Source organism: Paenibacillus sp. FSL L8-0436, assembly GCF_038593025.1.
Lineage (GTDB): Bacteria > Bacillota > Bacilli > Paenibacillales > Paenibacillaceae > Paenibacillus_AQ.
Window position 1 is genome coordinate 1,323,614 of record NZ_CP151955.1, and the last position, 57,671, is coordinate 1,381,284.

Here is a 57,671-nt window from a genome sequence, read left to right on the forward strand (position 1 = left end):
AGCAGATTGAAGAAGTACTCGGCAAGCCGGACAGCACTGCGGTGAACGGCAGCGATAAGATCTACATTTACCAAGCCGGCAAGGAATACCTGCTCAAATTCATTATTCCGGAGTCCTCCGGCACCGTGGATCATATCTCTGTATTTTCCGAACAGGATACAGTTAACAATATGGCGGGATAATCTGCGGATAAGAGATACTGCTGCTGCAAAGCGCAATAGGTAGAGTGGAAAGGAGAGCAAACCTGCAGGAAGTTGCGGGTTTGCTCTTTTTGTCTTTTTCCGCTGGAGCTGAGTGAAGGCTGACTGTTATAATAAAGTGATAGATTCATCCGTGGAAAAGAGGTTCAGCTATGCATCTGGAATTAAACGGGAGCGAATATAAAGTGTCAGCCGAAGGAATGACGATCGAGCTGCTGCCTAAGGAATTTGCGCTCCTGCAGTTTTTATACCATAACAGGGGGCGTACCTTCAGCCGGGAGCAGCTTCTGGATAAAGTATGGCCGCTGGAGTATCCGGTGGAACGGACAGTGGATGATCATATCTACCGGCTGCGCAAAAAGCTCCACGGACTTAAAGGCCTTGATATCAAGACGGTACGGGGCTTTGGTTATAGTCTGGCGGTGCCGGGTTTGGGCAGTGTGATGATTACGCCAACCACGCATGATCCGGAGCTGCGCGATACGATGCGTGACGTGTTCGGCAAGTTTCATGTATACGGCCAGGGCAAATCGATGCTCACCCTCGCGCGTCAGCAGGACATACTCGGCTATGAGCTGGACCCGCATTATTCCATGGTTATTCACTTTGTGCAAGGGGATTTGGAGTGGCTGCTGTATACGGAAGAGGTGCCTTTAAAGGACCGGCTTTTTTACCTGCTGCTGTTCTACTTTTTCTCCGGCGACCCCAAGGCGAAGCTGGCGTACTGTGAGCAGGTGATCCGGAAAAAACTGCTGCCTCCGCCTGATCAGGTGGAATTGGAGATCCTCACAATTCTGGATTTGTTCACCTTAGCGGGGCAGCCGGAGAGGGCGCTGGAACGTCTGGAAAGGTCCTATCAAGTGATTGCTGAACCCGGTTATGAAAATTTCATTCCGGTTACGATGATTGTGGAGCTGTTTGTGCATCTGGTGGCGGGAACCGGAGATGTTAAGCTGGAACGGCTGGACGAGGCTATAGGGAAAGTATTGTTGGACAAGCCCTTTTTGCGGGAGATTGGCAGCTATAAAATAGTAAAAGGACTATGGCGTTTGCGCAACAAGCAGTGGCGTGAAGCAGAGAAACTGCTGGACGAAGGGCTGCAGGTGCTGGAAATGACCGGATTCGTTCCTCTGCCTCTTCATGCGTTGTACCGCATATATCACTTCTGCCGGATGTTCCCTCCTCCTCAAGCGTTGCAGCACAAATATGATAATCAATTTGCAGCCAAGCTTGAGGAATTGGGGTTCGACCGGCTTGCCCAGTCTTTGGAGGATATGCTGCAGCAGATATTGAAAGCTCTCTGATAATTCTCTGACAATTCTCCGTTACAGTAGGATCATGAATTACACAATTCTAAGATTCTAAATGTGACCTGGAGGAATGACAGATGGAGGCTTCAACTAAGCAGGGAACCAGTCTGCTGCATAACAAAGTATACATGCGTGTATACAGTGCCTTCGCTACGGCAACCTTTGGTGATTGGTTCGATACGCTGGCCATTCAAGTGCTTGTCGGCTACCGCTGGCAGGCCAGCCCGCTGATGCTGGCGCTGATTCCGGTAGCCATAGCACTGCCGAGCATATTGCTCGGCTCCGTGGCCGGGGTGGCCGCCGACCGGATGAACAAGCTGAAGCTGATGCAGTTGTGCGATCTGCTCACCGCGGTTCTGACCGTGCTGGTATTATTTGCTCCCAGTATGGTCTGGCTGCTGCCTTTGCTGTCGCTGCGCGCAGCAGTTTCTACGTTAAATGTGCCTGCACAGCAGTCCATGACCCGGAGTATTGTCAGGGAGGACCAGCTGCTTCAGGCAACCTCGCTTAACGGCATTGTGAATCAGGGCTCCAAAATTGCCGGCCCGCTGCTGGGCGGATTAGCCTTGTCAGTGCTCACGCCGCAGTGGTGCATTTTACTGAATGCCATTTTTCGTGTCTGCTCCTATCTGCTGCTGCTTTCGGTAAGAAACATTCCTGCGGGAGAGGCAAATCCTGTTTCCGAGTCACCGGAGGAACGGGTTCCGCTTCGCACCATGTGGAAGGAAGGCTGGAGCTTTATGCTGCACAGCCGAGTGTTGCTGAATACGATGTTGTTCGGACTTAGCGGGGCATTGGCGATCCAGATGATTGATTTTCAATTTACCAGCTTGTTCCGGATGGTTTCGCCGACCAATGAATCCCTGCTGGGCTGGATGGTTGCCGCTTCCGGTGCGGGGGCTGTGCTCATCATCCTCGTCATGAACAAGCTGAAGCTGGGAACGGGGTATGGCTGGAGACTTGGCACTGGTTATGTGCTGATCGGCGGCTCAGTTCTCGGCCTGGGACTGCTCCAGCCTGGAGCTTCTGTAATCTGGGTGCTGCTGCTGGGATTTGTACTGGGCATCGGGAATGGAATGTTTATTGTGGCCTTTAATTATTGCCTGCAGAAAGAAACGCCTCCACATATGACAGGCCGGGTATTCGGTATTCAGAGCACGATCCTCGGTGCCGTGATGATTGTTGCCCCGCTGCTGGGAGGTCTGCTGGTCGAACTTGCCGGTCCTGGTCAAATCTTCGTCAACTTCGGCATCATCCAAGCTGTTCTGGGTCTGACCGGTATAGTGTTCGGACGTGTGCTTTGGCCAGTTGCAAAACGGGAGAGAGTAAGTTCTGTAGAACAGGTCAGCTAGTGTGCTGGATATTAGTCTGCTGGATAGAAGTGTGCTGGATAGAAGTGTGCTGGATAGAAGTGTGCTCAATAGAAGTGGAAGTGGCTCTAAATGGTGTGACAGCGTAGTTAAGCTGGTTCAGCGGACGAATTGGGTAGTAGGGCAGCAGTGCCTGGAGTTATTTTAGTTGTGTTTTGGTAAGCTGGACCTCTCCCTTTGCCTCATTTGCCGGGTGGCAGATTTATAGTTGTATTTCGTACAGCTAAAGTGACTCCCCAGGGCCTGATTTTACTTTTAATTGTATTTCGTACAGCTAAAATTAGCTGATTGCCCGATATTCGGTGGATAGCCGATTTCTAGCTGTACAGAATACAACTAACTCTCCCATATGTGCAAATATCCCTGATATAACTGTACAAAGTACACTTAGGACTTCTCCTGTAGGGCTTCTCCTTTAGGGCTTCCCCCTGTAGAGCTTCCCATAATCAACTTAAATATCCAACAAGCCCGCGTGGCTCTTTCGTAGTATTAGGTCAGCCAGAAGCCTTTGGTTGGTCTATTTTTCTTGTTGAAGGAGGACATGGAATCCTACCGGCGAAAGTGTTAGGAGAAGCGTATGCTTCAGCCGCAGGCTTGTAGGCAGTTACAGTTATTGTAAGAATTCAATGCCGGCAATACAATTTCAGGAGGATTATTTGAAATGAGTACTTTCATTTACATGGTACGGCACGGAGAGTCTCCCAAAACCGGGGGAGATGAGAGGGAACGCAGGTTATCTCCCAAAGGTGAAGCAGATGCCCGTTGCGTGACGGTAAAATTGCGGAGTGAAGGGATCCATGCATTTTACAGCAGTCCTTATGTCCGTGCGGTACAGACGATAGCAGATTTAGCAGAAGAACTGGGCCAGGAGATTGTTCCCGATGAAGCCCTGAAAGAAAAAATCTGGATGGAAGGCAACCGCCCATTGCCAGAAGATGAATTATATCCAGCGCTAAGGAAAATGTATGCAAACGCGGATTTTGCCTTACCGGGCGGAGAATCCAATAACGAATGCCAAGATCGGGCGGTCCAAGTCCTTAAGGATATCCTGCGGAAACACCCGGGCGAAAACATAGTCATCGGCACCCATGGTCTGGTGATGGCCTTAATGATGGGGTATTTCTCCGATGACTATGGACTGGAATTTCTGATGCAGACTACGAAGCCGGATATTTACCGGATGGAATTCACCGGTGAGAAATTGTCAGGTGTAGAAAGAATCCCGCTGTAGGGCTAGCTCTGACTTGCCGGCAAATACACATCCTTCTTCTCCGGCGGCAGCGCGTCTCTATCTAGAAATCATAAAACCTCGCCGTATTCGCAGTCAGCATGGCCGCCGCCTGGGAGGCGGAATAACCATGCAGCGCCCCCCAGGCGGCTGCAACTTCACGGATCATGGCCGGATGGGTGGGCTTCCCGGCAAAAGGACCTTCGAACGGCCAAGGTCCATCTGTCTCCGCCATTACCAGCTTCGGCGGATAACGGAGGGCGAGGTCGCGGATCTCCGGTTCGTAGAGAATATCCGGGGTGAAGGAAATATGATATCCGCGTTCGATCATGCGGACAATAGCTTCTTCCGGGCCTTTGAACCAATGAAAGTGCGCGCGGGTAATGCCGTGCTTCTCCAGAAGATCGCAAGCGGTCAGAGCATCCTCGTATACGGCATGCAGTACAACGGGCTTGTTCAGGCGGGCAGCAAGGCCAAGCAGGGTATCCAGCAGCCTGATATACGGCTCCATCTCAAAGGCTTCGCCCCGCTCCAGCGCTTCTGCCCGTGTATAGTAGGGCAGTCCGATTTCGCCTACGGCAGTCATTTCGCCGGCATGGCGTTCAATCCAGTCCAGCAGTGTGAAAAGCTCGGTTTCCTGAGGCAGCGGCTGCTCGGGGTGGAAGCCATAGGCCGGTTTTACCTGGACTGGATATAATGCGGCGATTTTCTGCGTGCGGATGCAGGAATCCAGGTTCATCGAGACTGCGATCAGCGATTCGATATCGAGTCCCGGAAGCTCAAGCAACATGGACTCCAGCTCCGTGTCATTATATTGCTCTAGATGGATATGGGCATCTATCATTGGTTTCTTGAACCTCCTTCTGTTGTCTCCGGCAGACTCTTGATTTGGTTCAATTACCCCTGCTTAGGCTCCATATTCGGCTTGATGGCAGCATCCGGCTCAAATTTGATTGAACCCAGTTCCATTCCCTTCCCGCCGGCCTTGTACTCCAGCATGAGTGTTCCTATACTCTCCTGCATTCCGACCATTATACTGGTCTCTGCCTTCAGTTTGCCGTCCTCCACTTGGTAATAGGTAACAGCGCCGATTCCTGCCTGCTTGCCGAAATAATCCAAACCGTTATCCGTTGCACGGCCGGGAAGCCGCAGTGTTAGCTTGGCCGGTGCAGTTCCTTTGACCTCAAGGCGGATCAGCACATCCTTCTGATCAATGGCCAGACTGGAGGTAACGGCAGCTGCAGCTGCCTCATCTGCTGCAGGGAGGGTTAGCTCTTTCCACAGTTCAGGCTTTACGACATGGACCTCCTGCGCAACAATTCCGGTTCCGGTACCCCGCGTCAGAATGACGACTGCTTCCGGCTTCCCGTCGTTATCGACATCGGCATAGTGAAGCTCGGGCGGAGAGTTGTAGATTCTTGGAGCCGACCAATTGAAATTATGTTTCCGGCCATTCACTTCAAGTATGAACCCTTTATAAGTGTCGCCATTCTTAAGTGCGGTATATAGCTTGACCTTGGAGTTGTTCGCTGCAACGGCAAGCGGCTCCTTGGGAACCCGAACCGTCGTGCTGACACTTCCGGGCAGAATGGATACTGTATTCCCTGTGTTCTCAAGCTTACTTTCAGCTCCGGTAAGATCATACAATGTATCAGCCGGGATATAGTTATGTCCGTCCTTCGCGATGACGGGTCCTTCCTGCATTTCTTCATTGCTGCCGTCTGTTTGTGTATAGGTGATTTGCATGGCTGAGCTGCCGGGTGTAAGGACTGTATTGGAGCTGATATCGCTGAGGGTCAGTTGTTTGCGGACATTGTCCCAGATCAATTGGCAGGGATAATATTCGAGCAAGACTCTTGCGGGTACATACAAGACTCCTCCAGAATAGAAGGGATGAAGCGGTGTGAGAGCAGGTTGTCCATCCACAGCAAGGAGTAAGGGGGAAGCGGCGTGAGCAGTATCTATAGGAGACGCAGCCGTACATCCTGCAATAAACAGGGCGATCGCGGCAGCGCCGAATAATTTTTTCATAGGTTAACCTCCAGAGTATAAAAGTTTCAGTCTATTTTATTATATATTAAAACACTTGCTTTCAGATCACGATCTGTTAACAAAGCAACAACAAGGCTGTTACGAATGGGTCAGGTGCCAGCGGCCAACGTAGTGAAGGTATCCAGAATCACACCCCGATCGACAGGAATTCACCGGCTGGAAGCGGAATGTTGAAGAAATCTACACCGGGAAGTGCGGCTTTACGGGGAAAGGCTTGACACATATTTTGCTTAAAATTAACATGGGATTATGAATGAAAATAATGTACTCGCGGTCATTGGCCGCATTCACCGGCGTGGCAATAAGTTCATCGAACGGGAATTGAAAAAACACAATCTTCAAGGTATCGCCCCCTCGCACGGAGATATTCTATACCAGCTGTTTGTCCAGGAATACATAACGATGCATCAGTTGTCTTGCTACATTGATAAGGACAAGTCTACAATTACAGCTTTGGTGGATAAACTGGTGCGCATGGAATACGTCCAGCGGGAGCAGGATCAAAGAGATGGGAGGATCTTTCGATTGTCTCTTACGGCGAAAGGCCGGGAGCTTCAGCCGATATTTGAAGCAGTATCGGAGTCGCTGCTGGCAGCGGTCTATGAGGACTTCGCACCGGAAGAGAAGCAGCTGCTGCTTGGCTTATTAGAAAAAATTAAACTGTGAAGCATGGCTGGAACCGGACCGAGGCGGTACAAGATTAGTTACTCTTGTACCGCCTCGGTCTGTTTACGGTAATTCCGTTTCCGCCTCTGAAATTTATATTTGTCGACTCTTTACCGCCGCTTAACAGGAACTAAACCGCAAGCGGCGTTTTTTTATACGTTGATGCATTGTACAACTTCACCTATATTTTGACATAAACCTCTAGAATATTTACGGGAGGTAGTGCTAATGAACGAGATAGAAGTCATCCAGAAACAGATTGAAGTGGAGCGGGCTAGACTAAATCAGATGGAACAGCAGTTTGGCCTGCTGCACCCGAGTGTAATTAAACAATCTATGTTATTGGATGAGTTGATCAATAAATATACTAAACTAGATAATAATGTATAATTAATAGTTGTTGGAAAAGAAACGGTCCGCTGGGAACTACACAGTGCCCGTTTCTTTTTTGTGGAAAATTCCTGTAAACAGAACGATCAATCCGGCCAGGCAAAAAAGCGGAATCAGCAACAGCAGCAGGGCAATCCCTGCAAATCCATCATGTGCAACAAAGTCCGCATAGAGCAAAGAAATCATCCATGATGCCAAGGGAGAGACAGGCACCATGAGGGTGATTCCCCAAATGATTAATTTTCTCTTTCGGGATTTCCCGTTTCGTAATAATTTCCTAATCCTGTAATGAAACTGCGTGTACACGCGTATTAGCTGGAGTAAATTACTTGGCCAAGTGAAATTTTGCAGGAAGGGAGAGCTTAAGGGATGCAAGAGCGCGCATTGTTACAGCCTTTTATTCTAGAGAGAATGCAGAGGAATACAGAGACAGACCAGCAGTTTACAACGATTTTTGAAACCTACTATAAGCGGATATATAACTATATAGCTTACAGGGTCAGCTGCCGTTATACGGCAGAGGATCTGACGAGCCTGGTATTTGAGAAAACGTTGTCTAAGCTGGACAGCTTTTCCGGTGAGAAAGCGCCCTTTGAAGTGTGGCTGTTTGCCATCGCCAGAAATGTTGTGAACGATTATTACAGAAGCCGGAAGAGAACCCGTCTGTTCTCACTGGATACAGTTATGGAGCTGGTGTCCGGCAAAAAAGCCCCCGAGGATTTGCTGCTGGAGGAAGAACGAAATACGAGGCTGAATCATGCGCTGGACAAGCTGGCTGTCAAGGAGCGGAATGTCGTAGCGCTTAAATTCGGTGCCGGTTTGAAAAATAAAGAGATCGCTCTGCTCACAGGGATTTCCGAGAGTAATGTAGGCGTAATTCTCTACCGGAGTATGAGAAAACTCAAATCTGAAATAGGGAGTGTCGATGAACTGTGAAAAACAAGGATACCGCGCAACGTTTTGCAAGGGATATGGATAACGGTGTTCACAAAGCAGGCTCTGGTGAATGGAAGGGATCCGGGGAATACCGTGAGCTGCTTGAGCTTGGGCAAGTGTTGGCCGAACATGATTTCAGCCGCAATACGGATCAGCAGGCAGTTTGGTCCAAGGTTAGAAGCCGGGCAGGCAAAGTGCAGGCCGGTTCCAGAAGGAACTCTTCCCGCAGCTTCAAGCGGCCGGTAATGATTGCGGCTTCGCTGCTTGTAGCCTTTGCAGTAAGCGGAGCCGTGGTCAAGCCATCCTTTGCCCAGGAGGTTCTGAGCCGGGTGCTTCAGACCATTAATCTGGGACATATCATCGCGAATGAGATGGATCCGGACCAGATCCCTGAAATTCCGGAAGAGTTGAAAGGCAAAATTTATGATAAGGACGGCCATCCGGTAGTCTCCTTTGCCCAGGAGATTGAGAGGGGGCAGATCTTTACGGCGGACGGCGAGCCGATTGTGGATTTTGTAGACGGCAAACCTGTCACACAGCAGGAGCAGGATGTGCTGGATAAGGAAGAAGCCGCAGGTATTTTCAGTGTCAAGACACTTGCAGAGCTGAATAAATACGCTGCTTTTGAAGTGAAGCTGCCGGAATATTTACCTGAGGGGATTGCCTTTGACCACGGAGAGCTTTACAAGGGAAAGGACGGGATCAGCAGCAAATATGTCGACTTGATCTTCACCAGTGAGAAGAAAGGCATAAAATTCTGGATGCAGCAGTCTTATGCTGATCATGAAACGGCCTATGAGATGTCGACCGACGGCAAGATCGAGCAGGTGAAGGTGAACGGGATCGACGCAGTGTTAATGAATAGCAAAAGCTTGGATTGGGAAGCAGACGGCGTATTATACAGCTTGAGCACCCAAGGTTTAGACCGCGAAGAAATCATGCAGATTGCTGAATCAATCCGCTGAGCAGCGGAACAGGGGATCTCCTTAACGGGGGATCTTTTTGTTTAAATATAGAACTTATATGCTTCTCTCTATAAATGGACTTAGCAATAAATGTCCGGTAGTCCGTTTGCCGGGTGATTATAATGAAGGTAATCGTTGCAATGAGGATGTGAACGGCTTGGGATATACGGAGTATATGCAGAAAGCAATTGATTACATCGAAGAGAATCTGCAAGGACCGATTACGATTGAGGATTGTGCGCGCGTATCCGGATTCTCGAAATTTCATTTCCACAGGTTGTTTAGTATTCATCTGGATGTCACCTTAATGGAGTATATCCGCAGGAGACGGCTTTGCTATGCGATGAATGAGCTGATTCGTGGAAGAAGGATTTTAGATATTGCCATGGATTACGGATATAGCTCTGAGCGTGCGTTCAGCAGGGCATTTCTGCAGGAGTTCGGCCAAGTTCCAAGCAGATGCCGGAGTGCTAACTACTCCCTCCCTCCCAAACCTTTGTTAGAGGAAAGCTTAAACGACAGTACTGGAGGCGTTCCAATGGATTATTTAAGTGAGGTCAGAATTGACAGTCTCCACACGATGAATACCGCCAGCGGCGTAAGAATCAGCAAGGACCCTGAGGCGGAGGTCATCACATTTATGAGTGAGTGGTCAGCGAAAACGGGGATCGGCGCCGGGACAAGAAGGTTTGGTTTTGATGTTCCTGTGTCTGAAGAGCAGCAGCAGGAAGGCCTGCGGGGGTATGAATATTGGGTTGTACTGGGTCAGGATATTCCGGCACTGGCTGAAGGTATAACGTGTAAGCATGTGGAGGGCTGCAGGTACGCAATATTGCGGATTACGGAGCCCTTTGCCGATCCCTTTGAGCGTATCCCTCTCGGCTGGAAGAAGCTCGCGGCTTGGGTGAACAGCAGGGGATACCAAACAGCCTGTGACAAAGAGCGTTACTGGCTGGAGGAAGTACAGGAGCTCGGCGAATCTGTGGCGATGGATCTCTATTTTCCCATTGAATAATCAGAAACGTTGAACGCCAAATTTGGATACTTAGAGTCGCAAGCGTTCAACAGAAGTACCGGGAGAAACGTCCGCTAATATTTAGAAAATCAGCATTTTTTCGCAATGAACGGGAAAGCTGCCCGCTATTTCTGTGGATCCAGCCGTATGTGGGGTTTGTGATGGGTTTATAGGGAATGATTCCCTATAAAATACAATAAAGAGGCTTTTTCCACAATATTCCTGGCATATTTCCCTTTAATCCAAGAGTGTCGTCCAGTCAGCTGAATCTCTGACTATGAACCTCGAATACAGTAACCGAAGGAACAAAACATCACCCATTTTTTTTGCAGCGGTACAGCAGTTACTCCTTTCACAACTAAACTAATAAGATGAATAATTCAAAGGAGCCAGAACATATATGATTACGATTCAACTAGCCGAACCGCAGGACGCCAAAACCTTAGCCGAAATACAGAAAAAAACCTTCAATGAGGACGCGCGGCAGTTCCAAAATAAAGAAGAAGACGGACCACCGGGCTATGATTCCAGCGCCTGGCAGGCAGAGATGATGCAGAAGGGCCACTATTACAAGCTGCTTGCCGATGATGCCATTATTGGCGGAATGATCGTCTTTCCTGCTCCCGGCGGAGAGGAATGTCATCTTGGCCGGATTTATATGGACCCGCATTATCAGAATAAAGGCTACGGCCAGGAAGCCTTCCGCTTCCTGTTTGACACTTATCCCTCAGCACAGAAATGGACATTGGACACGCCCTCTTGGGCAGTCAGAAATCATTATCTCTATCAGAAGCTGGGGTTCATCCGGATCGGAGAAATTCAGGATGCCTCAAGCGGAGAAACCATAGTTGAGTATGAAAGATGACCTCCAGGATTCAGGATTTCACATACCGTAGGCAGCTTCGGAGGTATCGAGGAGGGCTGCATTGGGCCGGGAATCCATGCGGCTGCTCTGCTCATGATACAGGCCCTCCAGATCCGTTCGTATGCACAGCTCTGCCCACTTTCGACTTCGGGTCAACATGCAGACTTCCGCTGTAGCGGATTTCCTGAATATCGCAACCGGGTCCAACCCGGATCTGCTCCCCGCACACAAGCTCAGCTGTGGTGTGCTCCAGCTCAATGGCTGTCCCTTGAATCAAGCGGGCAGTCAATTTGCGGAACGGTCCCATCAGGCGCTTTAGCAGCAGAGAGGAGCGCCTGACTATCAGGGTTCCGTCCGTTCTGATCTGATCCGCAGTACAGGAAGAACCGAGCAGAACCGTAATGGATTCCTTCGCGGTAAGGCTGTTCACCCGCAAAGCGCCCTCCCCCAGAAAGGTCAGCGTATGGATTGCTTCCGATGCCGCAACATATCCGGAGGAACGGATATGTTCGGCTTGCAGGCTGTGTAAACGCAGGCTTCCGAAATTCTCAACCTTTGCGGCAAGACAGGCACCTGTTATAGAGCATTCTCCAGACACTTTCAGCCGTCCCGTCGTAACCCTGCCCAGCGCTTTCAAGTGACCGAATACATCTACGCAGGCAGAGGTGATATCCTCCCGGCGGATGAGAGACCCTCTTACTTTAAGCGGAGGATGATTCAACGCATCTGTTACTGAAGTGTGTTTGTCCAGATGTATCATGAGTAGAGCCCCCTTTTGCCGGATATTATTTTAATAATTAAAATATATACATATAATAATATATAGTCAATGAAATAATAATCCATTCGAAAAGCACCGCCTTTCAGTTGCCTGAGGCGGTGCTTACGCAGATAAGAGAGCTATTCAATTATTTCGTCCATCAGTATTTGAATTTTGGAGAGTGTATCCGCAATCTTGTCCAGCTCTGCGGTAGCGAAACGGTCAAACAGATCAAGAATCCGCCGTTCCCCTTGCTCCGTAAGTATGATATTGACCACTCTGCGGTCTTCCTTGGTACGTACCCGTTCAATTAGAGTCGCCTCTTCCAATCTATCGCACATGGAGGAAGCGGCTCCCGGTGTAATGACGAATCGTTCAGAGATATCGGTGATATTCAGCTTTCCCGTAAGCCGCAGTTGGAACAACAGCATAATTTGGTTCTGGGTCAAGGATTCCTGCCTGTTAATTCTGTCAACGAAGGCCTGGGATTTATGCTGGACGGCTGCCATTCTATCCATCACCTGATGGATAGCTATTGTTTTCTCTTCTTCTGCGCTCATAGGCACGCTCCAATTTGTTATAGTTCTTAAAATATATAGAAGCTATAACTTTGTTGTCAAGCGTACCTGCTTCTGCTCAGCGCAGTCCTATATCGTGAAAACGGTTGGTAATGGGTTCACGCAGCAAGTGACGGATCGACTGAATGGCGGCGGTTTCGGCTGCCTTGGCATCGTCGAATAAGGTTATTAGTTCTTTTAACCCGGAGGGCGGGAGAGGTTGCGTATGGAGTTCAACCTGTGTGATCGCCTCGAATGTTTCCGACAACCGGGTATAATGTGCGGCGATCTCTTTTGCAGCGGGCCAGTACGCCAGAACTTCCTGTGCATACTTTGCCGCATCTTGTTTGGCCGCAGTGTAGACAAAAAATGTTTCGGCAGCTCCTTCAGCGTCATAGCCGCCGGAACGAAGTGCTTCTACAATGGCATCATAAGCAGCAAGCCCGCATGCATAACCGGACTCCGGCAGCATGATGTCATGGGTTTCCGCTTTGAAGACCGCTTGTATGAAAGATTCTTTAATGGCCTGCAGCACATCTATCTCGATCTGCTTCTCGTAGACCTGATAGTAGGCATAAGGAGAGAGGTTCCGCCCTAATTCTAAGAAGGGGAGTTCCTGGCAGGAATCTGCTATCCCGTCCAAATAATAAAATAGCTGCTCTTGTTCATGGTACCCGTTCACAATAACAAACCGGTCTTTCCATACCACTGCGCCCGTTCCGCGGTCAATGCATGCTTTGATATCAGAGATGGCCTGCTGCTGGTAGAGAGGAAAGGTAGGTGTGAAATTAAATCCGCCCATTTGGGAGGCGGTTACTCCAATCAGGTCACAAGCTACAAGATGCTCCGCCATCCAATTGTAGGCCGTGGCCGAATCGGAATGGAGCTGCCTGTGAACGGAGAAGCGGAAACAGGCCGCCGTCATTCCGGACAACATACATTTCGGCAAAGTGAACCAGCCTTTCTCTGTCAAAATACCGTATAGGGCATCTGTAAACGAATGCGATTCCTGGCGGTATTGAAGCGAATGGAGAATGACTTTACTCATGAATAAATTCCTTCTTTCCGCCGTTCTTGTTCATAGCACGCGCTTAAATATTACCTTGCCGAATGTGCGCCCCATCTGGGCACAATAGAACGTTTGCGGTCAGGGTAACGTTCGGACACAATCCGGACCCGTTCCATTGCGCGTTCTTCGAGGGCCTCAGCTTTGGCCAGCGCTGCACATAATGAGGCTTGACGGTGCTCAGCCAGTTGACCTGTTCCATGAAAGGAAGGCAGAGATACTGCAAGTTCTTCCGTCATTAGGTCTGCCAATTCACTGTATATGTGATGAACTTCATCCAGTCCCGGGATCAGCTGATGTATTTCCTGCAAATAATCCCTGATCTCCCTCCGTGCGTATACGTAGGAATCCAGAATATATGCGGCACCCGAAGAATCAAAGTCTCCCAGCTTCAAGGCTTGAATCAGGTATGAATAGGCGAGCCGGCCTGAGGCTATTTCCTTATCCGGCCATGTTTTGTAAGGTGTCTCCCAGTCATAGAGTGCCAGACGGAGAGATTCGAGCACCGCATCCTTCAAGGGAACCTCTACCTGATTGCCGAACACCTGGCAGTACCAGAAGGAGGTGAAGTTGATGCCGAAATTGTCATACAACACCACTTGGCTCTCCCCGGACCAGCCGTCCTGCAGATAAAATACCTTATCCGCATCATCATAGCCGTGAATTACCCCGAACTCCGGAATCCAATACAACGCTCCCAGACCGGCATCTATGCTTTGTTTGATCCAAGCGATGGCATCCTGCTGATACACATCGAACGAGCTGTGCCTTGTGCGTCCGCCGTCATAGACCGTGTGAATCCCCAGATTATCAATGGCAGGTGCATGTTCATTTCCCCACTGGCCGTATGCCGTGACCGACATAGGCAGAAGCCTGCGGTGCACTGAGAATTTGAAGGCCATGCCGCTAAGCCCGGAGAGCATATACTTTGGTCCTTCAAACCGCTGCGCGGCTGTCAGGATGGCATATAAGGCGTCTGTAAAAGACTTCGATTCACGTTTCATCTGAATATTCTTAAGGTTCACTTGGATTCTCCTGTGGATTCAGCAAATCAAGCATCGCTTGGCATCTGCTGCTTATTTTGACTTGCAGCCATTGGGGGGCCAGAATTTGCAGCCATTCTGTAGTGAGCAGATGCTGCACGAACATCTCCGGATCGAAAAAATCCACTTCGTAAATGTCCTTATCTATAAGATGTACCGGAAATCCGAGCCATGATTCTCCTTTGGGTGGAGCAGCCAGGCGGATCTGTGCCGTAAAAGGTTTGAGCTTTCGGACCTGTTCCTGCCGCAGTCCGCCGTCGGCTTCTCCATTGAACCGCCGCTCAGTCAGCTTCAAAGAACGGATGGAGGATAGCCGGAAGTGCTGGGGCGGACTATGTTCTGCCGTCTTGGCAATGACATGGTCATCATCGTAGTGGTTAACAAGCTTCAACGGGCAGATTTCCTGTTCACCCTCCTGCCCATCATGAACAATTCTTACAACTATACATTCTTTGATGGCATGCTCCAGCAGCTCAATATACTGCAGTACATGCACATTTACCGTAAAAATCGGCAGCTGTGCCTCTGCACCCGGCTCCTGGTCATCGGTAAGCCGCTCCAGCAGGCTGCCAATCCGCCGTACTGCCGCTCCATTCTCGTAATTATAGCGGCTGTACCGGTAAGCCAAATATTTCAGAATCTGCTTTTCCTGATCGGTCATATAGAGATAGGGAAGCATGAAGCTGTCATCCTCATAGCAATACCCGCGCTGCTTCGCCACATATTGCAGCGGAGCCCGGAGAGAAGAGGCCATGTATTCGATATCCCGCTGAGCCTGGCGCTTGGAGATTTCGAACTGCCCGGCCAGATGATTGCTGTTCGGATAACGCCCCGCCTTAATCTGCTGGTCGAACCATTGAATACGGTGGATATGGCTCAAGTAAGACGCTCCCTTTCATGATTATGGGAATCAGAGCTTGGCCCTGTGTTTGTTTATCTTCGAGTATAAGGAACCCGGCGGAATGAAACAAGGATGCCTGCACCGGTCTTATGCATATACGCATAAAAGAGAGCGGCATCCCCGACTAAGGATACGCTTAGCCTGTTATAGCATCAACTTTGACTTGCGGCGCTTTACTGCACCGCTTGCATACCTTAATTCCGGTTCCATCGCTCTTCACTTTTGGATAGAGCAGTTTAATGCGCGTAGTTTCACAGATCGGGCATGTCCCCCGGCCCCGTGACGGCAAGTTCCAAAGTACGCGGCCCCGTTTTGTTTTTGGCATAATCTTGAACCTCATTTCACAGTTTGAATGGTACCTTCGTAGTATAAAACAAGAGGTACGACATAAAATGTCGCACCTCTTATAAATCCTGATCCAAATAAATGAGATAAAATACAATATTTATGCTCTTTTTTATATAAATGAATTGATTTTCCCTATATACTTAGCAGAATCTACTGTAAAGGAGAGTTTGCGATGAACAATATCATCACGATTCTGAGCGTTGCTGCAATAGCTGTCATTATGCTTTTGATGAATAAATATGTGAAGAACAAAAGCCGGATGCGCCTTGTGCTGGCCATTATGTTTGTGCTCTATATTTCTACGTTTATCATCATAGGAATGTTAAAGGATTCATGAAGCTGTCCCCAAAACTGAATACATATTAAGATGAGGAGTCCGTGCAGAGTGCGGGCTTTTTTTGTTAAAAGATAAGAATTTATATGCTTCACGCTATAATTTATCCTTCTATTTCTCGCTGAAACGGATACCGTCCTTTTGAGGACAGCGAAGCCGTTTCCACTTGTCTGTTCATAAAGCAGAATCACTTTCCGATAAAGAAAACAGTTGTTGAGTGTGCAAAATACTACATTTTTTTGTTTATTCGACATCACTAGATAGATAGGGCGGTGGCTTTATGAGGGGAAACAAAGTATGGGGGTTATTGAAGGTGTGGGGGGCTCTCCTGGTCCTGACAGGAATTGTAGGTTGCAGCAACTCCGGTGACGGAAACAAGGAAGAGGCAGCAGCTCAGGAGGTCACACTGAAGTTTGTGTGGTGGGGGAAAGAGCAACGCAAAGAGGATACGCAGAAGGTAGTTGATCTTTATATGAAGGAGCACCCGGGCGTCAAGATTGAGACGGAGGATTTCTCGGGTACAGATGCGCTGTCTTCTCGTCTGGCTATGGATACGGCGGATCAGAAGGCTGCTGATATTATTCAGGGGGATTATGGATTTATATTCAATTATATTAATCGGGATCTCATTGAACCGCTTGGACCTTATATTAAGAATAAGAGTCTTTCCATTTCGGATGTTCCCCCGGAGTACCTGGCTCCAGGCATGAAAAATGATGAATTATATGCGGTCAATATCGGCATTAATTCAGAAGCTCTGATCTATGATCCGGCATTCCTTCAGGAGGCGGGCATTAAGGTGCCTTCCCAGGACTATACAATAGATGACCTGTACAAGACACTTGTAGAACTAAAAGAAACTATAGATGATCCCGATTTCTATCCGATGGGGAATATGTTTGCTGTGAGTTATTTTCTGAGAACCCGAGGCGTATCCATGTACAATGCGGAGGGAACGGCTCTTGGATATGATGATGACAAAGATCTGGCGGATTATTTCACCCTCTATAAAAAATGGACAGAGGAAGGGTTGATAGGCTCATTTAAGGGAGTCAGCAATGATGAGAATCATCCGGTAATAACCGGGAAGACGGCCTTCTTCTCCGTTTCCAGCAATGCATCGACAATCTTGAGCAGCAAGGCAGGAAGAACCATCAAGCTGCTGCCGCTGCCGAAGGCCGGGGACAAAGAAGGGCGCTTTATCAAACCCTCCATGTTCCTCGCGGTGTCATCCTATTCTAAATATCCGGAAGAAGCGGCCAAATTCATTGATTTCTTCATTAATAATGCGGCAGCCAATGACATTCTGAAGGGAGAACGGGGAGTTCCTGTTTCCGCTGTGATTGCTGCACAGCTCTCCGGCAAGCTGGGAGAAGGGGGAAAAGAACAGTACGAGCTGCTTGACTATCTCAAGACTCATTCATCCCCAATCGATCCTCCTGCTCCAAGCAGCGCCTTGATTGCTGACAATGCCTATAAAATCATCCTGGAACGTGTGCTGGACGGCAGCATAACCCCGGAACAAGCAGCTAAGAATTATCGGACAGAAGCCACCTCAATTCTGGACACAACAGATAAGGGGGCAGCGAAATGAGCAGACTCCGAAACATGACGATTAAAAATAAATTATACGGCGGGTTCGGTCTGATTCTGATCCTCCTGCTGGTTGTAGCCTTCACCAGCTACTTTTACCTTTCCAAGGTCAATGATACCTACACACAACTGCTGACGAACAAATCCCAATCGGTTCAGCTGATCAAGGATTTGCGAATTGCAGTGGAGCAGGAAAGGGCAAGCATCAGCGGTTTCCTGATTGATGGAGATGAGTCCAAAGTAGCTGATTTTGAGGGAGCGAAGAATCAGTTTCGCACTGCTCTTGGTCAGTTGAAATCACTCACTACCGATCGTGATGACAAACAAATCCTCGCCGGACTCGATCTCCTGCAGGAGCATTACAGCGGTACTGCGATGCAAGTTATCGACAGTAAAAAGCGGAATAACAGCGATTATCTGGAGATCCTGCAAACGCAGGGACCTGTTCTAAGTAAATTCAGCAGTACGGCAGAACGTTTTGTGAAGCTTCAGGAGGAGGAACTGGAGCTGGAAGCTAATACAACCTTCAGTGATGTCTCGGCTACTAAGAAGCTGGTCATTGCATTGACAGGCGCAGCCTTGCTTCTGGGAGCTCTGGCCGCGGCTCTGATCAGCAGGGCGATCTCGAACCCGATCCAGAAGCTCCAGAAAATGGCGGTTCAAATTGCCGGAGGGGATCTTCGGAATACTCTGGTGGAGATCAAGAATAAGGACGAGATTGGGCAATTGGCTGAGGCCTTCAATAATATGGGCAACCACTTGCGTGATCTGATCCGGGAAGTGGGCACGAATGCGGAGCATGTTGCCGCCTCATCGGAAGAGCTGACAGCCAGCGCGGAACAAACGGGACAAGCTACGGAGCATGTTGCGTCCATTACGGAGAAATTAGCGGAAGGGGCGCAGACGCAGGTGAACAGTATCGAAGCCAGCGTTGCGCTTGTTCAGAAGATGGACGGAGAGGCCGCGCAAATTGCGGAGCGTTCCATTCATGTCAAGGAATCGGTGGATGTAGCAACCGACCTGGCCACCAAAGGGATTCAGGCGGTTGAATCAGCAATTCACCAAATATCGGCTGTATCAAAAAATGTAAGTGAGGTTTCAGGAGTGGTCAGCGCCTTGGCCGAAAGCTCCAGAGAAATCGGCGAAATCATTGCAATTATTACGGATATAGCGAATCAGACGAACCTGCTGTCGCTAAATGCGGCGATTGAAGCAGCGAGAGCAGGAGAGCATGGCCGGGGTTTTGCTGTAGTAGCCAGTGAGGTGCGCAAGCTTGCGGAGAAGACTGCAGAATCCGGGAAACGCGTCTCTGAGGTAATTCATTCGATTCAATCGGAGACTAGCCGGACCCTCACAATGGTCAGTCAAGGGGAGAAGGAAGTGGAGGCCGGCATTTATGCCGTCCAAACCGCCGGGCAATCCTTTGCCGAAATCGAAGCCTCCATACAAGAAATTAATGAACAGATTGGAGGCGTCTCCGATGCTTCCCAAGAAATGTCGCATGAAACTCATGAGCTGGTAGCTGCCTTTGAGCAGATCAACAGGATCACTTTGGCCTCCTCCGAGGGGACCTATGACGTATCCGCCTCGGCGCAAGAGCAGTTGGCCAGTGTGGAGGAAATTGCAGTGGCCTCAAGAATGCTGTCCGAGCTTGCTCAGGAGCTTCAGGAAAGTATTTCAAAGTTTTCAGTCTAATCAATGTATGGTTAAGAGGGTAACGTTTCTTCCTGGTTTCATAGTTTTATCTAGTTATGGCAGGATAAATACGCAATAGACCAACCCAAAAGCAAGGACTAAATGCCTTGTCGGGTGCGTTTTCCTCCGTGCTATAATGATCTAAAATCCTTTATTAGGAGCTGTTGTGTCGTGAAGGGTCAAAATGAAACGGAGATTGAACAATTACTGGATGCTTTGAGAATATCGTTGCCGCTTGTGCAGCGCTTGTTTCCGCTGGATGTCATGTTCGCATTAGCCGATTCGGACAAGTCCATCTATTATCTGCCGGGGAATGAGCTGGACATCCGCATTCAAGAGGGAATGCCGGTTCCGCAGAATGGCGGGATCCGAAGATCCCTGGACACCGGCGAGATGGTTAGTGCAAATATTCCGAAGGAAATCTACGGATTGCCCTTCAAATCTTCGTCTATGCCGATTCAGGGGCAAGACGGGAAGGTTATCGGTGTTTTTACCATTGGGATCAGCCTGCACAATCAAGAAACGTTAAGCGATGCGGCCAATACTCTGGCAACAACCTCTGAAGAGATAAGCTCCACCTCCGGGGAGATCGCCGGAACTGCTTCTGATTTGGCGAATACCGTAGGCGATCTTAAGCTGCTCGGCCAGAAGGTTGTCGAAGAGCTACATAGTACGGATGAGATTTTGGATTTCATCAAAAAGGTGGCGGACAACTCCAATCTGCTGGGCCTGAACGCCGCAATCGAAGCTGCACATGCCGCCGAGCATGGCCGGGGATTTGGGATAGTAGCGCAGGAGATTCGAAAGATGTCGGTCTCCAGCGCCTCCTCAGCCAAAGAAATCGCCAGCATCCTGCAGGCGATCAAAAAGAACATTACCCTGATGGATGCAACCCTGCTGGATTGTCTGTCACAAAGCGAGCGCCAGGCTGCGGCAACGGAGCAAATCACCGCGTCCATGCAGCAGCTAGCCGCTTCTGCAGTGGAGATCGAAAAGATTGCCCGCCTGATCTAACCCGGTCATTGGCGTTTCATACCAGTGATCTGAGGAGAACTGAATAATATAATTGTGTGAAGAGTCCACCGTGGACTCTTTTTATTTGTGGTGTGTGAAGAGAGGCGCACTATGAAACTCTGTATGCTATGCTGGCAAACATGTTACAGTGGAGGAAAGAATATTTATAGAAGCGATGGTGGCTATGCAGATTCAGTTACAGGATGAAATGATTCAAATCCATGTCCAGTACGCGAAGCGGAAGAAGATTTCCCTTCATATAGATGCCATTGGGTTGATTACAGTAAAAGCCCCCAAGGGGACAAGCGACGAAATGATTTTGGGCGCGGTGGAGCGGCACGGCGAATGGATTCTGGACAAGCTGCGCAAGGGCCGGGAGGCGCGGCAGGCACCCAAAGCGAAGGAATATCAGGAGGAAGGGAAGTTTCTTTACCTTGGGAAGGAATACCCGTTGCATGAATTGATTAACGTCGGTGAATGGGATGCGGAGAAGCTGAAGCTGGAACTCAAGAAGTTCTATTTTGCCAGCCTGAAGAAGATTGTCGCGGAACGGATCACCGTTTATCAGAATCAGCTCCGCGTAAAACCGAAGACGATCGAAATCGTCGAATCCAGAACCAAGTGGGGGAGCTGCAGCGCGGACAAAAAATTGACGTTTAATTACCGCCTGGCGATGGCCCCCGCCCAGGTTATTGATTATGTGATTATCCATGAGCTATGCCATCTGCTGCATATGAATCATGACCGGTCATTTTGGCGCCGCCTCGGGAGTATCATGCCGGATTACAAAGAGAAGGAAGAGTTTCTGGCCCGGTTTGGGCAATTCATGACTCTCTAAACATAGCAGATCCCGGGGTTGCGGCTGAGTTGTCCTAACTTCCGGGTTCTCTAGGCGATAGACGTAGCTGGATGTTTCATGTGGGCCGGAAATGAAGAGTTGCCGCAGGTTCTCACAAATAAGCCGCCCGGGTAAGGAGGGCTTTCCGCTTCAATCCCTATGTAATCCGGAGTGAAATGAAAAACTATTTTTTCAGTTTCACTGCTGGCCAGCTTAGCCAAAACAGCTTGAATATCAATGGCTTTCGTAAACACAATGTCGAAAATATTCAGCTCCTTGCCTTCCTGCTTGCAAATAGCTATTACGTCCTCGTTCTCCAGGTAATAGAGGTCGTCGCTGAAGACGTTCAGGCAGTAGAACATCAGCAGCCCGAGCGTGCCTTCTGTACCAAAACGCCGGGATACCGGCAATCGCTGCGCTGCAAATGTGCGGATAAAGTTTAGATCATCCGGCTGAGTCCCGTCTAATTTCCGGATCCCCGCGGAGTCGGTGCTGCCTGAAGTATAGTCGATAGAGAAGAGCTGCTCCTGCGCCGGAATAAAGCCAAACCTCGGATAGAAATCGAGCACCGTATCATTGGCAAAAAGGTACATAAAATCAACCTGATTCGCATACTCCTCCAGCACACTGACTGAAACATTCGCAATCACCTGCTCATCCTCGATATAAGAAAAAGGAATATACCGTTCATTCCAGAACTCTTCCTGATACCACTGTTCGAAGCTTATTCCAAAGCTGCTGGCGGCAAGCCCGGACAGGCTCTTTCGGAGCACCTCATTTTCTCTGTAATCTTTCCTGAGAATAAATCCCTGCATAACTTGTACCCCTTTCAATAAGCGTTGCTTAAAACAATTCTGCACGTCTGCAGCCAGTTCCTTTGTTGAAATGTCCATACGGCTAATTCGAACCTCTTGTCATGCTTGTCATGCCCGTCTGCATATTGCGGTGTTGTCCCTCATAGACATGTACTAATCAATGCATTCAAAACAGGTTAAGGGGATGATGTCATGCGCCGGATAACATGGGTACTCGCGATCATAATGAGCGTGGCCCTGGTGCTCGCGGGGTGCGGGAAGAAGGATGCCGCTTCCGTAGTCAAGGATTTGAACAATGTGTCTGACAAGCTGGAGAGCAAGCAGGGGGCCTACCAGGGTGCCGGCACGATGACCCTGTACACCGGCGAACAACCGCAGGAGTACAAGGTGGAGGTGTGGTACAAAAATCCTTCCTACTACCGGATTAGCCTCTCCAATGTCCAGAAGGATGTAACGCAGATTGTTCTGCGCAATGATGAAGGGGTGTTCGTGCTGACACCGAGTCTGGGCAAGAGCTTCCGCTTCCAGAGCGATTGGCCGGATAGCCAAGGCCAGGTGTATTTGTACCAGACACTGCTCAACAGCATTGTCTCTGACAACAACCGCCAGTTTACGGTGGATGGGGACAACTATGTGTTTGAAGTCGCGGCAAATTACCAGAGCAGCGCACTGGTACGCCAAAAAATATGGCTGACCAAAAAGACCTATGAACCGAAACAGGTACAGGTCTCCGACTCCGAGGCCAAGGTTGTGGTCGATGTGAAGTTCGACAGCTTCAAGTTTGATCCGGAGCTCAATAAGGATTCTTTTGATATGCAAAGAAATATGGCGAACGGAACTCCTTCCGAAAGCACGGTAGCCGAGGTTGATGAGAACGGAAATCCGGTGGCTGCACCGGAGGACAAGGAACAGGCAGATCAGCCGGTTGCTGCGGAGCTTGGCGATTTCGGCATCATTGAACCGGCTTATATTCCTGCCGGTGTAGAATTTAAGGACAGCCACAAAATCGAGGACAGCAAGGATCATTCAGCAATCCTCCGTTATGACGGGATTTACCAGTATACGATTATGGAAGCCCGTCCGCTGGACCACACGGTATCACTGGTTCCGGGAAAGGTAATCGATCTTGGCTTTACCGCAGGGCTTCTGAGCGGCGATGAACAGCTGACTTTGACCTGGATGAACGACGGTGTGGAATTCCGCATTACCAGCGCGAACCTTCCGAAGTCCGAAATGATGCAAATTGCCGCTTCTATGGCGGAACAATCGGGTAAGTAATATTCAGTAGGCGGATACTGCGCATTGTGGGAGCCCATTCCTCTACAAGCCGTATCCGCTTTTTACTTATTTTTGCTGTTAACCGCCCCTTTGGAGGATCAATCAACAAGATAGCTGTACTTACATTGACAGCCGCCTTCCATTAGCATTACCATTGGCAGTAAGACTTGTGGTTCCATACGACAAACACAGAGATGTTTTACTACAATGTAAGAAGGTGACCCTGAAGTGCAAGTAAGCTATCGACCTACAGTAGCCGAGATTAATCTGGATGATCTGCGTGCCAATTACGAAGCCTTTCGTGCGGCCTTGCTGCCGGAGACTAAGTTTATGGGATGCGTCAAAGGAAATGCGTACGGCCATGGAGCAGTGGAAGTGACGCGGGAGCTTGAACGACTCGGAGCGGATTATGTTAGTGTAGCCTTTTTGGATGAGGCATTGGAGCTGCGTCAGGCGGGAATACTAATTCCTATTCTGGTGCTCGGCTACACCTCGCCGGAAGGAATAGCCGTTGCCTGGGAGTACAATATAACCGTAACACTGTTCACACCGGATGTACTGGAGGCAATAAGAAGGCTTCCTATAGATCCGGAGCACCGGCTGAAGGTGCATATCAAGATTGACAGCGGGATGGGAAGGCTGGGATTGCTGCCGGCTGACGCGCCCGATTTCATCGCTGAAGTGCATTCTGTAGCGCAGGCGGAGCTGGAGGGTATGTTTACCCATTTTGCCAAGGCAGACGAAGAAAACAAAAGCTATACACTGATGCAGTACCGGCGGTTCATGAGCGTGGCGGAAACGCTTCGGGACAGAGAGATTGAAATCCCGATCATACATACGGGCAATAGCGCTACGGCCATTGATACACCTCTTCTATCCAGTAACATGGTGCGTGTAGGCATAAGCTTGTACGGATTTTATCCATCGACTGAGGTTAGCCGTACAAAGGTGGCCTTACACCCGGTAATGACCCTGAAGACGCAGGCAGTTTATGTCAAGACCCTGCCGCCCGATTGGGGCATCAGCTACGGCACCCGTTACTTCACAGACAGCGAAGAGATCATTGCTACGCTGCCAGTGGGGTACGCAGACGGATATTCCCGCATGCTGACAGGCAAAGCGGAGGTGCTAATACGTGGACGTCGCGTTCCTGTCGTCGGAACGATCTGCATGGACCAGTGTATGGTATCGCTCAAATCTTTCGCTGAAGAAGCGGAACAAATCAAAGCTGGCGAAGAGGTTGTACTCATCGGAAGCCAGGCTGGCGTGTCCATCACGGCAGACGAACTGGCGCTCCATTTGGGAACGATTCACTACGAGGTAATCTGTATGCTGGCCCACCGGGTGCCCCGCGTATATGTGCGTGAAGGTGCTACTCCGAACCTGGTGAATCCCCTGCTGCAGGCTTGATGTTCTTACTGTGTAACTTTTACAGGAATCGATAAAGGAAGCTGAACCGTAAAGACCTATGTGACTTATGGTCTATACGAACCGCCATTTCTAGTTTATAATGGGATGCAGCATACTTGATATACTGGTTGCATATATTCCTTGTATAAAATTCCTTGTATATTGTAACACTGAAACACAAGGGCAGAAGGTTTGTGGGGGTGGAAGAGAAGGTGGCCAATTTGCAGAACACCAAAAGAATTATGATCAGCTTGCCCGATCATCTCTTACAGGAAGTGGATGGGATCGCTCAATTGGAGAACTCTAACCGGAGTGAATTGATTAGGCAGGCCATGAAGCTGTATTTAAGCGAACGGAGGAAACGCATCATTCGTGAGTCCATGCAGCGGGGCTATATGGAAATGGCCAAGATCAATTTGACGATGGCATGCGAGGCCTTTCTCGCTGAGGAAGATGCAGACAGTACTCTTGGCCGCTTAGTAAGCGGGGTGTAGATATTGATCGTTAAACGCGGCGACGTTTTTTTTGCCGACCTTTCGCCTGTTGTAGGTTCAGAACAAGGCGGAGTACGGCCGGTACTGATTATTCAGAACGATATTGGCAACCGTTTCAGCCCGACGGTGATTGTGGCAGCCATCACTGCCCAGATCCAGAAGGCCAAACTGCCGACGCACGTGGAAATTGATGCGGCAGCCCACGGCTTCGACCGGGATTCCGTTATTCTCCTCGAGCAGGTTCGGACAATTGACAAACAACGCTTGACCGATAAGATCACCCACCTTGACGATGATACAATGAAGAAAGTGGATGATTCGCTGCAAATCAGTCTGGGCCTGATCGATTTCTAAATCAGGCAGGGCTACATAGTATAGAATGTGTAATGGAGGCACGTCCGGTGTATAATCCGGCGTGCCTTTTTAATTGTATGGAAACTGTATACGAACCTGTGGCTTAAATGTGTTCACTTTAAACAATAGCTATGCTACAATTGGACCGGACGGTCGGGTTAAGGAGGTGGTCGGAATTAAAGGACGTTCTGACGGAGAAGAAACGAAAAAGCGGATAGTGCTAAAGGCAACGCAGTTATTTGTTCAGAAAGGTTTTGCAGCGGTGACCATGAACGAAGTCTGTACGGCGGCCAAGGTGAGCAAAGGGAGTTTATATCACCATTTTCCGAGTAAAGATGAACTGTTTCTATATGTAGTAGAAGACGATACCGAGCAGTGGCTCAGCGATTGGGAGCAGAAACGGAGCGGAATCAGCGGCATCGAGGAACGTTTCTATGCACTAGGCGAGCATTATGCGAATGATTTTCAGAATCCGCTGATCCGCGCGCTTGAGGAATACGCCAGATCCCGGCCTCATTCAGAAGAGGTTCAACAGCGTCTCTCCCGGCTCTACGAATCGGCATCACAAGCCTGCCGTAATCTGTTGCAGGAGGGTATGGACACGGGGTACCTGGTCAAGGGCAACCTGGACAATTACGTAATTATTGTAAGCGGCTTGTTGGAGGGAATCAGCAGAGTCAGCGAGATTACAGTTCTGGCCAAAGCGCCGGAGGATATCATGGAGTATTACCGGGATGCCATACGGCTGCTGCTGCAGGGGATACGTACCGGATAGGCATTGAGAATAAGCGTGCCAGTGAAGACAGAGCACTGCTATACGCTGGGGCCGGTTTTATTTTATTGCAGGATTGAGCCCAAAAAATTAGTTTGAGGAAGTCGTTTTTTATTTACTCTCAATTAGACCGGATGGTCGGTCTTATGTGTCTTATTTAAGGTTTTTCATTTGTAGAATAAAAGGTATGGCAACTGACGGATAAGCGGATATTTAACTATAAGATAAATAGAACTACCCCTACTTGAGGATTTGGTTGCGGGAATACGGAGGTTATTGCAATGTCATTACTGCTAAGAAACCGGGGCGCTATGCTGCTCCTTATGCTGAATATTTTTCTGGCGTTTACAGGCATCGGACTGGTTGTTCCGATAATGCCTACTTATATGAATGAGCTGCAGATCGGAGGCAGTGTTGTCGGGTTGCTGGTGGCCGCCTTCTCTGTAACCCAGTTGATTGTGTCACCGTTTGCCGGCAGACTGTCGGACCGGATGGGCCGGAAAAAAATCATCGTCGCCGGCCTGATTGTTTTTTCACTCTCGGAGCTGCTGTTTGGGTTGGCAAATGCGCCCTGGCTGCTGTTTGTATCCCGAATGCTAGGAGGTGTCGGAGCAGCACTGATTATGCCCGCGGTTATGGCTTACGTGGCGGATACGACCTCTACAGAGGAACGGGCTAAAGGAATGGGGCTGATCAATGCCGCCATCACCACCGGTTTTATTATTGGACCGGGAATTGGCGGGTATCTGGCAGAGTTTGGTATCCGTGTGCCGTTCTTCGCAGCAGCAGTAGCAGCGGCTTTGGTGGCTGTGATAAGTACATTTGTATTGCCGGAATCGCGCACCGCAGCCCAGCGTGAAGCTGTGAAGACAGCACAGAACGATAAAGAGAGCCTTGTATCTCAACTGGTGCGGTCCTACCGTGAACCCTATTTCTTCGGGTTGGTTATTGTATTTGTACTCTCCTTCGGATTGGCGAATTATGAAACGGTATTCGGGTTGTTTGTGGATCATAAATTTGGATTCACCCCTAAGGATATTGCCTTTGTCCTAACCTTTGGCTCCATCTCGGGGGCTGTGATTCAAGTTACGGCGTTCAGCTGGATATTGAATCGTTTTGGTGAAAATAAGGTCATTTCATTCTCTTTGCTTGTCGCGGGCCTGTTCATCTTCCTCACATTGTTTGTACACGGCTACTGGGCCATCGTTGCAGTGACGTTCATTGTGTTTCTTTCGATGGATATCCTGCGCCCTGCTGTCGGAACACAACTCTCCAAATTGGCGGTGGAATCGCAGCAGGGCTTCGTGATGGGCATGAATTCTGCCTATACCAGTCTTGGCAATATTGCCGGTCCGATTGTGGCCGGAGTCCTGTTTGACCTGGATATCAACTTCCCGTATGCCGTGGCTGCACTAGTGCTTGTTCTGTGCTTTGGGCTATCGCTAGCATCCGCTAAGCGGATGAACCGGCGGGGCCTGCAAATGAAATGATCTGTGGTTCCTGTATAGGAATGATAATATACTTCGCAGCAAGCCAGCTTTTTCCGGGTCAATGAATCCCTAAACTTTGGTAGATAGCCAATTTGTGATACTATTTCAGGTAGGGATTATAAGAACGCAGAACGTGTGCGGAAAGAGGGATTTAATTGGCTGCAGAAAATACGAATGCCGGTACTGTGCCGGATGAAGCTGCTGCACGGCAGGAGCAGGAACTGATTACCGCGGCGATTGCCAAGGAGCTGGGCATTAGCCTGAAACAGGTGCGTACGACGGTAGGCCTTCTGGATGAGGGGAATACGATTCCGTTTATTGCGAGATACCGTAAGGAAATGACCGGTGAGCTGGACGAAAACGCTCTGCGTGATATTGAGGAAAGGCTGGCCTATCTGCGCAATCTGGGTGACCGCAAGAAGGATGTCATCCGCAGCATCGAGGAGCAGGGCAAGCTGACAAAGGAGCTGCATGAGCAGATCCTGAAGGCAGTCAAGCTGCAGGAAGTGGAGGATCTGTATCGTCCCTTCCGGCAGAAGCGCAAGACGCGGGCAAGTGTGGCCAAGGAGAAGGGGCTGGAGCCGCTGGCGAACTGGGTCATGGAACAGCGCCGGCAGGGGCTTCCGCTGGAAGAGGCCGCTAAATATATTGATGCGGACAAAGACGTGGAGAGTGCTGAGCTGGCGCTGCAGGGTGCGATGGATATCATCGCTGAGAACATTGCCGATGATCCGGTCATCCGTTCCTGGATACGCCAGTACACCGCTAGTCAAGGAGTGCTGGTCTCCGAAGCCAAGGATGCTGAGCAGGAGAGCGTATACGAGAACTATTACAGTTACCGTGAACCGGTACATAAAATGCCGCCGCACCGGATTCTCGCCATCAACCGCGGAGAACGGGAGAACGTGCTAAAGGTAGGCATTGAGGTGACTACTGATAAGATTCATGCCTTTATCTCGCGGAAGCTGATCAAGGGGCCGTCCCCGGTTAAGGAATTGCTGGAGACCGTGACGGAGGATTCTTACAAGCGGCTGATCGCTCCGTCTGTTGAGCGCGAGGTGCGCGGAGAGATGACGGAGAAAGGAGAGAATCAGGCGATCTCGATCTTCTCCGGGAATCTGCGCAGCCTGCTGCTGCAGCCGCCGGTCAAAGGCCGGAACGTGCTTGGCGTTGACCCGGCCTACCGTACCGGGTGCAAGCTGGCCGTTGTGGACGATACCGGCAAGCTGCTGGAGGTAGCGGTCACTTATCCGACGCCGCCGAACAACAAGAAGAAGGAGGCGGCGGCGAAGTTCAAGGAGCTGATTGCCAAATACGGCATTCAGCTGATCGTAATCGGCAACGGCACCGGCTCGCGGGAGACGGAGCAGTTCACCGCCGAGGTCATCGCAGAGATCGGCAATCCTGAGCTGGCGTACCTGATCGTTAATGAAGCGGGAGCCAGTGTTTATTCCGCCTCCAAGCTTGCGCAGGAGGAGTTCCCGGATCTGGATGTGGCCGAGCGCAGCGCCGCATCCATTGCCCGCCGCGTGCAGGACCCGCTGGCGGAGCTGGTGAAGATCGATCCGAAGGCGATCGGAGTCGGGCAGTACCAGCATGACGTTTCCCAGAAACATCTGGAGGAGAGCCTGAAGGGCGTTGTGGAATCCGCGGTTAACCACGTCGGTGTCGATGTGAATACAGCATCCGCATCCCTGCTGTCCTATGTTGCGGGCGTGAATGCCACAATCGCCAAAAATATTGTGAAGTTCCGCGAGGAGAACGGCAAGTTCGTGACCCGCAAGGCGCTGCAGAAGGTGCCGCGCCTCGGTGCCAAATCCTACGAGCAGTGCATCGGCTTCCTGCGGATTCCCGGCGGGGATAATACGCTGGACCGCACGCCGATCCATCCGGAGTCCTATCCGGTGGTGGACCGACTGTTCCGTGAGCTGGGGCTGGAGGTAGCCCGGCTCGGCAGCAAGGAGGTCGCAGAGGAGCTGCAGGCGCAGAACGCCGAAGAGCTGGCTGCGAAGCTGGATGTCGGCGTGCCTACACTGCGCGACATCCTTGAAAGTCTGCAGCGCCCGGGCCGCGATCCGCGCGAGGAGCTGCCGCTGCCGATCTTCCGCACCGATGTGCTGAAGATCGAGGATCTGGTTCCCGGCATGGAGATGCAGGGAACCGTCCGCAACGTAATTGATTTTGGCGCCTTCGTCGATATCGGAATCAAAAACGACGGGCTAGTGCATATCTCCCAGCTTAGCGGCAGCTTCGTGAAGCACCCGATGGACGTCGTCTCAGTAGGAGACAATGTCACCGTGTGGGTCATGGGCGTTGACCTCAAGAAAGGCCGGGTCAGCCTGACCATGCGTCCGCCGCGCAGCGAAGCAGGCAGCGCCAAGTAAATCCAACAGCAAGCCCTCTGCAGATTGCGGGACTGACCCCGTAACGCCGGCAGGGGGCTTTTTTTGATCAGCAATGGCTGACTGTTGGCTTGCACCCCGAAATAGCCGATTGCAAAGTAAGTATTGTGCTGCCGTATAACATTATTTATATTAAGAGTATTATACTAAGGGGGAATAGTGGGAGAATGAAAAAGGCGATGATATTGTTGTTGCTATTGGTGGTTGTATTCCCATCACAGGCGTTTGCCGCTACATATTCTAATGCGTACGTAGACAAGTATTATTTTGAATCCTACAAAGACAGGGTGAAAGAGGTTAAGGATGCGCAGAAGAACTTAAGTAAAGTCTTGGGCACCGAGGTTACAGCCTTAGCGCAGAAATCCAAGGTATCTGCAGCTAACTATAGCAATGCGGTCAAAAACAAGCTGAGCAAGGAGGCTGTCGCCAAGGCTAGAAATGAAATGACACAGGATAAAAAAACGCTCGCGGCAGCAAAAGCCAAGTTGTCAAAAACCGTAAAGAGCGCCAAAAAGGAAAGCGATGCATCCCTTAAAGAGATCGCAAATCATAAAGCCTCTCTGGTCAAGATGATCAAGACTCATTTGGAAGGCAAAGACCAACAAAGCGATGCAGCTTTTAATAAGACGCTATCCTCGGAGCTTTCCCAAATAGACTCCAGTTTTAATGCAGCTCTGGAATATTTGCAGAACATTGAGCTTGATTAATCCGCGAAGCGGGCAGCATCAATTAAGTTTAATCAATGACAGGAAGAGGTCCGGTTTACTCCCGCTCTCAACTAACTGTTCTCATAACCATGAAAGCGGCTGTGTGTGCCCATATTTACTGGACGCGGCAGCCGCTTTTTGCTTTTATATTCAAAGAACCTGGGCGTTAACAACGTTACTGAACATGTATTTCCGATTTGATATCATTTTGACTTAGAAATTTCATTAAATCATTTCTCAGCTGCACAATCTCATTGTTAGCATTATTCGCATAATCCGGCAACATCATATCCCTAACCATTTTAGTTCGTAGCCATGTCATAAAGAAAAGATCCAAAAATAAGTTTGGAAATTTAAGCACCAGTTTAAGCATTGGAGGATCAATTGAAACGCCCGCTTTTTGTATTGCCCTTAGATTCGCTTTTAAAGTGACTGTTATTTTGCGTGCCGTCTTTCTGGTTCTGGCTGTTTTTTTGTCAATTATCTTATTCTCAGAATGCAAAACGCTCAACATGGCAATGTCTGATACGGAATGTGTGATTAGATACGCTTGCATATCCTTTTTAATAACGTAGGGAAGCTTTGCTGTTTTAAATAATTTTGCGAGGTTTTCTATGCGTTCTGTCACTACACCATTAATTTCTCCAAATGCAGTTGCCACTAAAATCTTTGGTAGAAATCGAGCATGCAATACTCCATCTTTAATCTGTCCGCCGAAGCCGGGAAAAGCTGGTAAAAGTCTATCCCCTATGATATCCAGCCACGAAGAAAATCCAATTGAATTACTAGTCATCGTGACTATATTTTTGCTTTGATTATCTTTTAGCGCTAACAACGCTGATTCGGACCGATCATAACGAACGGTAACGAAAATAAAATCGTATACATCATCATTTTCGAGCGTATCAATGACATTTACTTGTATCGATCTAACTGTACCTTTTTCTTTATATTGCAGGCCATTTTCTCTTAATGATTTAAATCTATTAGAATGTGCAAACAGGCTAACGTCAAACCCTGCTTCAATAAGCTTAATTGCGTACATGCTCCCGATAACACCTGCACCAAAAATTAAAATTCTATCTTGTTTTGCTGACATGAATACCACCCCTACTTATTAACATTTCCTTTTAATTATCAGACAACATGTTGTATGATGTGATTATAAATCTTCATTATTCCTTGATCAACCGTCAGTTTTTTATTATTTGTCGGATGATATTCTTATTCGCTAGTAGGAGGGAAACATGAAAAAGCAACCCCAAATAACGGAGAAAACAAGACAAAAGTTTGTAGAAGTTTTTTGTGAGTTATATAGCCAAAAGCCGATGGAGAAAATTTCGGTTCAGGAAATTGCGAATAAGTCAGGATATAACCGCAGCACCTTTTATCAATACTTTACTGACATTTACGAATTGTTAGACTCTGTTGAAAATGACTTATTGAATGACATTAAAAAAGAAATGGCGAATAAAGAGCTATCGATGCATACGGTTCAAGATACGCTCTATTGTCTGGACAAAAAAGAACATCTCCTGGTTCTTAATGCCCTTTTGGGCGATTATGGAAGTAACCATTTTTTAAAACGTTTAAAAAAAGAAATCAGTTTGGATCAATTAGAATTAAACGTTCCGCAAAACCATTCCTTAACGCCATACTTCATTGAGTTTTACCTGACAACTTCCCTTTCTTTATTTCGTCTTTGGCTCCAGCGTCAAAAGGATTTATCGTCAGAAGAATTTTTCAAGTTAGTGGAGAACCTATATTCAAGAGGGATTACGCCCTATTTTAAAGAATGAGTCTGTCATTCAAACCAAATCCATATGTTGTATAACAAAGCGCGCATAAGCTTGTTTACACAATATACTCCATAAAGACTGACCTAACCTACTCTTAAGGGTTTGCATTCTGTAAATACAGACTTCTGCAAGTTTTTCTTCAGAGAAATTGCCTCTATTTGTGATACGGTCCGCGCTGCTCGTAACGGCAATTTTAAGGCCATCCTTTTCGGGATGGCCTTTCTTTTAGATGTAAATCTTAATATATTGAAATATCCGTTCCATAAAGGTGAAGACGAAGGCGTTTTGCAATGGACAGCGAAGAATAATTATCCCATGATGTACTATATAAAGGGATCCTCTGAGACCGTCGTATCGCTTGGGCCCATAAGGACGTTACGCGTATCGCATATCCTTTTCCTCGATAATCTTTCAATGTCTCGACTCCGGCCTCTGCAGCCTTATCGCTACTTCTTGCGCTAAAACAGACAGATACAGCCATGTTGTTTTCCGTCACCATAAAACAAGGTCCTCGAAACTTCAGTTCCGATAATAGAGTAGGAAACCCTGGTTCCAAGTAGTATATATTGTCTTCAGTAACCAAGGTGGCGCCTGTGTAATCCTTTACGGTTTTATGAAATGTAAAAGCCGGGCCCATCCATAAGCCTCTAATTTCTTTGTCCTTATCCAACGTGCGAATAACATTAGCAAGTTGCTCGGTTGAATCACCCTGATCCATGAATTGCAGAATGTCATGGACTAAGCGATTTGGTACGTCGCTGCGGAATCTTACAATACGGCCAACAATGGTCTGTCCCAAAAAAAATCGAGGAGCAGGCTGGTTCGTTGGCTCATTAATCGTTGTGATACGTCCAGCATGATCATGAATATAGAGAACTCCTGCTTGAATGCTCATTAGTTCTAAATGGTTGTACAAAGACTTACCTCCTCTATTGTTTATCATTCACCCTTTCCCTGTACAATTTCATTATCATCAAAAATCACTCGCTCTCACCATAATCTATATCCAAGATACCATCTTTCCAAAGCAGTTTGAATGGTCTTCTTTACGTTTCAACAAAAAAACTACCTGCGGCACTATGGATATTCTTTAGGATTATATAGCCTTTGTCTTTTGGCAACTCGGATAGACAGAAAGAAGGCTGTTGAGACTTTCTCGACAGCCTAGAACCTTATTTACTTGGCTATAAAGGGGCTTGTGGATTGTCCGGCAGCTACCGGGTGGCTGGAGAGGAGCAGCGCAGTTCCCCAGATCAATTTGAGGGCAATATCCATATAGACAAGGGCTTAGCAGGATAGCCAATCGACACCATTAGGATAAATATGAGAATAATAGAATAGAGCGTCATCTTACCTTGAAAGGCGGTTTGCGGTTCGTGGGATAGCTTGCGGTTTACTGCTTTGATGGTCAATATCCCAAATATTCAGGCCATATCCCCCAGTGAAAATACAGGCATGGAAATGAGCTGCGTCCCACCCGCAAGCAATCCCGCTAACAGGACAGCGGCCACCCAGATCAGCCATAATCCACAAACTCTTTTATTCAGAAAGGTTCCGGCGTATCTTTATATTAATGTTTTCCGAACCCACTCTCACACGTAATATCCAACTCAAGAATGTTGTAAAGGTTTTGTTTGGAATCCTCTAATATTCTTTGAGCGTCTTCAACTTCTGATATTTTTTCTTTAATAATGCGTGTTTGTTCATCTTTTGACATTCCATTTTTCGAGATCATAGATTTTATATCATTAATTGTAAAACCAACAACTAAACATTTTTTAACAACATCTAGATGATTAATGATTTCTAACGTATACTTCCGATAACTATTCTGGTCTCTCAGTATATATTCATCAGGAATAATACCCATTTTCTCATAGTATCGGATAGTCGATATTGGAAGGTCAATTATTTTTGCTACTTCACTAATCTTCAAATTATTCACCTCATTCTTTATCTTGCTATAAAGTATACTTCATAGTTTACAATCCTCATAGTGATGATAAATGATTCTTCATTCCCATCTCACAAATTTAAATAAAGGAGACAATAAGATGACTTTTTCAAACCTTACCAGCAAATTCCACAAGACAAACGATTTCAATAACATTGTCCTGGAGCGCCGTTCCGTTAAAATCTACAACCCAGAAGTCAAAATCAGCCGGGAGGAAATGACAGAAATTCTGGCAGAGGCTTCCCGTGCCCCTTCTGCCATTAACATGCAGCCGTGGCGTTTCCTTGTCATCGACAGCGCTGAAGGCAAAGAAAAACTGGCATCGCTAGCCTCCTTTAACCAGACGCAAGTTCAGACTTCTTCGGCTGTTATTGCAGTATTTTACGATGCCAATAACATTGAATATATTGACGAAATTTTCAGCAAAGCAGTGGAACTTGGATACATGCCACAAGACATCATGGATATGCAATTGCAGGTAGCGAAACCTTATTATGCGAGCATGAGCACATCCGATCTGCGTGATGTGAACCTGATTGACTCTGGCCTCGTTTCGATGCAATTGATGCTTGTTGCGCGCGCCCACGGATATGACACCAACCCGATGGCAGGTTATGAGAAGGACAAGATCGCCGATGCTTTTGGCCTTGATAAAGACCGATTCCAACCGGTCATGTTGATCTCGATAGGGAAAACGGCCAAAGAGGGCTATCCATCCTACCGCCTGCCCGTTGAAACGATTACAAATTGGGCATAATCTACAGTAGATTCCGATTCCGCCCATTGATGCATCACATTTTATAGCACAAAAAAAGCTCGCAGACATCTGTTTACGTATCATTCCGACCAGAGAGTGACCTACCCTGCTCCTATGGTCGGAATGATGAAAATACAGGTTCCTGCGAGCTTTTTTTCAAAAAACATGCCGCTACTTGTAATACGGTTCACCGAGATTGATCTTAAACCTCCTACCCGTTAGCCAACCATGCAGCGCAAAATCAGCGCTGCACCACAGAGAATGAAAATTTTCGCTTGGTATTTTATACTGGAAGTACGGCTGGGAGAGGAAGGTCGATGAACTATGGTGCGATTAGAGCCCATCCGTTAGTCTGACTCCAACGACCACGGTGCACCACTGAATGTTGCTCCCACTGGGAAGCACTCATAGTAGATTAATCCTATTCTGGTTGTTGCACCAGTCTCCAATCATGATGCCGTAGAAAGGTTGAATGGCGTGGATGTAATTATTGAACGGGCGTGCGGTATGGATGTCCATAAAGACAATATTACTGCATGCATCATGACACCTGAAGGAAAGGAGATTCAAACATTTTCAACTAAAACTGTATTTCTTCTTAAGTTAGTGGACTGGATTAAGGAGCACAGCTGTACTCATGTCGCCATGGAAAGCACAAGTGTTTATTGGAAACCTATTGTAAATTTAATTGAGGCTGAGGAGATCGAATTTCTGGTTGTTAATGCCCAGCATATGAAAGCTGTGCCTGGACGCAAAACCGATGTTAAAGATGCAGAATGGATTTGCCAACTCCTTCGCCACGGACTGATTAAAGCCAGTTTCATTCCAGACCGTAATCAACGTGAGTTAAGAGAGCTTGTTCGTTATCGTCGGAGTATCATCGAAGAACGTGCCAGACAGCATAATCGAATCCAAAAAGTATTAGAGGGAGCTAATATTAAGCTTGGTTCCGTTGTCTCAGATATTATGGGAGTTTCCTCTAAAAACATGCTTTATGCGATTGCTGAAGGTATAGATGATCCTGAGCAACTGGCCAACATGGCCCTTCGGACACTAAAACGAAAAAAAGACGAACTCGAACTTGCCCTCCAAGGATACGTAAGCCCCCATCAACGCCTAATGATAAAAACCATTCTAACTCACATCGACTTTCTAACTCAACAAATTGATATGCTGGATCAAGAAGTTGCACGGCGAGTAAATCCTTACCAAGAAGATATTGAACGATTAGACTCAATTCCAGGCATATCAACACGAATGGCCGAACAAATCCTGGCTGAAATCGGTACAGATATTAAAAACCAGTTTCCAAGCGCAGCTCATATGTGTTCCTGGGCAGGACTTGTTCCTGGCCATAACGAAAGTGCGGGCAAAAGGAAATCGGCTAAAACCAAAAAGGGCAATAAATATTTGAGATCAGGCTTAACCGAAGCAGCTCATTCCGTAAAAGGATCTAAGAATTACCTTGGCGCCCTGTATAGGCGTACAGCAGCGCGAAAAGGAAGGAAACGAGCAGGAATTGTAGTCGCTCATGCCATGTTGAGAATCTCCTATTACCTTCTAACTCGTAAAGAAATGTATGTTGATCTAGGGGAAGACTACTTCGATAAGCAAAGGGAACAGTCCATTGTGCGACATGTTTTACGCAGACTTGAAGGACTAGGCTACTCCATTACCATCACTAAACCAGAAGGCTCTTGATCTATATAAAGCTGCAATAAAAAGCTATTCAGGCGCTCTCCCCTTTAAAAAAACGAACGAGTTGCGTCTTCTTTAGTGCTGCCTTTTTCCACACTTTGGCGCAATGAATTTTCATAGTAGCTTAATGAAGCATGGTCAGTCTAGAACTTTATTTTTTATTTCTTGGTTAATGATAAATGGAATGTTGATTTTATTGGCGAAATCAAACAGTTTAAAAAGATGGCGGAGAATTATAAGCACTCCACTCAAAATATCCATTTTCGAATCAAAAGCTCTACGGTTAATTTAGAAGTAAAATATTTTTGGTATCACGAGCTATTTTATGCTGAGAGGGCTCTCGTGACCCAGCATTGGCTTCTGAGACAATTAAATGAACTGGCTATGAAAAAGAATATCACCGATGAAAATGGGAATGTATTTCACTTTAAAACCCATCAGTTTAGACATACTTATGCAGTTAAGATGCTTAATGGAGGAGCGGACATTCTGACTGTCCAAGAGTTCTTAGCTCATGCTTCTCCTGAAATGACCTTACGGTATGCAAAGTTGTTGGACGATACGAAAAGAAAGGCTTTTGAAACTGTAATTACTCAAGGTGTTTTTAGCTTTGACCTTAACGATGATGTTCAAGAAATTCAGAAGAATCGGGTGTCTCAAAAGCGAATTTATATAACCATTTAGATATCCGCGAGAGGATCGAATCCTTACACCGTCAACAATCACAAGCACCTACTCCAAAGCAAGTAAAGCGTGAGATGAATGATGCGAATAAGGATGTACTCATCGAAACGTTAAAACGCAAAATCAAAGCACTGGAGAACGAGAACAAAGGATTACGAGAAGAAATGAAAAGGGCTTATGCTCAGATTTATGAATAATTTTAGTGCACTTCATTAAGCTACTATGAAAATTCATTGCGCCAAAGTGTGGAAAAAGGCAGCACTAAAGAAGACGCAACTCGTTCGTTTTTTTAAAGGGGAGAGCGCCTGAATAGCTTTTTATTGCAGCTTTATATAGATCAAGAGCCTTCTGGTTTAGTGATGGTAATGGAGTAGCCTAGTCCTTCAAGTCTGCGTAAAACATGTCGCACAATGGACTGTTCCCTTTGCTTATCGAAGTAGTCTTCCCCTAGATCAACATACATTTCTTTACGAGTTAGAAGGTAATAGGAGATTCTCAACATGGCATGAGCGACTACAATTCCTGCTCGTTTCCTTCCTTTTCGCGCTGCTGTACGCCTATACAGGGCGCCAAGGTAATTCTTAGATCCTTTTACGGAATGAGCTGCTTCGGTTAAGCCTGATCTCAAATATTTATTGCCCTTTTTGGTTTTAGCCGATTTCCTTTTGCCCGCACTTTCGTTATGGCCAGGAACAAGTCCTGCCCAGGAACACATATGAGCTGCGCTTGGAAACTGGTTTTTAATATCTGTACCGATTTCAGCCAGGATTTGTTCGGCCATTCGTGTTGATATGCCTGGAATTGAGTCTAATCGTTCAATATCTTCTTGGTAAGGATTTACTCGCCGTGCAACTTCTTGATCCAGCATATCAATTTGTTGAGTTAGAAAGTCGATGTGAGTTAGAATGGTTTTTATCATTAGGCGTTGATGGGGGCTTACGTATCCTTGGAGGGCAAGTTCGAGTTCGTCTTTTTTTCGTTTTAGTGTCCGAAGGGCCATGTTGGCCAGTTGCTCAGGATCATCTATACCTTCAGCAATCGCATAAAGCATGTTTTTAGAGGAAACTCCCATAATATCTGAGACAACGGAACCAAGCTTAATATTAGCTCCCTCTAATACTTTTTGGATTCGATTATGCTGTCTGGCACGTTCTTCGATGATACTCCGACGATAACGAACAAGCTCTCTTAACTCACGTTGATTACGGTCTGGAATGAAACTGGCTTTAATCAGTCCGTGGCGAAGGAGTTGGCAAATCCATTCTGCATCTTTAACATCGGTTTTGCGTCCAGGCACAGCTTTCATATGCTGGGCATTAACAACCAGAAATTCGATCTCCTCAGCCTCAATTAAATTTACAATAGGTTTCCAATAAACACTTGTGCTTTCCATGGCGACATGAGTACAGCTGTGCTCCTTAATCCAGTCCACTAACTTAAGAAGAAATACAGTTTTAGTTGAAAATGTTTGAATCTCCTTTCCTTCAGGTGTCATGATGCATGCAGTAATATTGTCTTTATGGACATCCATACCGCACGCCCGTTCAATAATTACATCCACGCCATTCAACCTTTCTACGGCATCATGATTGGAGACTGGTGCAACAACCAGAATAGGATTAATCTACTATGAGTGCTTCCCAGTGGGAGCAACATTCAGTGGTGCACCGTGGTCGTTGGAGTCAGACTAACGGATGGGCTCTAATCGCACCATAGTTCATCGACCTTCCTCTCCCAGCCGTACTTCCAGTATAAAATACCAAGCGAAAATTTTCATTCTCTGTGGTGCAGCGCTGATTTTGCGCTGCATGGTTGGCTAACGGGCAGGATAATGTAATATTCCATCATGCAACCGGCGAAATATTCGCTTGCATGTTCAGTTCTTGGGTAAATTAGCTCAATAAATTCTATAAATAAGATTATATATGGTATAATATGAGAATATATTTTAAAAATACTAAAGCGTTATGAAATGGTGGACTAAACGAATGGAACGTACAATTCAATTAATGGAAACCCATTTAAATATCGATCTTGGAAATCCGCCCTTTTTAAAATTAGATAACGGGTTGCAAATTCCATACTCTTCGATTAAGGGGATAACAACAGGTAGACCCATACCAAATGCTTTCAAGCTTTATGGTTTTTCTTTTGGAGGAACAAGAAATGGATTATTTAGATTCAATGGAGGTTATCATCTCTACTTTTTTAATAATGAGGTTGATACCCTTCATTTTGACTTGAATAATTTTCTTGTTGGTAAATTTAAAATATCAAAGTTAATCATTGATGTTAAAAACCCTGAAGAAATAAGTAAAACTATCTCCGAAAGATTGACGTGATAGATCAATACCGAAAGGTCTACCGCACTGGCTTTCCTCAACTACTATGAAAATTCATTGCACCAAAGTGTGGAAAAAGGCAGCACTAAAGAAGACGCAACTCGTTCGTTTTTTTAAAGGGGAGAGCGCCTGAATAGCTTTTTATTGCAGCTTTATATAGATCAAGAGCCTTCTGGTTTAGTGATAGTAATGGAGTAGCCTAGTCCTTCAAGTCTGCGTAAAACATGTCGCACAATGGACTGTTCCCTTTGCTTATCGAAGTAGTCTTCCCCTAGATCAACATACATTTCTTTACGAGTTAGAAGGTAATAGGAGATTCTCAACATGGCATGAGCGACTACAATTCCTGCTCGTTTCCTTCCTTTTCGCGCTGCTGTACGCCTATACAGTGCGCCAAGGTAATTCTTAGATCCTTTTACGGAATGAGCTGCTTCGGTTAAGCCTGATCTCAAATATTTATTGCCCTTTTTGGTTTTAGCCGATTTCCTTTTGCCCGCACTTTCGTTATGGCCAGGAACAAGTCCTGCCCAGGAACACATATGAGCTGCGCTTGGAAACTGGTTTTTAATATCAGTACCGATTTCAGCCAGGATTTGTTCGGCCATTCGTGTTGATATGCCTGGAATTGAGTCTAATCGTTCAATATCTTCTTGGTAAGGATTTACTCGCCGTGCAACTTCTTGATCCAGCATATCAATTTGTTGAGTTAGAAAGTCGATGTGAGTTAGAATGGTTTTTATCATTAGGCGTTGATGGGGGCTTACGTATCCTTGGAGGGCAAGTTCGAGTTCGTCTTTTTTTCGTTTTAGTGTCCGAAGGGCCATGTTGGCCAGTTGCTCAGGATCATCTATACCTTCAGCAATCGCATAAAGCATGTTTTTAGAGGAAACTCCCATAATATCTGAGACAACGGAACCAAGCTTAATATTAGCTCCCTCTAATACTTTTTGGATTCGATTATGCTGTCTGGCACGTTCTTCGATGATACTCCGACGATAACGAACAAGCTCTCTTAACTCACGTTGATTACGGTCTGGAATGAAACTGGCTTTAATCAGTCCGTGGCGAAGGAGTTGGCAAATCCATTCTGCATCTTTAACATCGGTTTTGCGTCCAGGCACAGCTTTCATATGCTGGGCATTAACAACCAGAAATTCGATCTCCTCAGCCTCAATTAAATTTACAATAGGTTTCCAATAAACACTTGTGCTTTCCATGGCGACATGAGTACAGCTGTGCTCCTTAATCCAGTCCACTAACTTAAGAAGAAATACAGTTTTAGTTGAAAATGTTTGAATCTCCTTTCCTTCAGGTGTCATGATGCATGCAGTAATATTGTCTTTATGGACATCCATACCGCACGCCCGTTCAATAATTACATCCACGCCATTCAACCTTTCTACGGCATCATGATTGGAGACTGGTGCAACAACCAGAATAGGATTAATCTACTATGAGTGCTTCCCAGTGGGAGCAACATTCAGTGGTGCACCGTGGTCGTTGGAGTCAGACTAACGGATGGGCTCTAATCGCACCATAGTTCATCGACCTTCCTCTCCCAGCCGTACTTCCAGTATAAAATACCAAGCGAAAATTTTCATTCTCTGTGGTGCAGCGCTGATTTTGCGCTGCATGGTTGGCTAACGGGACACGATAGTTGAACATAAAGGGTTTCACATATTAGTCATGACTAATATGTGAAACCCTTTAATCTATCTATCTATCTGTCTATCTTTCTATCTTTCTTAAATTTAGGTCTTGATAAGCGGCGCTAGCGCGCTGCATGTATGGCTAACGGGAAACGATAGCTCAATAATACCAAGAAAGCAGCTGATCCATGTGATCGGCTGCTTTTGTTCAATTAAAAGGGCAGGACATTTAGTTGAACAAGAGAAGTGGAGGTTTTATGTCGCATTTGACGCAAACTGCTCACTAGTGAATTTCAAAAGAGCTCGTTTTGAGGGTTCCAATAAAAACCAACAGTTGTCTAAAACTGAATATAAAGTCTTAGACATCTGTTGGTTTATTGAACTAACGTATTTCGTTAGCGGAATGTGCAGCTCTAAGTAAAGTAATTCATACTTCATCTTTAAATTATACTTTTCAAAATCAAATCTGCACATTCTTCGGAAGTGTTTAAATGTGTGTTGACAGTACAATTATACTGGATATCTTTTGCCATAATTTTATGTTGCCACTCAGATTGATCTTCGGTTCTATTTTCTCGAACAATATTTCTCTGACGGCAAATATCTAAAGGGCAAAATACTTCAACAATATATAATGGGTAGCCAGAATATATATTCTTCACTTTTTCATAATGTGGTTTCAACTCTGGTCTTTCTACTATAATTCCATCAATAAGTACATTTTTCCCGTGGTCAGAAAATAATTTAGCTGTGTGATACATCATGATAATTGCTTCACTTAAATACTTCCAATAATCTTCACGAAGATAACGTTCACCTATCATTTCTTCAAAAAGGTCATTAGCAACAACATAAAAAAATTCGTTCGATTTTAACTGTAAAGCATCTACTATTGATGTTTTTCCAGCACTCGTAACACCGTTTAAAAATACGATTTTACCTTTGTCCATCCTGTTGATACCACCTATTAGTTTAATTAATTCCATTTTAACATTGAAACCATAAGGTTGGAAATAACTCTACTGCCCGTTAGCTCCATGCTCTCAACAGTTTAGTACTTTATTTTCTTTTGAAAAAAGGGCTTCTTTAGATGATGCGCAGTACGAAGATATTCTGTAATAAAAGAAAGCGTGCTTATTCAACAAACGGGTAACGTTAGTTCAATGAAACAGAGACAGACTAGGACAGATTTTGATTAACGTAACCCGATCTGCGACCATCCCGACATAAGTCGGTAGGTTTCCCGCGAACCGTTAAGAATCCTCAGGCGACTTATAAGTTAAACTCTTCCTATTCAGGTTCCGATGGACACAATTTCACCGCACCGTCTACCAAATCCACCATCATGGCCTTCTATGATCTGCACGGTTAGCCCCGGATTCAACTCATTCATTTCATAATGTTGGTGCCCTTCCTTTTGGATTCGAAGTTCGTTCAGCCTCGCAGCCGGTCCAAGGCGCCACAGGCAGTGTCGTCTACTTTATTTAATGCTGCCAATACAATCTTGATATCTCGTACCTTGGCAAATGGTGAACAGTCACTTTCGACATGGTTTCTATCCGGCTAAGAGCTGCAGCCCGGCGGAACCTCACGTCATGTTTTCCGGGGTACTGTTAAATCAAACTTGGCTAATTCAACAATAGCTTTTTCTCGATTTATTTTATCCTCTTTTAGAGGGGCTATAGGCCCAGAATATCAAAATACTATCTTATCAAACCCAACCTCTGATCATTTTCTGAACATCAGCAATATGTATCTAATATTATGAGTGTGTAAGACAGTGTGCAGAACGTAAGACGAAATTAGCTGGTGTTTATTTTATTCGGTGATGGTTCGAGAATCGGGCATACATAAAATAAGCCGCAGAGCTAAAACATGCTGGCGGGTTTGTATTTTCTGCAGCGTGTCGAAGCTAGGACGGAAACGCGACTTTTTTATCATGTCTAACTTAACTTGTATGCATTGATTTATGTATATTGACGTGACAGGAAACGCATGTTTGTATTCATTACTTCGCATATGTTCATTAATATAAATTAGACAAAAATACTATATTGTCCCTTTTTCATTCGATGGGCCGATTCCGATGAGGCATATCAATTTCTTCGAATAAGCTGAACTCGGAAGAAGATCTAAAAGCACTTGCTGTAATTCAGAATGAGCTTGTTGAGCAAGTGATTTATCGCATTATGGAAATGATTGATGGTTATGGTGGGTTGCACTTTGAAGTAGATTTGATCGATCAAGAGACTAAGCAGTCTTTGCGAGATGGAATACAATTACACGATAAGTTCATGGATCATGTATACAAAACTGAATGAAAACTATAGTGGAATAGCGGTTGCTTCGGCAGTCGTTATTATTTATAGTTTAGTTCAATCGGTGGAGGTCGTGAAATGGCGTTTCCGACACATATTGTATCGGCAGGCGGAATTGTAGAAGATGGAAACGGTAATATCCTATTAGTAAAAGCCCATAACGATGGTTGGGTGTATCCTGGTGGAATAACTGAAGTTGGAGAAAACCTGATTGATGGCGTGCTTCGTGAAATCAAAGAGGAAAGTGGAATAGATGCCACTGTTAGCCATTTAATTAGTGTTGTTTCGAATACAGCGGTCCATAAGTGGTATGACGGTGTGACTAATGTTCCTACGAAGGTCATGTCTGATTTGTGTGCAAAGCTGTGGGTGGAGAGTTAGCTACTTCTGATGAAACCAGCGAGTACAGGTGGGTTCCAAAGGAAAATGTTCTGGATTTGATTACTTTACCCGCCATCCGTATGCGTTATGAAACTTATTTGAACTATAATGGCTCTGTGAATTATATAGAGTACGTCACTGCAACAACGTCAGAATGTAATGTCAAACTTCAAAGGCTTGTTTAGTTGTACGAGCGCTCGTGTTTTAAAAATCTTTGCACTAACCGGAAACGATAGTTGAAAAAAACCAACTCGGCAGTTCAGTCCAAAAGGAAAGGCTGCTTTTGATTGAACTAACGGACAGGATAAGGAATTTTTGAAAGGTTATTGATTAATAGAAAGGTGGGAGATTTTTGATAGAAACAAAACGTCTTATAATTAGAGAAATGGTGCAGTCCGATTATGATGCATTGTGCGGAATATTGTGTGATGAGGAAGTAATGCGTGCTGCTTATGAAAGTGCATTCAACTTAGAAGAAGCACAAAATTGGCTTAATAGACATCTTAAAAGATATGAAGAATATGGTTTTGGACTTTGGGCTGTTGTATTAAAAGAAACAAACGAAATGATTGGTCAATGTGGCTTGACAATGCAAGGCTGGAGAGAAAAAGAAATTTTGGAAATAGGATTTTTGTTTCAAAAAGCGTATTGGCACAAAGGTTACGCAACAGAAGCAGCAATTGCTTGCAAGGAATACGCTTTCTCAGTTCTTAATGCAAATAGGGTTTATTCTATTATTAGGGACACAAATATAGCCCCTCAAAAAGTTGCTGTTCGAAACGGTATGAATATTATTGATAAAGATACTAAGAATTTTAGAAATATAGATATGGAATTTTTTCTGTATTCTGTAGAGCGAACAAAATGAGCAGGTGAAATTGAAAAGGTTTCCATGATGAACCCATATACTGTTAGAAATTGAGCTAACGGGGAATTATAGTTGAATGATATACATTGATGAGTAGGCGCTACGGAAGCCTGTTTTTTCATTGAGCTAATAGGCAGTTTATGGGGAAAACAATGAGAATATTGACACTGATTTTTCGCTGTCGATCACTAAATTTCTTTATCGAGCACAAGCTGCGATTTTTTAATTGTAAAACCAATTCGATTATAGAATTGGACGGCATCTGATCTAGTCTGATTGGTACGCACTCTAATTTTTGTGAATTCGGATTCTGCTGCCCATTGCTCACATACTTGTACTAATTGTTTGCCAATCCCATTTCCTCGACAGGCACTGTCGACGACAAGTCCAGCTATTTCAACAAATGGTGGCGATTCGATTAAAAAACGTACATTAGCATGAATCCATCCTAACAAAACATGGTTTGATTCCATCACATAAACAATATGGTCGTTGTGGTTAGAGGTATATTTGAGTCTCTCTTCAAGTTGGGAGACATCCACTGGATAGCCCAATTGGCTTGAAAGCCTAGCGATCTCTTGGGAATCTCCAGGAAACGCTTTTCTAATCAAAATAACAACACCCTTTCGATACAGTTCATCATAAAGGATCCACATATTAGTCCTGCATAATATGTAGAACTCTTTATTTCATTTGACTTTCTTAAGTTTAAGTCTTGATAACAGAAAGTCTAGAACTTTATTTTCTCCTTACATCTAGAGCATGTCTTCAAACTGGAAGAGCTCTGGGAAAGCAAGGATTTAGAATTGAAAGTAGGGGCCTTAAAAGCCCGCAGTTGGTTCGTTTACCCGTAAACGGACTCAGGAGACGCTATGAAGAGTAAAATCCCCGTTTATTCTCTTTTGCGGACCCAGCGGACCTTATCTGCGCTGCATTCTATCTAAAAATGGCCATCGGGGAGAAATAACTGCACTGGAGTCCGTTTCCCTACTGTAACAGGCTAAAAGCCCCAAATAAGTGCAGCTCGGTCCGTTTGTACTGCCAGGAATACACTTTCCAGACACACACGTCTTCGGAAGAAGAGCGAAGTGTCTGAAACCCCGAGACGTAAGCCTCCACCGAAAAAACTACCTAGTGGCGAAACGCCTTGCTCCGCATGTGATCAGAAAATGGTACTGCACCCATGTTTCCTTAGGGCATACAGCGGCAGGTTTTGGCGGGGAAGTGGTTTGAAGACACGCCCTAGTAGAGCGTTGGCCAAGCACCGATTTCTAGGTTGAGCCGGAAATCCTCGAGCTAATCTCTTGTAATTCGCAAGCTGATGTTTTATATTGACATAAGAGCAGGTCAATAATAAAAGAGGTGAACGGACGAGATGACTCCACGCACGAAGGAACAAAACGAAGAGATCCGGCTGCGGCGTCTGGCGCAAATTCGTAAAGCCGCTGCCGATGTGTTTTTGAATAAAGGGCCTTTACTGGAGATCCGCGATGTGGCTGCGCAGGCGGGACTCGGCTATGGAACGGTGTACCATTATTACAGCAATAAGGGCGATTTGCTCTACGATCTGTTATGGGACGCAGTGGAGCGGGCCGGGGGATGGCTGGAGGCTCCGCTAGAGTTCCCGTTGGAGGCTCCGCTAGAGGCACGGCTGAAGGTCCCGCTGGAGGCTCAACTGAAGGCTCCGCTGGAGTTCCCGCGTGCTTCGGCTTCGGGGGAGGCGCCGGCGGGCGGGCATTTCAGTTTGGCTGCTGCGGCAGACACTGGGAACTTGGCTGCCGCGGATTCCCGAAGCGGAAGCCGCGGAACCGCCGCTGCTGCAGAGCTTGGCCCCGTCGCCGCCGCCGGCGTCCGGCTGCTGCAGCTTTGGGCAGAAGACCACGCCCTGTACCTGCTGCATAAGCAGGCCAGTGAGGACTTTGCCTCGCTGCCTGAAGCGCGCTCGGCCCTGCTCTCGGCCGCCTTTCGCCGGGAGGTGCTCGCACCGTTTGCCGCGCTGCTGGAAACCGGGCGTGCGGCGTCCGGGGCTGCTGCTTCCGGCGGAAACGCAGCGGAGCCGCCGTATCGGCTACAGCATGCTGAAATGCTGCTGGCCGCCTTGGTCGGCTGCGCCTCGCTTTCGCTTCGCCGCGGAAAGCTGCACGAGGAGGCCAGGGATATCGCCCTGTTTTTAAAATTATAGAATGGATAAGGAGCGAATAAGCAAAAGATGATCATTTTAAAATCACCCAGGGAAATCGAAGAGATGAAGCCGGCGAGCCAAATCATTGCGGACTGCTACCGCGAGGTGGCCAAACTGATCGAGCCTGGGATCACCACCCGGGAGATCAATGACTTTGTTGCCAGACACATCACCAAGCTGGGCGGCAAGCAGTTTACGAAAGGGTACAACGGTTTCCCCGCCGAAACCTGCATTTCGGTCAACGATGTGGTGGCCCACGGCATTCCTTCGAACCAGGTGCTTATGGACGGCGACTTGCTAAAGCTCGACATCGTCGTGGAATACGGCGGATGGTTCGGCGATTCGTGCTGGTGTTATGCGGTGGGCAATATCGGGCCGGAGGCGCAAAAATTAATGAAGGTGGCAAAGGAATGCTTGGATCTGGGGATCGCCCGGGCACTCCCCGGGGGCCGGCTCGGCGACATAACGTCGGCGATTCAACAGCATGCGGAAGCGAACGGGTATTCGGTCGTACGCGATCTGCTGGCGCATGGGATCGGGCGGAGCCTGCACGAGGAACCGAGCTACGAGCATATCGGCGTAGCCGGCAAAGGCATTCGGTTAAAGGAAGGCATGGTGTTTACGATTGAACCGATGATCAACGAAGGTACGTTCCGTATCACGATCGACGACGATGAGTGGACGGCGAGAACGGCCGACGGCAAGTTGTCGGCGCAATATGAGCATACGATCGCAGTCACGCCGGACGGACCGCTGATTTTAACGGCCCAGTAAGAATAGAGGCGAATGGACGGGAATGCATCATTTTAGGAAATAAGTCGCCAACCCGGTCTGCTTGGTCTATCCGAAACGGCGAAAAAGCGCTGAGCCCAGCCTGGGACCAGGGAAGCTTTTGTTAACATGGTTTGTAACTATACCGATTTACGAAAACCGCATTTTTTGCGGTTTTTTATTATGACTTTGGTATAAGTCTTATAACTTTTATGGAAAATAGTGTACATATCGAACGAAACTTAGTGCATAATTCGTGCGTGCTCAACCCGTCGGAATTCTTCTGTACGCGCTTTTGCTTATTCGCTGAAGCATTACAGCATGTAATACTCCACCTAGACATTGGGAAAAACGTTGTTCAACTGCACAATGCATTTCGTCCGATCATCAATATTTTTTGGCGAGGGTAAACGTTACAATGAAAGCGCGTTCAACAAGAGCAATGGGAGGCATAACAATGGAAGGATTAATGATTGGCTGGTATGGCGCCTTGGCGGGGTTGGCAATTGCTATTATTCTGATATTAAGAAAACTGAATCCCGTATATGCGCTGTTTCTGGGGGCCATTGCAGGCTCACTGATCGGCGGCGCCAATCTGGAGCAGACGGTAACTGTTCTTGTAAGCGGTACGCAAAGTGTAATGGGCACGGTGCTGCGTGTGCTCGCCGCCGGTGTCCTGGCAGGGGTAATGATGGAATCGGGAGCGGCCGAGACCATTGCCCAGGCGATTGTCAAAAAATTCGGCGGCAGCAAAGCCATTCTGGCCTTGGCCCTGGCAACGATGATTATTACCGCAGTGGGTGTCTTCATTCCCGTAGCAGTGCTGATTGTGGCCCCTATTGCTTTGTCGGTAGGCAATAAGATGGGGATTTCCAAGATGGCGCTGCTGCTTGCCCTGTCGGGCGGAGGTAAAGCGGGGAACATTATCTCCCCCAATCCGAATACGATAGCCGCGGCCCGCGGGTTCGATCTGGACCTGAGCCACGTGATGCTGGCCGGCTTGATTCCGGCAGTGTGCGGTCTGATCGTAACCGTTATTGTCGCTTCACTTCTGAAGAAAAAAGGGATTATGGTCACAGACCAGGAGGCGGTGAACAACACCGCCGACACCTCTAAATATCCGCCGCTTCATCAGGCGATTGTTGCACCGCTCGTTGCGGTCATTCTGCTGATGATCAATCCGATTGGCTCGCTATCCGGAATTGAGGCATTGTCCAACTTCAAGGTGGATGCATTATATATCCTGCCGATTGCAGGGATTATCGGCATGCTGGCTATGGGCCAAGGCAAGAAGATCCTGCAGTACAGCTCGTCCGGCTTGAACAAAATGACAGCAACTGTTCTGATCCTGATTGGTGCAGGAGGCATAGCCGGTTTGATTGCGGCTTCTGATCTGTCGACCCAGGTGGTCCAGTTGATTCAGAATTCGGGTATATCCGGCACCTTCCTGGCACCGATTTCCGGTATCCTGATGGCGGCGGCTACCGCCTCAACCTCAACGGGTGTTATTCTGGCTACAGGCTCCTTCGGACAAGCCATTCTCGATATGGGCACCGCTCCGCTGGCAGCGGCAGTAATGGTCCATACCGGAGCCACTGTCATTGACTCTCTTCCACAGGGGAACTACTTCCATGTAACGGCGGATAGTATGAAAATGACGATCAAGCAGCGGTTAGGGCTGGTCCCTTACGAGGCGATTGTCGGCGGAACGATGACGCTTGTGGCGACGATTATTTACGGATTTTTATTCTAATATCAAACATGGGGTGAGGAAATGAGAGAGAAAACCTTTGTACTGGCACCGGACTCCTTTAAAGAGAGCATGAGCGCTAAGGAAGTCTGCATTGCGATGGAAAAGGGGCTGCGAAAGGTTTATCCCAAGGCTGAATATATACATGTTCCTATGGCGGATGGAGGGGAAGGAACGGTCCAATCGCTTGTCGATGCCTCCGGAGGGCAAATTTATACCAAAGAGGTTATGGGACCGCTGGGGCAACCTGTTACAGCGAAGTACGGCATCCTCGGCGACGGCCGTACGGCGGCCATTGAGATGGCTTCGGCAAGCGGTATTCATCTGGTGGACAAGGCGGACAGAAACCCGCTTATCACCACCACCTATGGCACCGGCGAACTGATTAGGGAATGTCTTGACCGGGACATCCGCAATATCATTATCGGCATCGGGGGCAGCGCGACCAATGACGGCGGCACAGGGATGGCCGAGGCACTCGGGGCCAGATTCCTCGATGAAGCGGGGAATGAGCTTCCGCGCGGCGGCGGCAGTCTGGACCGGCTGGCAAGTATTGATATTGCTTCTCTTGACGGGCGGCTGAAGCAGGTTCAGCTGATCGTGGCCTGTGACGTCACCAACCCGCTGTGCGGGGAGCAAGGCGCATCCCGGGTGTTCGGTCCGCAAAAGGGAGCTACACCTGAGATGGTCCACCAGCTCGATGCGAATCTTGCCCATTATGCAGGAATCGTAAACAAACAGCTGGACAAGGATATCCGTGACTTGCCGGGTGCCGGAGCTGCCGGAGGACTCGGCGCGGGACTGCTGATATTTACACAGGCAGTTCTGCAGAAAGGAATCGAAATCGTTATTGAATATACCGGCCTCAAGCAAAAGCTGGCCGCTGCCGATATTGTGTTCACCGGCGAGGGCGGCATTGACTTCCAGACCAAATTCGGTAAAACACCGTACGGGGTGGCCCGCACCGCCAAAGCAGGCGGCAAGAAGGTCATTGCCTTAGCCGGCTACATCGGTGAAGGGGTTGAGACGCTCTATGCGGAAGGCATAGATGCCATCTTCGGAATTGTTCCGGGAGCGGCTGAACTGGAAAAGCTGCTAAACGACGGTCCGGCCAATGTCGAACGGACCTGTGAGAATATTGCGAGAGTGCTGAAGTTAAGCGAATAACGAAAGCAGAAGGGGCTGTCCCAAAAGTAGATATTCTACTGACGAGTCAGATTCTCAAATTTCTCAAAAGCTTCAAATGTTAAAAAAGCAGCGATCCTCCCGTTATTGGAGAATCGCTGCTTTCTGTTTTTGGTCCATTGCAGCTTGCTTCCCCTGTGGAAATGCAGCATGTTCCCGGCTGGGCACGTCCAGTGATCCTCGGCTGTGTTGGATGTCCAGTTCTCGATTTTACCAACGTTTGCTTTCCAGGCTTTACTCTTTTCCTTATGGTAGCTGCCGTACTTCACCACCGCCTGAATCTCTTTCTTTTCCAGATAGGCGTAGTTTTCTTCACTGCCGTAGCCTGCATCCGCAATGACTGTCATTGGCAATTGTCCGAGGATCTGCTGCGTTTTTTCCATATGCGGCTCTAAACAGCGGGTGTCGGTCGGTCTTTGATGTAAACTGTAGGCTAAAATAAATTGGTTTTCGGTCCCGATTTACACATTGTATCCGGGTTTCAGTTGGCCATTTCGCATGTGGTCTTCTTTCATCCGCATAAACGTTGCATCTGGATCTGTCTTGCTGAAACTGTTGCGGTCACCAAGCAGATTTTGATATTGTTCGTACTTCAGCAGTCGAGGAAGCAAATCCTTACGCAACATCCGAACCGCTTTTTTCAGTGGTTTGTTCTTGGGCTTCTCCAGCAGTTGCGACTCTAGCGCCTGAGTCATTTGTTCGAGTTTCTCACTGCTGATCTCAGCGGACTCGCCAAGTTCGCTCAGGTCCTGGCCGCGGTGTTCCTGTTCTTCTTGTTCCTCCGCAGCCTCAATGTCGGCAAACAATGTCTGTACCTTTTCTTGCAGCTTGGACTTATGTTTACTAACGGCTTTCCCCCAAACAAAGGTGTAGCGATTGGCATTGGCCTCGATCTTGGTACCATCCACAAAGTAATGCTCCAGAGACACGTATTTTTCGTCAGCCAGAAACTGAAGCACGGCTGTAAATTACCGTTTCAAGGACATTCCTCATTCGCTGGGAACAGAAGCGATTCAGCGTGCGAAAGTTGGGGCGTTGCCGTCCGGCCAGCCACATGAAAGGGAGGTTCTCTCGCACGGCCTTAGCGATTTGACGAGACGAATAGATTCGCAGAGTATAGGCGTAAATAATGACTTTAGTAAGCATCTTAGGGTGATAGCTGTCGCGGACGCCGCCGGGATAGGCGGCGTCAAAAATGGCGTCGTCCAGTCGGTTGACGGCGGCATTCACGACACGAACAAGGTGACTTTCTGGAATATCTTCTTCCAGATCCATTGGCAAGCAAAGTTGGTCCATGGTATATTGAATGTACAAAAGAAACCTCTCCTTTGAAATGGTTGTGTGGTAACTCCATTTTACCAAAGGACGGTTTCTTTTTGTGATTTTAGAAAGATTTGAAGAAATTTTTTCCGCTTAAACAGCGGAGAGGACGGAACGATTGTGGAAAAGCGGTAGCGGTCGCCTTTGTCCCCGGATTTTTACCGCTAAGGAGAATAAATAAAATCTGGGGACAACAGCGATTGGAACAACGGTCCGTTCACGGATATATTTCTGTATTATTAGCGGTTTACTGTGTAGTTGTTCCCGTAATTATTATCCCAATACGTTTGTCCATTTGCGGTGTAGGAGATAGCGTACTGAATTTGCGTAACACTTGGGTCAATATTATTAAAGCTGAAATCCCAGATTTCTACGCTGCCATCGGAGTTCGCCGGTATGGAGTAGCTGGCGTATCCTTCCCTGGTTGTATTCCAGTTATCGGTTGTATATTTGATTTTAACCTCTTTGCTGTAGACTGAATTTTTGACATATACACTTCCCGAGAAGGTGTTCTCATATAAATCATCGTAAGCGCGAAAAACGTTCGGTTTACCAAGAATGGTTGAACTTTGATTAAAACGGCTGACGGAATAGTTTTGTCCGTTGTTATTGTCCCAATACGTTTGTCCATTGACTTCATACTTAATTGCAAATTGAATCGTTTGGGCATTTGTGAGCTGCGGATTATTATTGCTTATGTTATCGGTGGAAACCATAAAACCCCATTTTTCATGCGTGGAGTCCGTTGGGCCTTCATAGGAGGCGTTCGTATCATACCACTGACCGTCTCCAGGAGTATAGTGAATAGTTACAGTTTTTTGGTTGCCCAGGTTGCTTACTTCGATATTGCCGCTGAATCCAACGTATCCAAACTTGTAAAGATATAGATTGGCTGAAGTCAGTTGAACAGGCTGGTCACTGGCAAAGACAGATTGCGCAAACGTTAGCACAAAAACAGCTGCCAAAACCAAAATCGATAAACTCATCTTCATCTTCTTGAACATTTTACGACATCTCCTTTTTTTTGGTATGAAATTCAGGGTAAATATACCATAAAATATACCAAAAATAAACATATTTTATGTGAATTTTTGATGAAATGGATATGATTATTTTTCATGGAAAATCCGTAACGGCAAGCGTTTGCACATTTGTGTAATCTTTTGAACATAAGAATATCTCTGGAGCACAGCGGACGGAGGCTATTCCTGGACAGAGCTTCATCCCTAATGACCAGCGGGCGAAGCGGAGGCAATGGGAGAAATGTAGAAGGGGCTGTCCCAAAAGTAGATTTCTTTGACTGTGATAGCTTTCTCCGTCCCTCGAAGTAGGAAGCGCCGGAATCGCCGGTTGTTCTTCAGTTGGCTAAATACACTTTCCGGTTCCGTCATCCGGCGCACGGCCAAGGCGTAACCTTCTTCACTCCGTAGAATCTCCCGAGCCTGACTCTGGTACCGCAGTCGTTCCAAACTGACGACCACTTCTCGATTTCCTTCGGCTTTCGTACATCTTTCCTTCAGTGGGCAGCCCTCGCAGCTCTGGCTACGGTAATGACGTTTTCGGATTTCATATCCACTCTCTAACGTTTCCTTGCTTTCTTTGCGGAAATGCAGCGTTTGTCCGGCGGAGATTTCTTTTTTGTGAATTTAGAAGGATTACAGAAACTTTTTCCTTTAAAAGCAGCGGAGTGGACAGAACGATTGTGGAAAAGCGGCAGCGGTCGCCTTGGTCTCCGGATTTTCACCGCTAAGGGGAATGGGAAAAATCTGGAGACCACAGCGATTGGAACAACGGTCCGTTCGCGGAGCGACCACCCAAGTGCTCACGTTGATCCTACTTAAAAACAAGGGGGCTATCCCAAGCAGCCATTACATCACTTTTGGGACAGCCCCTTCTGCAGTTAGGTGCCGGAAGATGAGAGGCAGCAGCTCTGAAGTTTAGGTTACTTGTACAAGGCCAGCAATCCGTAGGTGAGCTCGAACAGCTGCAGCAGATTCCGCGGGTCTTTGCCGGTGAGGCTCTCGATCCGTTTCAGCCGGTACTGCAGTGTATTCCGGTGAATGTTCAGCGCCTCCGACGTATGCGAGACACTGCAGTTGTGGTTGATGAAACTCCTTAGTGTCTCCAATAAATCGGCGGTATCCTCCAGCTTGATGGTGGTATTCAGAGTGTCCGTCAACTCCGCATGGCTCAGCTTCACCAGAAATTCGGCCTCCCCGAAATGGATGGTCTGCGCAGAGGGCTTCAGCGCCAGCAGAATTCCCATAGCCGACTTCGCCTGCCGGTAGCTCTCCGCGATACTGGCCTCCTGCTTGCCGGAAGCCAGCAGCACCTGCGGCTGGTTATGAAGAATTTGCCGGATCAGCAGATTGCAGTCCTGCTGGTTCTGGACCAGCATAAGCCAGATGTCCTCTTGGATCCGAAACGAAGGCTGCAGCAGCAGAATCTTGGCATTCTGCTCTGCCGGTGTAAAATTCTTGATATACAGGACCGTTGTTTTGAGCAGCAGATCAATGTGATAAGCGGCGGCTTCTTTTCGTAATTTCTGCGAATACGCTCCCTCATGGGCCAGCAGCAGTTCCAGAAATGCCTTCTTACGGCTCGCTTCATTGGCGAGATCCTCCAGCGTATTTCTTTGTTCAATCAGAAGAGAGACTGTCGTTCTAACGATATTGCAAAAGGGACGGACTTCATCAGGGTTGCCCGAAATTCCAATCACACCCACAGGAGCATCGCCTATAACAATCGGCTCATTGGTGCCCTTTTTTTCATAACGTCCATCCTCCCAGACCTCGACCATTTTTCCGGTGGACAGTGCTTTGACTGCCCCCTGGTGAATGGTGCCGACCCGTTCTTTTTTTCCGCTGCCGATAATGACCCCTTTCCCGTTCATAATGTTGATGTTATAGGGGATGTCCATCATCATTTTATCTACAATTTCCTGTGCCTGTTTCTCGGAAAGCTCAAACAATCGGGTTCCTCCTTTGCCAAGCTGGTTATGCTCAGTTGTGGTCTTTGGATTATAGCTTGTGCATTTGAACAAAATTATAGATGATCTTCTGTATTTATAAAAGCAGGAAGTGCTGTTCTGACAGGATGAGGCCTGAGGAAAGAGACTGGCGGTTTCACTGGTGACATTTCTGATAGCTCTTAGATCAGGTGATGGAGTAATTTAACATTAAATACTAAGATGGGGTGAAAGAGATGAATGACAAATCTTCAATCAGCAACGCTTTTCAAATGTTCAGCAAGGAAGCTCCGGCACATCAGGAGGCGTGGATGCAGGCCGTAAAGGGACTGGGGGCTGCAAGCAAGCTGGATTCCAGAACGGAAGCGCTGGCTTACATTGCGGTACTTGCAGTGGCCAGACTTGAGAGCGGACTTCCTTTTCACGTGAAGCAGGCCAAAGCTCTGGGTGTCAGCAGAGAAGAAATCATCAGTGCTGTTCTGCTGGGGCTTCCGGCAGCAGGGAATACTGTGGTTCAATCGCTCCCTGCGGCACTTGCGGCATATGATGAAGAATAGACCATAATTCTATATCAAATGAACCGGCTGGATGCCTCTTAAGGGGTGTGCAGCCGGTTCTTTAATTTGCAACTTTAACAGGTTGTGAAGCGTCTAATTAAGAACGACAGCAGAATAAGGAGGGAATTCATGTACACGGCAAGAACTTTTGGAAGGTTCGCACTGGTGGCTGCAATGCTGCTCCTTGCAGCCTGCAGCACGACACCAGCAGCAGAACCGGAGGCCACATTGGTACCGCAGCAGTCACAGGAACAAGCTCAAACCAGTCCAACATCAAGCCCGGAGGCAAGCGCTGCACCGGAAGAATCGGCTGATCCGACAGCAACGGCAGAACCTGAGGAAGGGATGCCTCCAACGGCACTGGAAGCTGCCGCAACGGTGATGAAGGCGCTGAAGAACAGTGATATGGAGTCGCTTGCGGCCTGGGTGCACCCGGATAAAGGCGTCCGCTTCTCACCCTATGCATATGTCGATCCCAAGAAGGATCTGGTCTTTACCCGTGATAAGCTAGAGGGGGTAATGAAAGACAACACGAAATATGAGTGGCGGGAGTTCGCCGGTTCAGGTGAACTGATTGAGCTCACTTTTGCAGAATACTTTAAGCGGTTTGTATATGATGCAGACTTTGCCGGTGATGCCGAAATCGCCCTGAATAAGGGATTGGGGCAAGGAACGACAGTGAACAATATCAACGAAGTTTATCCGAAGGAAACTCACGACTTCGTGGAGTACCATATCGACGGTATCGATCCTTCTGTTGAAGGGATGGACTGGCGCAGCCTGCGGCTGGTCTTCGAGAAGATGGGCGAAGATCGTGCGCTTGTAGGCATCGTTCACGATCAGTGGACGCCATAAAAGCCTTGGATGAACTCAACATCAGAAGAGAAGAACAGAGATTCCCCATCATTGGAGAATCTCTGTTCTGTATTGCGGAGAGGACAATGGTTACGATCGAAGAAAGAGCCGACAGCCAAACACGGCCGGCCGATGGCAAAGATCAAAATGGACAGCAGTATAATGGCTACGCCCAACTGCTTGCTGAATGTTTCGTGCTTGCGTTGCAGCGGCGTCTGCTTGGCTTCGGCGCTTTCAATACGTCAATTGGAGAACGCGGAACTTCGCTTACAGTAATCTCATTTACCCGGTGATACGTAACTACTCTACGACAAACAGGGATGCCCCTCAGCCATTGCGGCCGGGGGCATCCCTGTTCACATTCACGGCAATCATCCCTTCGGACTATTGCAGGTTGATGATGTTGCTGATAATGACAGCGGCTTGCGCGCGGTTGGCAATACCTTTTGGCGCAAATGTGTCGGCTGTCATGCCTTTCACAATGCCTTCCCGGGTAAGCAGAGCAACTGCGTCTTTACCATAGGAAGCAATGCTCGATTTGTCTTTGAAGTTCGCAAGCAGCGCATCAGCACCGGTAACCGATTTGCCTTTGAACTTCGTCAGTGCGTTGGCGGCGATGATCGCCATCTCTTCACGCGTGATGGAGCGGTTAGGCTCGAACTTGCCTCCGCCAACACCGTTGATCAGACCACTGTTGACACCGGCAGCAACATAGCTGTAAGACCAATTCGAAATTGCTACATCACTGAAGTCAGCCGAAACGTT

At 47.4% G+C, this 57,671-nt stretch carries 59 protein-coding genes and 3 pseudogenes (2 of these 62 running past the window's edge); 37 read left to right on the top strand and 25 right to left on the bottom strand.

The genetic code is table 11. From position 1 onward, the window contains the following. The 4 genes from NSS79_RS06040 to NSS79_RS06055 form a co-directional block, all read left to right on the top strand. On the top strand, window positions 1-182 hold the 3' portion of the coding sequence (locus NSS79_RS06040) for a YjgB family protein (protein ID WP_342438674.1). 496 nt of this gene lie to the left of the window's left edge; the window shows 182 of its 678 coding nt (coding positions 497-678); the start codon falls outside the window, past its left edge; it ends in the stop codon at window positions 180-182. Window positions 183-352: 170 nt separating this feature from the next. Next, a complete protein-coding gene (locus NSS79_RS06045) occupies window positions 353-1,504 on the top strand; it encodes a winged helix-turn-helix domain-containing protein (RefSeq protein ID WP_342438675.1) in 1,152 nt (383 codons plus the stop codon). 83 nt (window positions 1,505-1,587) lie between these two features. Beyond that, window positions 1,588-2,862 (top strand): MFS transporter, encoded by a 1,275-nt coding sequence (locus tag NSS79_RS06050; protein WP_342438676.1) that lies wholly within the window; start codon window positions 1,588-1,590, stop codon window positions 2,860-2,862. A gap of 679 nt (window positions 2,863-3,541) precedes the next feature. Beyond that, on the top strand, window positions 3,542-4,111 hold the full coding sequence (locus tag NSS79_RS06055) for a histidine phosphatase family protein (RefSeq protein WP_342438677.1): 570 nt from the start codon (window positions 3,542-3,544) through the stop codon (window positions 4,109-4,111). 61 nt (window positions 4,112-4,172) lie between these two features. Here NSS79_RS06055 and NSS79_RS06060 read toward each other — a convergent pair whose 3' ends face one another. Together NSS79_RS06060 and NSS79_RS06065 are read right to left on the bottom strand one after the other, a co-directional pair. Further along, entirely contained in the window at window positions 4,173-4,952 is a 780-nt protein-coding gene (locus tag NSS79_RS06060) for a TatD family hydrolase (protein ID WP_342438678.1), read from the bottom strand. A 53-nt stretch (window positions 4,953-5,005) separates the two neighbouring features. After that, complete coding sequence (locus NSS79_RS06065) at window positions 5,006-6,139, bottom strand: stalk domain-containing protein (protein ID WP_342438679.1); 1,134 nt, start codon at window positions 6,137-6,139, stop codon at window positions 5,006-5,008. A 270-nt stretch (window positions 6,140-6,409) separates the two neighbouring features. Between NSS79_RS06065 and NSS79_RS06070 the strand changes: the two genes are divergently transcribed. Both NSS79_RS06070 and NSS79_RS06075 read left to right on the top strand, forming a co-directional pair. Next, entirely contained in the window at window positions 6,410-6,826 is a 417-nt protein-coding gene (locus NSS79_RS06070; protein WP_038586901.1) for a MarR family transcriptional regulator, read from the top strand. Between the two features lie 228 nt (window positions 6,827-7,054). Continuing rightward, on the top strand, window positions 7,055-7,216 hold the full coding sequence (locus NSS79_RS06075) for an aspartyl-phosphate phosphatase Spo0E family protein (protein ID WP_081965701.1): 162 nt from the start codon (window positions 7,055-7,057) through the stop codon (window positions 7,214-7,216). A 36-nt stretch (window positions 7,217-7,252) separates the two neighbouring features. Here the strand turns inward: NSS79_RS06075 and NSS79_RS06080 are convergent, their stop codons facing one another. Next, entirely contained in the window at window positions 7,253-7,432 is a 180-nt protein-coding gene (locus NSS79_RS06080; RefSeq protein WP_342438680.1) for a hypothetical protein, read from the bottom strand. A gap of 153 nt (window positions 7,433-7,585) precedes the next feature. On the opposite strand from NSS79_RS06080, the gene NSS79_RS06085 reads away from it, so the two are divergent. The 4 genes from NSS79_RS06085 to NSS79_RS06100 all read left to right on the top strand — a co-directional run bounded on the left by NSS79_RS06085 (window position 7,586) and on the right by NSS79_RS06100 (window position 10,997). Then, complete coding sequence (locus tag NSS79_RS06085; RefSeq protein WP_342438681.1) at window positions 7,586-8,152, top strand: sigma-70 family RNA polymerase sigma factor; 567 nt, start codon at window positions 7,586-7,588, stop codon at window positions 8,150-8,152. Continuing rightward, window positions 8,149-9,117 carry a DUF4367 domain-containing protein gene (locus tag NSS79_RS06090; RefSeq protein WP_342438682.1) on the top strand — a complete coding sequence of 323 codons (969 nt, stop codon included), beginning with the start codon at window positions 8,149-8,151 and terminating at the stop codon, window positions 9,115-9,117. Before NSS79_RS06085 ends, NSS79_RS06090 begins: the two co-directional genes overlap by 4 nt. Window positions 9,118-9,154: 37 nt before the next feature. Next, window positions 9,155-10,132 carry an AraC family transcriptional regulator gene (locus NSS79_RS06095; RefSeq protein WP_342438683.1) on the top strand — a complete coding sequence of 326 codons (978 nt, stop codon included), beginning with the start codon at window positions 9,155-9,157 and terminating at the stop codon, window positions 10,130-10,132. A 400-nt stretch (window positions 10,133-10,532) separates the two neighbouring features. Further along, entirely contained in the window at window positions 10,533-10,997 is a 465-nt protein-coding gene (locus NSS79_RS06100; RefSeq protein ID WP_038586908.1) for a GNAT family N-acetyltransferase, read from the top strand. Window positions 10,998-11,088: 91 nt separating this feature from the next. Here the strand turns inward: NSS79_RS06100 and NSS79_RS06105 are convergent, their stop codons facing one another. The 6 genes from NSS79_RS06105 to NSS79_RS06130 all read right to left on the bottom strand — a co-directional run bounded on the left by NSS79_RS06105 (window position 11,089) and on the right by NSS79_RS06130 (window position 15,649). After that, window positions 11,089-11,757, bottom strand: coding sequence for a hypothetical protein (locus NSS79_RS06105; protein WP_342438684.1), 669 nt, complete (start codon window positions 11,755-11,757; stop codon window positions 11,089-11,091). 140 nt (window positions 11,758-11,897) lie between these two features. Next, window positions 11,898-12,317, bottom strand: a complete 420-nt coding sequence (locus NSS79_RS06110; protein ID WP_342438685.1) for a MarR family transcriptional regulator — start codon at window positions 12,315-12,317, stop codon at window positions 11,898-11,900. 76 nt (window positions 12,318-12,393) lie between these two features. Beyond that, window positions 12,394-13,362 (bottom strand): hypothetical protein, encoded by a 969-nt coding sequence (locus tag NSS79_RS06115; RefSeq protein WP_342438686.1) that lies wholly within the window; start codon window positions 13,360-13,362, stop codon window positions 12,394-12,396. A 50-nt stretch (window positions 13,363-13,412) separates the two neighbouring features. Continuing rightward, window positions 13,413-14,405 carry a hypothetical protein gene (locus tag NSS79_RS06120; protein ID WP_342438687.1) on the bottom strand — a complete coding sequence of 331 codons (993 nt, stop codon included), beginning with the start codon at window positions 14,403-14,405 and terminating at the stop codon, window positions 13,413-13,415. After that, on the bottom strand, window positions 14,395-15,303 hold the full coding sequence (locus tag NSS79_RS06125; protein WP_342438688.1) for a WYL domain-containing protein: 909 nt from the start codon (window positions 15,301-15,303) through the stop codon (window positions 14,395-14,397). The genes NSS79_RS06120 and NSS79_RS06125 overlap by 11 nt, the downstream gene beginning before the upstream one ends. Window positions 15,304-15,460: 157 nt before the next feature. Continuing rightward, window positions 15,461-15,649 (bottom strand): hypothetical protein, encoded by a 189-nt coding sequence (locus tag NSS79_RS06130; RefSeq protein ID WP_076111252.1) that lies wholly within the window; start codon window positions 15,647-15,649, stop codon window positions 15,461-15,463. 195 nt (window positions 15,650-15,844) lie between these two features. On the opposite strand from NSS79_RS06130, the gene NSS79_RS06135 reads away from it, so the two are divergent. The 5 genes from NSS79_RS06135 to NSS79_RS06155 all read left to right on the top strand — a co-directional run bounded on the left by NSS79_RS06135 (window position 15,845) and on the right by NSS79_RS06155 (window position 21,146). Continuing rightward, window positions 15,845-16,009 carry a hypothetical protein gene (locus tag NSS79_RS06135; protein ID WP_342438689.1) on the top strand — a complete coding sequence of 55 codons (165 nt, stop codon included), beginning with the start codon at window positions 15,845-15,847 and terminating at the stop codon, window positions 16,007-16,009. 277 nt (window positions 16,010-16,286) lie between these two features. Next, window positions 16,287-17,600 carry an ABC transporter substrate-binding protein gene (locus NSS79_RS06140; RefSeq protein WP_342438690.1) on the top strand — a complete coding sequence of 438 codons (1,314 nt, stop codon included), beginning with the start codon at window positions 16,287-16,289 and terminating at the stop codon, window positions 17,598-17,600. Then, entirely contained in the window at window positions 17,597-19,294 is a 1,698-nt protein-coding gene (locus tag NSS79_RS06145) for a methyl-accepting chemotaxis protein (protein WP_342438691.1), read from the top strand. Before NSS79_RS06140 ends, NSS79_RS06145 begins: the two co-directional genes overlap by 4 nt. A 171-nt stretch (window positions 19,295-19,465) precedes the next feature. Next, the gene (locus tag NSS79_RS06150; RefSeq protein WP_342438692.1) at window positions 19,466-20,308 is read left to right on the top strand and encodes a methyl-accepting chemotaxis protein; all 843 of its coding nucleotides are present in this window, start codon (window positions 19,466-19,468) and stop codon (window positions 20,306-20,308) included. Between the two features lie 184 nt (window positions 20,309-20,492). Beyond that, window positions 20,493-21,146 (top strand): SprT family zinc-dependent metalloprotease, encoded by a 654-nt coding sequence (locus NSS79_RS06155; RefSeq protein ID WP_342438693.1) that lies wholly within the window; start codon window positions 20,493-20,495, stop codon window positions 21,144-21,146. Window positions 21,147-21,196: 50 nt separating this feature from the next. On the opposite strand, the gene NSS79_RS06160 is transcribed toward NSS79_RS06155, so the two are convergent. Further along, entirely contained in the window at window positions 21,197-21,961 is a 765-nt protein-coding gene (locus NSS79_RS06160) for a GNAT family N-acetyltransferase (RefSeq protein WP_342438694.1), read from the bottom strand. Between the two features lie 192 nt (window positions 21,962-22,153). Between NSS79_RS06160 and NSS79_RS06165 the strand changes: the two genes are divergently transcribed. The 8 genes from NSS79_RS06165 (at window position 22,154) to NSS79_RS06200 (ending at window position 30,868) form a co-directional block, all read left to right on the top strand. Then, window positions 22,154-23,239 (top strand): DUF4367 domain-containing protein, encoded by a 1,086-nt coding sequence (locus NSS79_RS06165; protein ID WP_342438695.1) that lies wholly within the window; start codon window positions 22,154-22,156, stop codon window positions 23,237-23,239. Between the two features lie 228 nt (window positions 23,240-23,467). Beyond that, window positions 23,468-24,649: an alanine racemase gene (alr, locus tag NSS79_RS06170; RefSeq protein ID WP_342438696.1), complete on the top strand. Its 1,182-nt coding sequence runs from the start codon at window positions 23,468-23,470 to the stop codon at window positions 24,647-24,649. A 212-nt stretch (window positions 24,650-24,861) separates the two neighbouring features. Beyond that, window positions 24,862-25,143, top strand: a complete 282-nt coding sequence (locus tag NSS79_RS06175) for a ribbon-helix-helix protein, CopG family (RefSeq protein ID WP_038598756.1) — start codon at window positions 24,862-24,864, stop codon at window positions 25,141-25,143. A gap of 3 nt (window positions 25,144-25,146) precedes the next feature. Further along, window positions 25,147-25,497, top strand: a complete 351-nt coding sequence (locus NSS79_RS06180) for a type II toxin-antitoxin system PemK/MazF family toxin (protein ID WP_038586937.1) — start codon at window positions 25,147-25,149, stop codon at window positions 25,495-25,497. A 109-nt stretch (window positions 25,498-25,606) separates the two neighbouring features. Further along, entirely contained in the window at window positions 25,607-26,272 is a 666-nt protein-coding gene (locus tag NSS79_RS06185) for a TetR/AcrR family transcriptional regulator (protein ID WP_342438697.1), read from the top strand. A gap of 278 nt (window positions 26,273-26,550) precedes the next feature. Further along, a complete protein-coding gene (locus NSS79_RS06190; protein ID WP_038586944.1) occupies window positions 26,551-27,759 on the top strand; it encodes a tetracycline resistance MFS efflux pump in 1,209 nt (402 codons plus the stop codon). Between the two features lie 185 nt (window positions 27,760-27,944). Beyond that, window positions 27,945-30,143: a Tex family protein gene (locus tag NSS79_RS06195; protein ID WP_342440308.1), complete on the top strand. Its 2,199-nt coding sequence runs from the start codon at window positions 27,945-27,947 to the stop codon at window positions 30,141-30,143. Between the two features lie 185 nt (window positions 30,144-30,328). Next, the gene (locus tag NSS79_RS06200) at window positions 30,329-30,868 is read left to right on the top strand and encodes a hypothetical protein (RefSeq protein WP_342438698.1); all 540 of its coding nucleotides are present in this window, start codon (window positions 30,329-30,331) and stop codon (window positions 30,866-30,868) included. Between the two features lie 175 nt (window positions 30,869-31,043). On the opposite strand, the gene NSS79_RS06205 is transcribed toward NSS79_RS06200, so the two are convergent. After that, window positions 31,044-31,967, bottom strand: coding sequence for a 2-dehydropantoate 2-reductase N-terminal domain-containing protein (locus NSS79_RS06205; protein WP_342438699.1), 924 nt, complete (start codon window positions 31,965-31,967; stop codon window positions 31,044-31,046). Window positions 31,968-32,115: 148 nt separating this feature from the next. Here NSS79_RS06205 and NSS79_RS06210 point away from each other — a divergent pair, with 148 nt between their 5' ends. Beyond that, window positions 32,116-32,667 (top strand): TetR/AcrR family transcriptional regulator, encoded by a 552-nt coding sequence (locus NSS79_RS06210; RefSeq protein WP_342438700.1) that lies wholly within the window; start codon window positions 32,116-32,118, stop codon window positions 32,665-32,667. 238 nt (window positions 32,668-32,905) lie between these two features. Here NSS79_RS06210 and NSS79_RS06215 read toward each other — a convergent pair whose 3' ends face one another. Together NSS79_RS06215 and NSS79_RS06220 are read right to left on the bottom strand one after the other, a co-directional pair. After that, window positions 32,906-33,583, bottom strand: coding sequence for a GNAT family N-acetyltransferase (locus tag NSS79_RS06215; RefSeq protein ID WP_342438701.1), 678 nt, complete (start codon window positions 33,581-33,583; stop codon window positions 32,906-32,908). Between the two features lie 654 nt (window positions 33,584-34,237). Then, window positions 34,238-34,603 (bottom strand): MerR family transcriptional regulator, encoded by a 366-nt coding sequence (locus NSS79_RS06220; RefSeq protein WP_342438702.1) that lies wholly within the window; start codon window positions 34,601-34,603, stop codon window positions 34,238-34,240. A gap of 118 nt (window positions 34,604-34,721) precedes the next feature. Here NSS79_RS06220 and NSS79_RS06225 point away from each other — a divergent pair, with 118 nt between their 5' ends. The 4 genes and pseudogenes from NSS79_RS06225 to NSS79_RS06240 form a co-directional block, all read left to right on the top strand. Continuing rightward, window positions 34,722-35,378 carry a nitroreductase family protein gene (locus NSS79_RS06225; protein WP_342438703.1) on the top strand — a complete coding sequence of 219 codons (657 nt, stop codon included), beginning with the start codon at window positions 34,722-34,724 and terminating at the stop codon, window positions 35,376-35,378. Between the two features lie 477 nt (window positions 35,379-35,855). Further along, window positions 35,856-37,079, top strand: coding sequence for an IS110 family transposase (locus tag NSS79_RS06230; RefSeq protein ID WP_342437010.1), 1,224 nt, complete (start codon window positions 35,856-35,858; stop codon window positions 37,077-37,079). A gap of 363 nt (window positions 37,080-37,442) precedes the next feature. After that, window positions 37,443-37,718: pseudogene (locus tag NSS79_RS06235) on the top strand (tyrosine-type recombinase/integrase); the annotation flags it as partial. After that, window positions 37,715-37,957 (top strand): annotated as a pseudogene (locus tag NSS79_RS06240) (DUF6262 family protein); the annotation flags it as partial. The pseudogenes NSS79_RS06235 and NSS79_RS06240, both read left to right, overlap by 4 nt. 140 nt (window positions 37,958-38,097) lie before the next feature. On the opposite strand, the gene NSS79_RS06245 reads toward NSS79_RS06240, so the two are convergent. Next, entirely contained in the window at window positions 38,098-39,321 is a 1,224-nt protein-coding gene (locus NSS79_RS06245) for an IS110 family transposase (protein WP_342437010.1), read from the bottom strand. Between the two features lie 427 nt (window positions 39,322-39,748). On the opposite strand from NSS79_RS06245, the gene NSS79_RS06250 reads away from it, so the two are divergent. Further along, window positions 39,749-40,102: a hypothetical protein gene (locus NSS79_RS06250; protein WP_018757707.1), complete on the top strand. Its 354-nt coding sequence runs from the start codon at window positions 39,749-39,751 to the stop codon at window positions 40,100-40,102. A 161-nt stretch (window positions 40,103-40,263) separates the two neighbouring features. Here NSS79_RS06250 and NSS79_RS06255 read toward each other — a convergent pair whose 3' ends face one another. Together NSS79_RS06255 and NSS79_RS06260 are read right to left on the bottom strand one after the other, a co-directional pair. Beyond that, the gene (locus tag NSS79_RS06255) at window positions 40,264-41,487 is read right to left on the bottom strand and encodes an IS110 family transposase (RefSeq protein WP_342437010.1); all 1,224 of its coding nucleotides are present in this window, start codon (window positions 41,485-41,487) and stop codon (window positions 40,264-40,266) included. A gap of 704 nt (window positions 41,488-42,191) precedes the next feature. Beyond that, window positions 42,192-42,701 carry an AAA family ATPase gene (locus NSS79_RS06260; protein ID WP_342438704.1) on the bottom strand — a complete coding sequence of 170 codons (510 nt, stop codon included), beginning with the start codon at window positions 42,699-42,701 and terminating at the stop codon, window positions 42,192-42,194. A 1,446-nt stretch (window positions 42,702-44,147) separates the two neighbouring features. Here NSS79_RS06260 and NSS79_RS06265 point away from each other — a divergent pair. Together NSS79_RS06265 and NSS79_RS06270 are read left to right on the top strand one after the other, a co-directional pair. After that, window positions 44,148-44,450, top strand: a complete 303-nt coding sequence (locus tag NSS79_RS06265) for an NUDIX hydrolase (RefSeq protein WP_342438705.1) — start codon at window positions 44,148-44,150, stop codon at window positions 44,448-44,450. A 352-nt stretch (window positions 44,451-44,802) separates the two neighbouring features. Beyond that, on the top strand, window positions 44,803-45,318 hold the full coding sequence (locus NSS79_RS06270) for a GNAT family N-acetyltransferase (protein ID WP_342438706.1): 516 nt from the start codon (window positions 44,803-44,805) through the stop codon (window positions 45,316-45,318). A gap of 188 nt (window positions 45,319-45,506) precedes the next feature. On the opposite strand, the gene NSS79_RS06275 is transcribed toward NSS79_RS06270, so the two are convergent. Further along, on the bottom strand, window positions 45,507-45,929 hold the full coding sequence (locus NSS79_RS06275; protein WP_342438707.1) for a GNAT family N-acetyltransferase: 423 nt from the start codon (window positions 45,927-45,929) through the stop codon (window positions 45,507-45,509). 764 nt (window positions 45,930-46,693) lie between these two features. On the opposite strand from NSS79_RS06275, the gene NSS79_RS06280 reads away from it, so the two are divergent. The 4 genes from NSS79_RS06280 (at window position 46,694) to NSS79_RS06295 (ending at window position 51,188) form a co-directional block, all read left to right on the top strand. After that, the gene (locus NSS79_RS06280) at window positions 46,694-47,500 is read left to right on the top strand and encodes a TetR family transcriptional regulator (protein WP_342438708.1); all 807 of its coding nucleotides are present in this window, start codon (window positions 46,694-46,696) and stop codon (window positions 47,498-47,500) included. Window positions 47,501-47,527: 27 nt separating this feature from the next. After that, window positions 47,528-48,274: a type I methionyl aminopeptidase gene (gene map, locus NSS79_RS06285; protein WP_342438709.1), complete on the top strand. Its 747-nt coding sequence runs from the start codon at window positions 47,528-47,530 to the stop codon at window positions 48,272-48,274. A gap of 454 nt (window positions 48,275-48,728) precedes the next feature. After that, window positions 48,729-50,024, top strand: a complete 1,296-nt coding sequence (locus NSS79_RS06290) for an SLC13 family permease (RefSeq protein WP_342438710.1) — start codon at window positions 48,729-48,731, stop codon at window positions 50,022-50,024. A gap of 21 nt (window positions 50,025-50,045) precedes the next feature. Continuing rightward, window positions 50,046-51,188: a glycerate kinase gene (locus tag NSS79_RS06295; RefSeq protein WP_342438711.1), complete on the top strand. Its 1,143-nt coding sequence runs from the start codon at window positions 50,046-50,048 to the stop codon at window positions 51,186-51,188. Window positions 51,189-51,223: 35 nt separating this feature from the next. Here the strand turns inward: NSS79_RS06295 and NSS79_RS06300 are convergent, their stop codons facing one another. The 6 genes from NSS79_RS06300 to NSS79_RS06325 all read right to left on the bottom strand — a co-directional run bounded on the left by NSS79_RS06300 (window position 51,224) and on the right by NSS79_RS06325 (window position 55,497). Then, window positions 51,224-51,667 carry a transposase gene (locus NSS79_RS06300; RefSeq protein WP_342440309.1) on the bottom strand — a complete coding sequence of 148 codons (444 nt, stop codon included), beginning with the start codon at window positions 51,665-51,667 and terminating at the stop codon, window positions 51,224-51,226. After that, on the bottom strand, window positions 51,668-52,114 hold the full coding sequence (locus NSS79_RS06305) for a hypothetical protein (protein WP_342438712.1): 447 nt from the start codon (window positions 52,112-52,114) through the stop codon (window positions 51,668-51,670). A gap of 31 nt (window positions 52,115-52,145) precedes the next feature. Continuing rightward, window positions 52,146-52,520, bottom strand: a complete 375-nt coding sequence (locus NSS79_RS06310) for a transposase (protein ID WP_342438713.1) — start codon at window positions 52,518-52,520, stop codon at window positions 52,146-52,148. A 245-nt stretch (window positions 52,521-52,765) separates the two neighbouring features. After that, a complete protein-coding gene (locus NSS79_RS06315; protein ID WP_342438714.1) occupies window positions 52,766-53,530 on the bottom strand; it encodes a hypothetical protein in 765 nt (254 codons plus the stop codon). Between the two features lie 222 nt (window positions 53,531-53,752). After that, on the bottom strand, window positions 53,753-54,172 hold the full coding sequence (locus NSS79_RS06320; protein WP_342440310.1) for a transposase: 420 nt from the start codon (window positions 54,170-54,172) through the stop codon (window positions 53,753-53,755). A 296-nt stretch (window positions 54,173-54,468) separates the two neighbouring features. After that, window positions 54,469-55,497, bottom strand: coding sequence for a sugar diacid recognition domain-containing protein (locus tag NSS79_RS06325; RefSeq protein WP_038586973.1), 1,029 nt, complete (start codon window positions 55,495-55,497; stop codon window positions 54,469-54,471). Window positions 55,498-55,730: 233 nt separating this feature from the next. Between NSS79_RS06325 and NSS79_RS06330 the strand changes: the two genes are divergently transcribed. Next, window positions 55,731-56,051: a carboxymuconolactone decarboxylase family protein gene (locus NSS79_RS06330; protein ID WP_340894400.1), complete on the top strand. Its 321-nt coding sequence runs from the start codon at window positions 55,731-55,733 to the stop codon at window positions 56,049-56,051. A gap of 129 nt (window positions 56,052-56,180) precedes the next feature. Further along, the gene (locus tag NSS79_RS06335) at window positions 56,181-56,906 is read left to right on the top strand and encodes a hypothetical protein (protein ID WP_340894399.1); all 726 of its coding nucleotides are present in this window, start codon (window positions 56,181-56,183) and stop codon (window positions 56,904-56,906) included. Window positions 56,907-57,018: 112 nt separating this feature from the next. Here NSS79_RS06335 and NSS79_RS06340 read toward each other — a convergent pair. After that, window positions 57,019-57,145 (bottom strand): annotated as a pseudogene (locus NSS79_RS06340) (hypothetical protein); the annotation flags it as partial. 145 nt (window positions 57,146-57,290) lie between these two features. Further along, window positions 57,291-57,671, bottom strand: the 3' end of a protein-coding gene (locus NSS79_RS06345) for a M14 family metallopeptidase (RefSeq protein ID WP_340894398.1). The gene runs 3,195 nt beyond the window's last position; 381 of the gene's 3,576 nt are visible here — the last part of the coding sequence; its start codon lies off the right edge, out of view — the gene reads right to left on this strand; it ends in the stop codon at window positions 57,291-57,293.

Excerpts from the sequence above, each read along its gene's own strand:
- NSS79_RS06330 (WP_340894400.1), top strand. The coding sequence starts at position 55,731 with ATGAATGACAAATCTTCAATCAGCAACGCTTTTCAAATGTTCAGCAAG.
- NSS79_RS06160 (WP_342438694.1), bottom strand. The coding sequence starts at position 21,961 with ATGCAGGGATTTATTCTCAGGAAAGATTACAGAGAAAATGAGGTGCTC.
- NSS79_RS06110 (WP_342438685.1), bottom strand. The coding sequence starts at position 12,317 with ATGAGCGCAGAAGAAGAGAAAACAATAGCTATCCATCAGGTGATGGAT.
- NSS79_RS06080 (WP_342438680.1), bottom strand. The coding sequence starts at position 7,432 with ATGGTGCCTGTCTCTCCCTTGGCATCATGGATGATTTCTTTGCTCTAT.
- NSS79_RS06210 (WP_342438700.1), top strand. The coding sequence starts at position 32,116 with ATGAAAAAGCAACCCCAAATAACGGAGAAAACAAGACAAAAGTTTGTA.
- NSS79_RS06335 (WP_340894399.1), top strand. The coding sequence starts at position 56,181 with ATGTACACGGCAAGAACTTTTGGAAGGTTCGCACTGGTGGCTGCAATG.
- NSS79_RS06105 (WP_342438684.1), bottom strand. The coding sequence starts at position 11,757 with ATGATACATCTGGACAAACACACTTCAGTAACAGATGCGTTGAATCAT.
- NSS79_RS06140 (WP_342438690.1), top strand. The coding sequence starts at position 16,287 with ATGAGGGGAAACAAAGTATGGGGGTTATTGAAGGTGTGGGGGGCTCTC.
- NSS79_RS06315 (WP_342438714.1), bottom strand. The coding sequence starts at position 53,530 with ATGTTCAAGAAGATGAAGATGAGTTTATCGATTTTGGTTTTGGCAGCT.
- NSS79_RS06205 (WP_342438699.1), bottom strand. The coding sequence starts at position 31,967 with ATGTCAGCAAAACAAGATAGAATTTTAATTTTTGGTGCAGGTGTTATC.
- NSS79_RS06115 (WP_342438686.1), bottom strand. The coding sequence starts at position 13,362 with ATGAGTAAAGTCATTCTCCATTCGCTTCAATACCGCCAGGAATCGCAT.
- NSS79_RS06065 (WP_342438679.1), bottom strand. The coding sequence starts at position 6,139 with ATGAAAAAATTATTCGGCGCTGCCGCGATCGCCCTGTTTATTGCAGGA.
- NSS79_RS06200 (WP_342438698.1), top strand. The coding sequence starts at position 30,329 with ATGAAAAAGGCGATGATATTGTTGTTGCTATTGGTGGTTGTATTCCCA.
- NSS79_RS06280 (WP_342438708.1), top strand. The coding sequence starts at position 46,694 with ATGACTCCACGCACGAAGGAACAAAACGAAGAGATCCGGCTGCGGCGT.
- NSS79_RS06130 (WP_076111252.1), bottom strand. The coding sequence starts at position 15,649 with ATGCCAAAAACAAAACGGGGCCGCGTACTTTGGAACTTGCCGTCACGG.
- map (WP_342438709.1), top strand. The coding sequence starts at position 47,528 with ATGATCATTTTAAAATCACCCAGGGAAATCGAAGAGATGAAGCCGGCG.
- NSS79_RS06135 (WP_342438689.1), top strand. The coding sequence starts at position 15,845 with ATGAACAATATCATCACGATTCTGAGCGTTGCTGCAATAGCTGTCATT.
- NSS79_RS06190 (WP_038586944.1), top strand. The coding sequence starts at position 26,551 with ATGTCATTACTGCTAAGAAACCGGGGCGCTATGCTGCTCCTTATGCTG.
- NSS79_RS06225 (WP_342438703.1), top strand. The coding sequence starts at position 34,722 with ATGACTTTTTCAAACCTTACCAGCAAATTCCACAAGACAAACGATTTC.
- NSS79_RS06265 (WP_342438705.1), top strand. The coding sequence starts at position 44,148 with ATGGCGTTTCCGACACATATTGTATCGGCAGGCGGAATTGTAGAAGAT.
- NSS79_RS06070 (WP_038586901.1), top strand. The coding sequence starts at position 6,410 with ATGAATGAAAATAATGTACTCGCGGTCATTGGCCGCATTCACCGGCGT.
- NSS79_RS06290 (WP_342438710.1), top strand. The coding sequence starts at position 48,729 with ATGGAAGGATTAATGATTGGCTGGTATGGCGCCTTGGCGGGGTTGGCA.
- NSS79_RS06155 (WP_342438693.1), top strand. The coding sequence starts at position 20,493 with ATGCAGATTCAGTTACAGGATGAAATGATTCAAATCCATGTCCAGTAC.
- NSS79_RS06075 (WP_081965701.1), top strand. The coding sequence starts at position 7,055 with ATGAACGAGATAGAAGTCATCCAGAAACAGATTGAAGTGGAGCGGGCT.
- NSS79_RS06055 (WP_342438677.1), top strand. The coding sequence starts at position 3,542 with ATGAGTACTTTCATTTACATGGTACGGCACGGAGAGTCTCCCAAAACC.
- NSS79_RS06045 (WP_342438675.1), top strand. The coding sequence starts at position 353 with ATGCATCTGGAATTAAACGGGAGCGAATATAAAGTGTCAGCCGAAGGA.
- NSS79_RS06250 (WP_018757707.1), top strand. The coding sequence starts at position 39,749 with ATGGAACGTACAATTCAATTAATGGAAACCCATTTAAATATCGATCTT.
- NSS79_RS06295 (WP_342438711.1), top strand. The coding sequence starts at position 50,046 with ATGAGAGAGAAAACCTTTGTACTGGCACCGGACTCCTTTAAAGAGAGC.
- NSS79_RS06085 (WP_342438681.1), top strand. The coding sequence starts at position 7,586 with ATGCAAGAGCGCGCATTGTTACAGCCTTTTATTCTAGAGAGAATGCAG.
- NSS79_RS06165 (WP_342438695.1), top strand. The coding sequence starts at position 22,154 with ATGCGCCGGATAACATGGGTACTCGCGATCATAATGAGCGTGGCCCTG.
- NSS79_RS06260 (WP_342438704.1), bottom strand. The coding sequence starts at position 42,701 with ATGGACAAAGGTAAAATCGTATTTTTAAACGGTGTTACGAGTGCTGGA.
- NSS79_RS06050 (WP_342438676.1), top strand. The coding sequence starts at position 1,588 with ATGGAGGCTTCAACTAAGCAGGGAACCAGTCTGCTGCATAACAAAGTA.
- NSS79_RS06060 (WP_342438678.1), bottom strand. The coding sequence starts at position 4,952 with ATGATAGATGCCCATATCCATCTAGAGCAATATAATGACACGGAGCTG.
- NSS79_RS06100 (WP_038586908.1), top strand. The coding sequence starts at position 10,533 with ATGATTACGATTCAACTAGCCGAACCGCAGGACGCCAAAACCTTAGCC.
- NSS79_RS06145 (WP_342438691.1), top strand. The coding sequence starts at position 17,597 with ATGAGCAGACTCCGAAACATGACGATTAAAAATAAATTATACGGCGGG.